We start from the raw sequence: 55001 nt of genomic DNA, 5'->3' as shown, positions 1-55001 counted from the left end.
CCGGTTGATTGTGGCGCTCGATCTGCCCGGCGTCGCCGAGGCCGAAGCGATGGTGGCGCGGCTCGGCGACAGCGTGACATTCTACAAGATCGGCTATCAGCTGGCCTATGCCGGCGGCTTGCCGCTGGTCCGTCAATTATCCGGTGCGGGCAAGAAAGTGTTCGTCGATCTCAAGCTGCACGATATCGGCAACACCGTTGCACGCGGTGTCGAGAGCGTCGCCAAACTCGGCGCGACATTTCTCACCGTGCACGCCTATCCGCAGACCATGAAGGCGGCGGTCGAAGCGCGCGAGGGCTCGAGCCTGAAAATCCTCGCCGTCACGGTGCTGACCTCCTATGACGACGGCGATCTGCATGCCGCCGGCTATCGCCTCAACGTCTCCGATCTGGTCGAGGCGCGGGCCCAGCAGGCGCAGGTGCTTGGCGTCGACGGGCTGGTGAGTTCGCCGGAAGAGGCGGCTTCCTTGCGCAAGATCGTCGGCCACCAGATGAACCTGGTAACGCCGGGCATCCGGCCCGCGGGCTCTGCGACCGGCGACCAGAAACGCATCATGACACCGGCGCGCGCCATTGCTGCCGGCGCGGATTATCTGGTGGTGGGACGGCCGGTCACCGAGGCGGCCGACCCCAAAGCCGCCGCGGATGCCATTCAAGAAGAAATCGCGCAGGCGCTGGCGTAATCAATCAGCGAGACTAAGAAACGGGAGAACAAGATGGCCAAGGGATACTGGATCGGTCGCGTCGACGTTCACGATGACGAGGGCTACAAGCCCTATGCGGCCGCCAATCTCGCGATCTTCAAGAAGTTCGGCGGGCGCTACGTCGTCCGCGGCGGCACGTTCACCGGCGTCGAGGGCCAAAGCCGCTCGCGCAACGTGGTGATCGAGTTCGACAGCTATGAGGCGGCGATGGCCTGCTATAACTCGCCGGAATACCAGGCCAACATCAAGGTTCGACAACCGCACTCGATTGCCGAGCTGATCGTGATCGAAGGCTATGACGGCCCGCAGCCCTAGCGTCTCGTTTTCTCGTCATGGCCGGGCTTGTCACGGCCATCCACGTCTCTGTTGCGCGCCCAAAGCTAAGAGGTGGATGCCAGGGCCAAGCCCGGCCATGACGACGGACTTGGGCCTGATCGGTTGCCGGAATGTCCCCATCCCGCTATAGGGCTTGAAGAGGTGAAGCCATGGCCGACATGCGTTTGATCGTAGCTGGAGCCGGCGGCCGGATGGGCCGGGCGCTGGTGCGCGTCATTTCGGAGACGTCAGGTGCGGTGCTTGCCGGCGCGCTGGAGGCGCCGGGTTCGGAACTGCTGGGCAAGGATTCCGGCATCCTCGCCGGCCTGCCCGAAAACGGCGTCAAACTCTCTGCCGATCTCTGGGCGCTCACGGCGAACGCCGACGGCATTCTCGATTTCACGGTTCCCGCCGCCACCATCGCCAATGTGGCGATCGCCGCCGAACGGAAGCTGGTGCACGTGGTCGGAACCACGGGGTTGTCGAGCTCCGACATGGCCGTGATCAAGAGCGTGACGTCCCGTGCCATCGTCGTGCAATCAGGCAATATGAGCCTCGGCGTCAATCTGCTGGCGGCCCTCGTGAAGCGCGTCGCGCAATCGCTGGATACCGATTTCGACATCGAGATCCTCGAGATGCATCACAAGGCCAAGGTCGATGCGCCGTCGGGCACCGCGCTCATGCTGGGTGAGGCCGCCGCCGCGGGCCGCGGCATCGACCTGCATCTGCATTCGGCGCGCGGACGCGACGGCATTACCGGCGCGCGCAAGGCCGGCGATATCGGTTTTGCGGCGCTGCGCGGCGGCACCGTCACCGGCGAACACAGCGTAATCTTCGCCGGCGCGATGGAACGCATCGAGCTGACCCACCGCGCCGAGGACCGCACCATGTTTGCGCAAGGCGCGGTCAAGGCGGCGTTGTGGGCGCAGGGCAAGACGCCCGGCCTGTATTCGATGGCCGATGTGCTGGGCCTCGGCGACTTCTGAAGTTCGACGACGCGCCGAATGCGAAGCCCACAGACGTCATCCTGAGGCGCGAGCCTTGCGGTGCACTTGCACCGCTGGGTGAGCCTCGAAGGATGGCCGCAGTCGCTTCCATCCTTCGAGGGCGCGCAAGCCAGCGGCGCAATTGCGCCGCCGAGCGCACCTACGGGTGAACGCAATTGCGTTCATCCCGGGGATGACGCGATAGGAAGCGAGTGGTCCGCGCAACCTAAATCACGCTTTACCCTTGCTTGTTCGGGCGCAGCAACGAGATGCCGGTCATGTCAGCCGGTTTCGGCAATTGCATCAGGTCGAGCAGTGTCGGCGCAATATCCGCCAGCCGGCCTTCCGCTAACGTCACGTCGCCGCCGCCCTGCAGCAGCAGGGGCACCGGGTTCGTCGTGTGCGCCGTATGCGGACCGCCAGTTGCGGGGTCGCGCATCATTTCGCAGTTGCCGTGATCGGCCGTGACCAGCAGCGCGCCGCCGGATCGCTCGATCGCCTCCGAGATTTTCCCGAGCGCGGTATCGACGGTCTCCACCGCCTTGATCGCAGCCGCCAGGTTTCCCGAGTGGCCGACCATGTCCGGATTGGCGTAGTTCAGGACGATCAGGTCATACTTGCCCGAGTCGATTGCCTCCACGGCCTTCACCGTCAGCTCGACAGCCGACATCTCCGGTTGCAGGTCATAGGTCGCGACCTTGGGCGATGGCACCATGATGCGGTCTTCGCCGGGAAAAGGTTCTTCCCGTCCACCGTTGAGAAAATAGGTGACGTGCGGATATTTCTCCGTTTCGGCCATCCGCACTTGCGTCCGGTTTGCCGCTGCGGTGACTTCGCCCAGGATGTTTGGAAACGCCTGCGGCGGAAATATCGTCTGCATCAGCCTGTCCAGATCAGCGCTGTACTGCGTCATTCCAACGGCGGCGGCGTATCGGACGCTGCGTCCGCGTTTGAAGCCGTCGAATGACGGATCGAGCATCGCACCAAGAATCTCGCGGACGCGATCAGCGCGAAAGTTGAAGCTCAGCACGCCGTCGCCATCTTTGATGCCGGCGTAATTGCCGATCACCGACGGCACGACGAACTCGTCGGTGACATCATGCGCATAGGCATCTGATATGGCCGATTGCGCGTCGGCAAAATGCGGGCCTTCGGCCTCGACGATGGCGTCATAGGCTTTGCCAACGCGTTCCCAGCGCTTGTCGCGGTCCATCGCATAATATCGCCCGACAACGGTTGCGATCGGAACCTGTGGCGGCAGCGCAGCGCTTAGCCGCTTCAAATCATCGGCCCCCGATCTCGGCGGCGTATCGCGTCCGTCCGTGAGCGCGTGTACGACCGCCGGCACGCCATGCTCGGCGAGGATCCTGGCCAGTGCCGCGACGTGGTCCTGATGCGAATGGACACCGCCCGGCGACACCAGCCCGATCAAGTGACAGGTGCCGCCGCTCTGCTTCAGCGTCTGCACCAGGGAGGTGAGCGCCGTCGCGGATTTGATTTCGCCTGTTACAATGGCGTCGTTGATCCGCGGCAGGTCCTGCATCACGACGCGGCCCGCGCCGATGTTCAGGTGTCCCACTTCGGAATTGCCCATCTGACCATCGGGCAGCCCGACATCCCGTCCTGACGTCCTCAGGAAGGCGCGCGGACCCGCGTTCCACAGGCGGTCGAAATTCGGTGTTTTGGCCTGACGCACAGCATTGTCGGCCGGATCCTCTCGCCAGCCCCAACCATCCAATATCGCTAGCATTACGGGACGACGTTCCTGCATCGACGGGCCTTTCGCTGTTTACCCCAGCGTGGTTGTGAGCGATCGATATGCGATCGTCAATCGAGGCGCGCCGTCAGTGTTCCGGCCGGGTGCTCTGCTTGGTCGACATATCAGCCATGGGAAATCGGAGGCCCGGCGCGCGAGCAATCAACATGACGAGGCTTGCCGTGAATGCCGCCAGCGCCAGCACGGACATCACCATGCGCAGCGCATTCCAGAACATCCAGGGCTCGAGATAGGCCCGCCAGATGGCGGCAGCGTTGTCCGCCGTCGGTACGACCGTTGCGAGACCTTCGTTCAACGGAACGCTGAAACGCAGCGTCACGAAGAATGCGCCGAGGTCATAAATGGCCGTGCCGAGAACGGCCAGCGCCAGCGGCCATCCGCCCGCTCCGATCAAGAGGACGGCAGCGAGCCCTCCAAACGCCAACGTGCCGAAAAAGCTGAACGCGAAAACGGCGTTACGAACGACCGCGTTGATGCCCTGCATCGCCTTGATCGCCGATACGGCATCGGTCGTCGCCAGACCCGGCATGACAGAGCAATGATAGGCGTAGAAGAATCCGGCGACCAATGCAGCCGCCAGAACAGAAAGTGCAAGACAGGAGAGCCGCACGAATTGCATTATTTGAGCCTATGAATCCGTAGGATGGGTAGAGCGCAGCGAAACCCATCAGCTTCGTCACAAGCTCTTGATGGGTATCGCGGAGCCTGTCATCGGGCGCGCATTCGCGCGACCCGTTGGCTCCACCCATCCTACGAATCGACGGATCTAATGCAATCCGACCTGGCCGGCTTCCCAGCCCAACATCGCCTGCTTGCGGGTGATGCCCCAGTGATAGCCGGTGAGCGCGCCGCCCTTGCCGAGTGCGCGATGGCAGGGCACCACGAACGAGACCGGGTTGCGGCCGACCGCAGCACCAACGGCGCGAGAGGCTTTTGGATTCTTGATCTTGTTGGCGATGTCGGAATAGCAGACCGCGCGGCCCATCGGGATCTTCAGCAAGGTTTCCCAGACGCGGACCTCGAAGTCGGTACCGATCAGGACCACGCGCAGCGGCTGGTCCGGCCGCCACAATTTGGTGTCGAAGATGCGCTGCGCGAGACCGGCCGTGCCGTCGCGATCCTCGACATAGGTCGCGTTCGGCCAGCGCCGCTTCATGTCGGCGAAAGATGCCGGCTCCTCGCCGGGATCGGCGAAGGCGAGCCCGGCAAGGCCGCGGCCGCTGGCGATCACGATGGCAGTGCCGAACGGCGAGGGATGGAAACCGTAGCGCAGCGTCATGCCGGCGCCGCCGTTCTTCCATTCGCCCGGCGACATCGCTTCATGCGTCACGAACAGATCGTGCAACCGGCCCGGACCCGACAGCCCCGAGTCGAGCGCGGCGTCGAGGACGCTCGCCGAGTCGCGCAACAATCCCTTGGCGTGATCGAGCGTCAGCGCCTGCATGAAGTCCTTGGGCGTCAGCCCGGCCCAGCGGCGGAACAGCAGGTGCAATTCATCAGGGGTCACCGAGGCGGCGTCCGCCATCGCTTCGATGGTCGGCTGCGCGCGCCAGTGTTCCGAGATGAAGGCGATCGCACGGCGCACGGAATCATAGTCGCGCAGCGCGGCGTTCTGGGGGCCCGGCTTGGCCAGGCGCTGGTCATGTATGGCGAGTGTCATCATGGGATCAGATTTAGGGCTCATCTGACGTTCCAACCACCCGATTTCCGATACGGATTCACGTTATGGGATTGTAGGTAATACCGCGTTTGGCGGACTGCAGCGCAGCCAGTAAAGCCTTGGCAAAGCTTGCTTTTTCGTCCGGCCCCAAAAAATGCCCGACCGAGACGCGGCGGCCGCGCGAGACCAGATAAAGCCGCTCGATGCCGAATTCGGGATCGCCTGTCTGGTCCAGCCGTACCCAGAGCGGATTGAGCACCCATTCCACCACATGGCCGCGATGGCTGACGCGGCGCACCCGCAGCTCCGACGGCGTCACCGTGATTTCCTCCGACGCGTTGGCGCTGCGGAAATTGACCCGGAACGCCCAGTAGATCACGAGCACATCGAGCCCGAAGAATCCGAACACCGGCCAGGCGCCCATCAACAGAAACGCGACGCCCGCGACAAAGCTCACCGCACATAGGAACGCCATCAGCACCAGGAAGCCGGTGCGGTTGAGCGAGCGATGCGGCGTCAGCCGCGCCGAAAACAGCTTCGGCTGGTCAACATCCCGATCAAAGTCGTTGCTTGCGGTCATCGCTGGTCAGTATACCCGGATCATGGCCAAAATCATCCGCGCTAAAGCTGCCAAAAAATCAAGCGTTCCGTCCGTGCCAAATAAAACTGCAAGTAAGACCGCAAGGAAAACAGCCAAAAAGGCCACGGCCAGGAAGCCGGCCAAAGCGTCCGCCAAGCCCGTGGCGAAGCGATCGCCAAAGCCAAAACCCTGGACCTCAGCCGAGGTCCACGAGGTCTTCAGCCGCTTTCGCAAGGCCAATCCGGAGCCGAAGGGCGAGCTCGAACATCTCAACCCGTACACGCTGCTGGTCGCCGTGGTGCTGTCGGCGCAGGCCACCGACGCCGGCGTCAACCGCGCGACGCGCGCGTTGTTCGCGGTGGCGGATACGCCCGAGAAGATGCTTGATCTCGGCGAGGACACCGTGCGCGACTACATCAAGACCATCGGGCTTTATCGCAACAAGGCGAAGAACGTCATCGCGCTCTCGCAGAAGCTGATTGCGGAATTCGGCGGCGAGGTGCCGCGCACCCGCGCCGAGATCGAATCGCTGCCCGGCGCCGGCCGCAAGACCGCCAATGTCGTGCTCAACATGGCCTTCGGTGAGCACACCATGGCGGTCGATACCCACGTGTTCCGCGTCGGCAACCGCACCGGATTGGCGCCCGGCAATAACGTGCTCGAGGTCGAGCTCGGACTGGAAAAGATAATCCCGTCCGAATTCATGCTGCACGCCCACCACTGGCTGATCCTGCACGGCCGCTACACATGCCTCGCGCGCAAGCCGCGCTGCGAGGTGTGTTTGATCAACGATCTCTGTAGGTGGCCGGAGAAGACGGTGTGAGGGCCGTCTGTCATTCCGGGGCGATGCGAAGCATCGAACCCGGAATCTCGAGATTCCGGGTCTGGCCCTTCGGACCATCCCGGAATGACAGACTACTAATCACACCACCGGCATCCCCGTGCGCCGCGACGGCTCGATCAGCTCGGGCCGCGGGCCGCTCAGTCGCTTGTGCATATGGACCATGAAGGCCATGCCGAACAGCGGCGTCGCGAGATTGACGATCGGGATCGACACGAAGGCGGCGATGATCAGCCCCGCTGTGAACACGGTCGACGCATTGTCCTTGCGCATCGCCTTGGCTTCCGCGGGCGAGCGGAAACGCATCGCCGCGAGCTCGAAATATTCCCGGCCGAGCAGCCAGGCGGTGGCAAAGAAGAAAATCAGGAAGCCGGCGCCGGCGAACAGCACGAAGGGCAGCGCGATCAGATAGACCAGGATGGTCAGCAGCGCCGTCTTGATGCCCTCGGGGATCGCCACGCCAAGCGGCAGCGCGGAGCCGGGCTTTTCTGCCGGATAATGCTCGCGCTCGACATGGTCGGCGACGTCGTCGACGAACACGCTGGCGACCAGCGAGGTGATCGCCGGCATCAGGAAGATACCGCCGAGCACGACGCCGAGCCCGGCCGCGATCGAGACGATCCAGGCCAAAATGTTCAGCGGCGTGTGAAAGCCAGGTCCCAGCAGCCCTTCCGCCCAGACCTCGCCATATTCGGCGAACCAGCTGAGCAGCCGCTGCAGGCCGAGCGCCAGCACCGTGATCAGCACCAGCGCCAGCCCGATCGAGCGCCACAGAATGGTGCGCATCGGCGGTGACAGGATTTGGGAAAGCGCCTTGACGGCGGCGTCCAGCATGATGGCCTCTGTTTCTCGGTAAAAAACCCTCGCGAGAGGTAGAGATGCAATCGGGCTTCGGCAAGACCTGCGCAGAAGACCTGGGCTGACCCGGGTTAGGAACGCCGGCAGCGATCCCGCCCGTGCATTTGCGTTATGCAGCCGTGACGGCACGGTTCGGCAGATTATGTTTTCCCGGCAAGTCCTGAAGGCTTAGTCTGATCCCCAAGCTACGGCGCAAGGGAGAAGCCATGACCGGGACGGAACTGCCGCTCGAGGGCGTGAGGGTCGTCGAGATGACCCATATGGTGATGGGCCCGACCTGCGGCATGATCCTGGCGCAACTCGGCGCCGAGGTGATCAAGGTCGAACCACCCGTCGGCGACAAGACCCGCAGCTTAGGGGGCATGGGGGTCTCGTTCTTCCCGCTGTTCAACCGCGGCAAGCGCAGCGTCGTACTCGATCTCTCCAAGGCGGAGGATCGCGAGACCATGGACCGGCTGCTTGCCAGCGCCGACGTGTTCCTGGAAAATTTTCGTGACGGTGCGCTCGAAAAGCAGGGCCTTGGTACCGAGGAGTTGCGCCGCAAGCATCCGCATCTGATCGTGGCCGGCCACAAGGGATTTCTGTCCGGACCCTACGAGCATCGTCCAGCGCTCGACGAGGTCGTGCAGATGATGTCGGGCCTCGCCGCGATGACCGGCACGCGCGACAAGCCGCAGCGCGTTGGTTCTTCCGCCAACGACATCATGGGCGGCATGTTCGGTGTGATCGCGATCCTGGCCGCGCTCTACCAGAAGCGCGGCGGCAACAAGGATGGCGCCGATATCAGGATCGGGCTGTTCGAGAACTGCCTGTTTCTCGTCGCACAGCACATGGTCGAATATGAAATGACAGGCTGCAAGCCGCGCTCGATGCCGGAGCGCGAACATGCCTGGCCGATCTACGATATTTTCGACACCGCCGGCGGTAACCGCATCTTCATCGGCGTCGTTACCGAGGGCCATTGGCAGAGTTTCTGCCGCGAGTTTGGGCTGCAGGAATTTTTGGACGATCCGACCTTGACCAACACCACCGAACGGATCATGGCGCGGGACCGGATTATTCCGCGCGTCGCGGAGGTGGTCAAAGGGTGGAACGTCACCGAGCTTTCGGCCAGGCTCGACGCGCTGAACATCTGCTTCTCGCCGATCAACCGGCCTGAGGATTTGCTGCACGACCCGCACGTGCTGCGCCCCGGCGGGCTCGTCAACAATTTCAACGCCGATGGCGCGCCGTTCCGCGTTCCCGCATTGCCGGTGGAATGGAACGGCGGCAATATCGGCGAAGGCCTCAAGGTGCCGGTTCTCGGCGCCGATACCGAGGCAGTCAGAGCCGAACTGAACAAACAAACGTCAACCGACAACGCTGCGTGAGGCTGCCATGACCCGTCTTCAGGATGTCTATCCCGACAACAAGATCATTCTGCGCGAAGTGGGTCTGCGCGACGGGCTGCAGCTGGTGAAGAAGTTTCCCTCGACGGCGGCCAAGCAGCGCTGGATCCGCGATGAATATGCCGCCGGCGTGCGGCATTTCGAGGTCGGCTCGTTCCTGCCGGCCAAAACCTTCCCGCAATTCACCGACGTGCGCGAGGTCATCGCCACCATCGCGTCACTGCCGGGCGCCTATGGCATCGCGCTGACGCTGAACGAGCGCGGCGTCAACGAGGCGTTGGCATCAGGCGTGGCTGAAGTGGCCACCGTGGTCTCGGCGACCGAAGAGCACAGCCAGGCCAACGCCAACCGCAGCCGCGAATCCGCGATCGCCAACGTCAAGCGGCTCTGCGAATTGCGCGACGCCACTGTGCACAAACCTGTCGTGAACGCTGCGATCTCGATGGCGCTGGGCTGTTCGATCGTCGGTGCCGTCGATCCGAACGAAGTGATCAGGATTGCAGAAAAGCTGTTCGAGGCCGGCGTCGACATGGTCGCGGTCGCCGATACCGTCGGCTATGCCGGACCGAAGCAGGTCGGGGAATTGACGGCGGCCGTGGTGAAGATCGCGGGACCAAAGCCGGTCTGCATTCATCTGCACGACACCCGCGGCATGGGTATCGCCAACGCCTCGGCGGCGCTCGATGCCGGCGCACGCGTGCTGGACGGATCGCTGGGCGGCCTCGGCGGCTGTCCGTTCGCGCCGGGCGCGACCGGCAACGTCGTGTTCGAGGACCTCGTGTTCCTGTGCGAGAGCAAGGGTTTTGCGACCGGCATCGATATCAACAAACTGGTCGCGGTGCGATCAATCCTGAAATCGGAAATGCCGGACGAGCAACTCTATGGCGGGATGGCACGCGCCGGATTGCCGTGCGGGACGGCGGCCAGGGTGGCGTGATTTCGTAGGGTGGGCAAAGACGCGCTTGCGTCGTGCCCACCATCTAGTGCCGTGCTCTGAATGGTGGGCACGCTTCGCTTTGCCCACCCTACGGTTCTGCTCAATCGTGCTTATGCGCGTGCTTGCGCGCCCGCGGCTTCTTATCTGCTGCCGTCGGGATCATCACCACGCGGCCGTAGCGCACGCCGCGCTCGGCGATGATGTGGTCGGCGAAATGCCGGACCTCGCCGGAGGCGCCCTTCAGCGCCGTCACTTCCATGCAGCTGTCGTCGTCGAGATGGACGTGCAGCGTCGCCAGCGACAGATCGTGATGGCCGTGGAAATTCTGCACCAGCCGTTTTGAGAGGTCGCGCGCGGCGTGATCGTAGACATAGACCAGCGCGGCGACGCATTGCCCTGACGGTGCGGCGTCCTCGGCGCTTTGCTGCAGGCCTGATCGGGCGAGGTCGCGGATGATCTCGGAGCGATTCTGGTAGCCGCGCGTTTGCGCTGCGGCATCGATCTCGGCGAGCAAATCGTCTTCGATCGTGATGGTGATCCGTTGCATCTGGGATTCCGTGCTTTTCGGCAGTATGATATTTTTATTGTATCATCATACCGGGCTTGGTAGCGTGAGGGGCCGGGTTAGGTGTAGCGCAGCCGCTCTCGGACTGTAGCAGTTATCATGCGGGGGCAGGGCGGTGCGTACAGTCTTGTTGCGGATATTCTCCGCTACGGCTTCTTCTGCCGTCCTGATGCTCCCCGCCGAGGCGCAAGAGCGGGCGTCTCAGCCTGGCCAGCTTCCGCCGGTCACCATCACCGCTTCCGACCCAACGCCCAAGCGGGCCGCCCGGTCAAGTCAGTCGCAAAATCGTGGCGCGCGGAATAGAACGGCGATCAACTCGAACCAGCCGGTAACCGCGGGCGCCAGCGGCGTGGCGCCTGGTACATCATCCGACGGCGCGGCTGCCCTGCAGCCCACCGCCGCCAGCGCCGTGCGGATCAGCGGCGCGGAAGTGAATGCCGTTCCGTTTCTGCGGCCCGGTGAGGCGCTGGAGGTCGTTCCCGGGCTGATTGTCACCCAGCATTCCGGCGAGGGCAAAGCCAACCAGTATTTTTTGCGCGGCTTCAACCTTGATCACGGGACTGATCTTTCCATCAAGGTAGACGGCATGCCCGTCAACATGCCGACGCATGGCCACGGGCAGGGCTATTCCGATATCAACTTTCTGATCCCTGAGCTGATCCAGTCGCTGAATGTCCGCAAGGGTCCGTATTTTGCCGATGTGGGCGACTTCAGCTCCGCGGGCTCGGTCGAAATCGACTACCTGACGAAACTGCCGAAAAACCTGGCTGAGCTCACGGTTGGCAGTTTCGGGTATCGGCGCGGGGTGGCCGCCGGTTCAGTTGCGGTCGGTGCGGGTACGCTGCTCTCCGCCATCGAAGGCGTGAAGTACAACGGTCCATGGGACGTGCCGGACGATGTGCGCAAGATCAACGGCGTCATGCGCTACAGCCAGGGTACTGCGACCGACGGAATGACGCTGACCGCCATGGCCTATTCCAACGCCTGGAACTCGACCGACCAGGTGGCGCAGCGCGCGGTCGACCAGGGCGTGATCGGCCGCTTCGGTACGCTCGATCCGACCGACGGCGGCGTCGCCAGCCGCTTCAGCCTGTCCGGCAATTTCGCGCATTCGAGCGAATACGGGCAGAGCAAGATCAACGCCTATGTCGTCCGATCCAACTTGCAGCTCTACAACAATTTCACCTATTTCCTCGACGATCCCGTCAATGGCGACCAGTTCAACCAGCGCGACAGCCGTACCCTCGGCGGCTTCGATGCTCGGCACGCCTTCGATTGGCGCCTCGACGGACTTGAGACGCAAACACGAATCGGCCTGCAAAGCCGTTATGACGATATCCATGTCGGCCTGTTCAAGACCCAGCAGCGCGGCTGGCTTTCGACCGTGCGTGAGGACCGCGTCAGGGAAGGCAATGTCGGCGTCTGGATGGATAGCACGACACGCTGGACGGACTGGCTGCGTACCACTGTCGGCATTCGCGAGGACGTCTTTGCCGGAAGCGTGCTGAGCGACACGCCGGAAAACTCCGGCAATGCGCAGGCGTCGATGGCGAGCCCGAAGGCCGGCATCGTGCTTGGACCCTGGTACAAGACGGAGTTTTTCGGAAATGCCGGCTATGGCCTGCACTCCAACGACATCCGCGGCGCGACGATCACGGTCGATCCGATCGACAAGGTAACGCCGCAGAATCGGGTGCCGCTGCTGGTGCGCTCGAAGGGCGCCGAACTCGGCGTCCGCACCAGGGCAATCGATGGCCTAACAAGTTCGGTCGCGGTCTTCATGCTCGACTTCGATTCCGAATTGCTGTTCGTCGGCGACGCCGGCACCACCGAGGCCAGCCGGCCGAGCCGCCGCGTCGGTGTGGAATGGACCAACAAGTACAAGCCGGTGCCGTGGCTGACGTTCGATCTGGATGTTGCTTATACCCGCGCCCGCTTCACCGATTTCGACGCCGCGGGCGATCGCATCCCCGGTGCGCCGGCCTGGATTGCGAGTGGTGCCATCACCTTCGGCCATGAGACAGGTTGGTTCGGCGCGCTGAAGGGACGCTATTTCGGTCCGCGTCCGCTGATCGAGGACGACAGCGTGCGTTCCCTGTCATCGCTGATCTTCAATGCGCGGGCCGGCTACAGATTCGACAGCGGCATACGCCTGCAGCTCGACGTGCTTAATCTCTTCAACGCGAAGACCAATCAGATTGAATATTATTATCTGTCGCGATTGCCCGGTGAGCCGGTTGACGGTGTTGCGGATCGCCACGTGCATCCGGCAGAGCCGCTCGCGGTGCGAGTAACGCTGGCGGGAAGGTTTTAGCGCTTACGCCGCCTCAATAACCTTGTTGCGCCGACGGGCGCGGCGTTGCGGCGGGCGGACCGGGACATATTCGACGGCGAGAAAATGCTCCGATACGGTCACGCGTTCGACCAGGGTCGTTTGCACGGCGACCTCGGTCGCTACCGCGACCTCGGTCACTTCTTCAGCCGAAACCGGAACCGGCGCCTCTTCGTTAGCCTCCTCAGGAACAAGCGACGGCGACTCGACTTCTGGAAACACACGGAATTCGCCCGCTACCTCCTGGAGCGGCTTCTGCTTGTCGGCCCAATGCAAGGCCAGATAGTCGAAGCCGTGCACGATGGTGGGTTTGACGACTTCGAAATAGGGCGAGATATCGAAATCGCGCGGCATGTAGAGCGACGAATCGCGAATGTGGAGAATCTCGCGGCGGGCCTTTCGCGAGGCGGCGCGCGTGATCTTGGGCAGGATCGGATAACGCACGGCGTCGAACGCCTGCGCGATCAGCGCCGAGCAGATGATCTTGGTGGGATCGCCGGAACCGAACGCGATCATGCGCCGCCGCCAGCGCTGCGGCACCGGCATCGGGAACAGGTATCGCGCCAGGTCGACGATGTTCTTGGTGTCGTAGCCGAAGCCGATCCGGTTGATGGCGTAGCGGCACACCGTGATGCGGTCCTCATAGGACAGTCCGACCGGACGGCAGAGGCGGGTGTGATAGGGAAAATATTTCGACAGCGGCGCCGACGTCACGCCTTCGCCGATGTTGGCTTCGATCAGGACATGCGGTTCGCCGTCCGGTTCCGTCGCGCCGTCGATCGGGCCGACATAGAGCGCGGCATGCGACCAGGTGGATTGCGTGAGGTATTTGATGATGCCGGAAATCCGGTTGTTGCCCTCGACCAGCAGCACATCGCCGGGCTCGATGACGCCGCGCAGATGCTCGGGATCGCTGGGCGTGAACGGTTCATAGCCCGGGACTTCCTTCTGCAGGTAGCCCGCAATCAACTGGCCGATCGTATCGAGCATTACGCCCATGAAATCCCCCCGCGGTTCTTTGACCGCTTTTATTCTCCATTAGCATGGTCGTAAGCCGTTTCAATTTAGTTCATGCGTGAGGCGGGTCAATCAGGATTGATTTACCATGAGTGTTGCTGCGCACGGTGAGATGCGGCAGAGTTCGCTAGCTGTTCTCTTTGTTTCAAGGCCCCGGAAACCATGACATGACAATGACCCGCCGCGATTTCCTCTCGGCGTCCGCAGGCCTGGCGGTGATGCCGGTTTTCGGCGGGCGGGCGGGGGCCGCGCCATTGCCGCGTGAGGCTGACATTGTCGTGATCGGCGCCGGCGCCGCCGGCATTGCTGCGGCGCGGCGGGTCATGGCGGCGAACCGCAAGGTGATCGTAGTGGAAGCGGCAAGCCAGATCGGCGGCCGCTGCCAGACCGATACCACCACCTTCGAAGTGCCGTTCGATCGCGGCGCGCGCTGGATGCACAATCCCGAAACCAACCCGATGATCAAGCTTGCGCGATCGGCCGGGCTCGAGATTATCACCGCGCCGTCAGGCCAGAAAATCCGCATCGGCCGCCGCAACGCCCGCGCCGGCGAGACCGAGGAGTTTCTTGCAGCTTTGGTGCGCGCCAACCGCGCCATCGACGAGGCTTCGCGCCGGTTCGACGTCTCCTGCGCCTCGGCGCTGCCCAAAGACCTCGGCGACTGGGCGGGCACCGCCGAATTCGTGCTCGGCGCCAATTTCGCCGGCAAGGATCTCAAGGATCTCTCTGTCGTCGACAAGATCCGCGCGCAGGATCGCAACACCGCGATCACCTGCCGTCAGGGGCTGGGGACGCTGATCACGAAACTCGGCGAGCAGGTGCCGTTGGCGCTGTCGACGCCTGCGAACCGGATTTCCTGGGGCAGCCGCGACGTTGCGGTGGAAACGCCGTCCGGCAAGATTGTCGCGCGCGCCGCCGTCGTGACGGTTTCGAGCAACGTGTTGGCGGCGGGCAACATCAAATTCACGCCCGACATTCCCAAACGCACGCTGGATGCCGCCGCCAAACTGAGCCTCGGCAGCTTTGACCGCATCGCGCTGCAAATGCCGGGTAATCCGCTGGGATTAGCCCGCGACGACATCATCATCGAGCAGAGCAACTCGACGCGCACCGCCTTGCTGTACGCCAATATGGGGTCGTCATCGCTATGTTCGATCGACGTCGCCGGCTCGTTCGGCCGCGATCTCTCCGCGCAGGGCGAAAAAGCCATGATCGCATTTGCGGTGGAGTGGTTGACCAAGCTGTACGGCAGCGAGGTCGCGGCGGCGGTGAAGAAATCGAGTGCGACGCGCTGGAACGCCGCGCCGTTCGCGCTCGGCGCGATGTCCGCGGCCGGGCCGGGTGCGCAGGCCTCGCGAAAGGTTCTGACCGAGCCGTTCGGCTGCATGTATCTCGCCGGCGAAGCCACGCACGAAACCTTGTGGGGCACGATCGACGGTGCCTGGGAAAGCGGCGAGCGCGCCGCCGAAGCGGCGTTGCGCAGGATCGGCGCGTTGAGAGATCCTGAACCGGCGGCGCCACCACCGAAGCAGCGCCGGCGGGCACCGCAGCCGAAGGCGGCAATGCCATCGTCGCAGTTCAACTGATGGTGCGACCGAAGGCGCTGATCTCGTGGTCGAGCGGCAAGGACAGCGCCTTTGCGCTGCACGAAGTGCGGCGCGCGGGTGAATTCGATGTGGTGGGCGCGCTGACCACCGTGACGGAGACGTTCGGCCGCGTTTCGATCCACGGCGTGCGGCAGGAGATCCTGCAGGCGCAATGCGAAGCCGCGGGCCTGCCGCAACGGATCGTGCCGATCCCCTATCCCTGTCCGAACGAGATCTATGAAGCCCGCATGGGTGAGGCGGTCGCGCAAGCAGTCGCTGACGGCATCACGCACATGATCTTCGGCGATTTGTATTTGCGCGACATCCGCGCCTATCGCGAACAGAAACTCGCGGGCAGTGGCATCACGCCAGTCTTTCCGCTCTGGGATCGTCCAACGCCCGGACTGGCGCGGACGATGATGGAGTGTGGCCTGGAAGCCTATCTTGCGACCGTCGACATGAAGAAGCTTTCGGCTGAGTTCGCAGGCCGGAAGTTCGATGCGCAGCTCTTGGCTGACCTGCCTGACAGCGTCGATCCCTGCGGCGAGAACGGCGAGTTTCACACCTGCGTGGTGGCGGGGCCGATGTTTTCGCATCGGCTTTCCGTTAGGACGGGCGAACGCGTCGAGCGCGACGGCTACGCCTATTGCGATCTGGTGCTAGAATAGATGTCGTCGTCCCGGCGAAGGCCGGGACCCATACCGCGTGATCTCACGATAAAGCAAAGGCAGCAGATACCTTCTCTAAAAATGACGGCCGCGGCGTATGGGTCCGGCCTTCGCCGGGACGACGATGCATTTGGAATCGCGTTGGCATTAGCGAAGGATGCCATCCAGCGCGGGCAGGCCGACGATCACGGCCATCGCGATCAGCGCGTAGCAGATCGCGCGGAACAATGTCTCGCTGGCGCGGCCGAACAAGGAGGCGCCGAACCAGACGCCGATGGCGTAGACGGGTCCGACCACCAGCGAAAATTTTACCGCGTCCATCGTGATCAGCCCGGTCAGGCTGTAGCTGACCATCGAGAAGAAATCCGAGGCGCCGAAGAACAGCACGATGTTAGCGCGTGCGACGCTGGAGGCGATTGGGCGGCCTAGCCAGTAGCCGACGATCGGCGGCCCGCCGGTCTGGGCCAGCCCGCTGCAAAAGCCGGACACGCCGCCGATGCCGACGGAAATCGTGGCGTGGTCCTTGCCCCGGTAGCGCCAGCCGGAGAGCAGCAACAGCAGAAGCGCAAACACGAAGGCGGAAATGATCCAGCGCGTGGTGACCGGCTCGAGCCGGCTCAGGAAATAGGTTCCGATCGGAACACCGATCAGGGCGCCGAACACCATGACGGCGGTCGCCCTGCGGTCGGCCTGTTTCCACGCGTTCGGGACCAGCGGCGCGGCCGCGATGAAATCGATGATCAGCAGCAGCGCCGCCACCAGCTGCGGCGCCGCCATGCTGCTGGCCAGCGGCATGAAGATCAGCGCGGAACCGAAGCCGGAAAAGCCGCGCGCCGTTCCCGATACGAACGCAATCGCGCATACGGCGATTGCGGCGTAGAGGCTGATGCTGGCGGGGATCAGGCCTTCGAGGCTCATGTTCTGTTTCTAGAACGTCTGCTCGGACGTCTTCTTGGGCGCGATGTCCGAACCGCTCGCGCCGTTCGGCATTATCCGCGCAGCGTGCCGCCGGTCTTCTTGGTCACCTCGGCCACGATCTTCGTCGCCACCGCATCGATCTCCTGATCGGTGAGCGTCTTCTCGCGCGGCTGGATGGTCACGGCGATCGCGACCGACTTCTTGGCTTCGTCGATGCCCTTGCCTTCGTAGACGTCGAAGACAGTCACGCCCGTGATCAGCTTCTTGTCGACACCCTGTGCGGCGCGCACAAGATCGCCCGCCTTGACGGCGCGATCGACGATGAAGGCAAAATCGCGCGACACCGGCTGGAACGCGGAAAGCTCAAGCACCGGCTTGGCGCGCGTCGGCTTCTGCTTGGCGTCGGGAATGCGATCCAGGATCACCTCGAACGCGATCAGCGGGCCGTCGGCGCCGAGCGCCTCCAGTGTCCGCGGATGCAACTCGCCGAAATAACCGAGTACATTTTGCGGGCCGATCTGGATGGTGCCGGAACGTCCCGGATGCAGCCAGCTCGCACCACCAGGCACGATCTGCAGCGCCTGCATCGGTGCACCGGCGGCGGCGAGCACAGCGAACGCATCGGCCTTGGCGTCGAGCGCGTCGGCCTCCGCCGAGCCCGACCAGTGCCGTCCCATGCCCTTCGCCGACGCAAAACCGTGACGCACGCCCGAGGCCGCGACCAGCTGGTCTTCCGGCTTGTCGCCCTTGAACACCTGGCCGACCTCGAACAGCGCGACATCGGACGAGCCGCGATTGGCATTGGCCTGCGCGGCGGCGATCAGGCCGGGCAGCAGGCTCGGCCGCATGTCGGAGAGATCCGATGCGATCGGATTGGCGAGCGCGAGCTCGGCCTGTCCGCCGCCGAACAATTCCGCCGCGGGCTTTGCAATGAACGACCACGTCACCGCCTCGACCATGCCGCGGGCGGCCAGCGCGCGCTTGGCGCGGCGGGTGCGCAGCTGGATCGTGGTGAGCACCGGCTTGCGCGGCGCGTCACCGCGCTCGAACGGCGTCATCGGCACCTTGTCGACGCCGACGATGCGCACGATCTCCTCGACGATATCGGCCTTGCCTCCGATATCCGTACGCCAGGAGGGCACCGCGATCTTCACGACCGGACCGCTGCCGGCCACCATGAAGCCGAGATGGCTGAGGATGCGCTTCATCTCGACCAGCGGCACTTCGATGGCGGCGAGGCGCTTGACCTCATGAAGCGGGAAATCGATCACGCGGTCTTCGCCGAAGGGATTGCCGACGACGACATTCTCCGACGGCGTGCCGCCGCACAGCTCCATCACCATTTTGGTCGCGAGCTCAAGTCCGGGCACCATGAACGCTGGATCGACGCCGCGTTCGAAGCGATAGCGCGCATCCGAATTGACGCCGAGCTTGCGGCCGGTCTGCGCGATGTTGATATCGTTCCACAGCGCCGATTCGATCAGCACGTCGGTGGTGTTCTCGTCGCAGCCGGAGGCTTCGCCGCCCATGATGCCGGCGAGCGACTCCACGCCATGCTCGTCCGCGATCACGCAGATGGCGGGATCGAGCGTGTAGGTGCGGCCGTCGAGCGCCAGCAGGCTCTCGCCGTCGCGCGCGCGGCGCACGGTGAGATTGCCCCTCACTTTCTTGGCGTCGAACACATGCAGCGGCCGGGCGCGGTCGTAGGTCATGAAGTTGGTGATATCGACCAGCGCGTTGATCGGACGCAGTCCGATCGAGGTCAGGCGCTTCTGCAACCATTCCGGCGACGGGCCGTTCTTGACGCCGCGCACCAGCCGCAGCGCAAAGCCTGGGCACAGCGTGGAGTCTTCCACCGTCAGCTGCACCGGGCAGGGGAACTCGCCTTTGATCGGCTTGATGCCGGGATCTTTGAACTTGCCCATGTCGGCGGCGGAAAGATCGCGGGCGATGCCGTGCACGCCGGTGCAATCCTGCCGGTTCGGCGTCAGGTTGATCTCGATCATGGGATCGCCGAGCCCGGCCCATTGCGCGTAGGGCGCACCGACGGGCGCATCGGCCGGCAGCTCCATGATGCCGTCATGGTCTTCGGAAATCTGCAGTTCGGCCGCCGAGCACAGCATGCCGCGGCTCTCGACGCCTCTGATGGTGCCTACGCCGAGCGTGATGTTCTTGCCGGGAATGAACGTGCCGGGCGGCGAGAACACGCTGATCAGGCCGGCGCGCGCGTTCGGCGCGCCGCAAACCACCTGCACCGGTGCGCCACCGTCGCCGGTATCGACCATGCAGACGCGCAAACGATCGGCATTCGGATGCTGTTCGGCCGAAATCACCCGCGCAATCGAGAACGGCGCCAGCGCTTTGGCCTTGTCGTCGATCTGCTCGACCTCAAGCCCGATCATGGTGAGCTTGTCGGCGAGCTTTTCCAGCGGCTCGTCGGTGTCGAGATGTTCCTTCAGCCAGGAGAGCGTGAACTTCATGATGGTTGCTTCTCTTGTCCCCTCTCCCGCTTGCGGGGAAGGGTCAGGGTGGGGGCTCGCGCCACAACGGTAGTGGCAATCGTTTCGAGTACTCCGGCGCGATTTGTCATCACGTCGAGATTGCTGAAGCGGAGCACCTGGAAGCCTCTGGCCTCAATCACCGACGATCGAACGGCGTCAGCCTGCTCGGCTTGATCCGAAAAAAGTTGTCCGCCGTCGAGCTCGACCACCAGCTTTGCTGCATGGCAGGCGAAGTCGGCGATGTAGTTCTTGATCGGCACCTGGCGCCGGAAGCCGATGCCGTTCAGCTTGTGATCGCGGAGTTCGGACCAGAGGATACGTTCAGCATCGGTGGAATTCTTTCGGAGTTCGCGCGCGCTCACGTGCTCAATCCCCCCGCCAGCGTCGGGATGTCGAGGGGCTTGAAGCCGTAATGGTTGAGCCAGCGGACGTCGCTGTCGAACAGCTGACGGAGATCGGACATGCCGTACTTCAGCATCGCGATGCGATCGATGCCCATGCCCCAGGCAAAGCCCTGATAGACGTCCGGATCGATGCCGCAGGCGCGGAGCACGTTCGGATGCACCATGCCGCAGCCGAGAATCTCCAGCCAGTCCTCGCCTTCGCCGAACCGGATTTCACCCTTGTCGCGCCGGCACTGGATGTCGACCTCGAGCGAGGGCTCCGTGAACGGGAAGAACGACGGGCGGAACCGCATGTTGATGTGGTCGACCTCGAAGAACGCCTTGCAGAACTCGTGCAGGATCCATTTGAGGTGGCCGAGATGCGAGCCCTTGTCGATGACGAGGCCCTCGACCTGGTGGAACTGCGGCGTATGCGTCGCGTCGGAATCGATGCGATAGGTACGGCCCGGGCAGACCACGCGGATCGGCGGCTGCTGGTTCAGCATGGTGCGCACCTGCACCGGCGAGGTGTGCGTGCGGAGCAGCATGCGCGAATTGTCCTGCTTCGGGTTGAAGAAGAACGTGTCGTGCATCTCCCGCGCCGGATGGCCTTCGGGGAAATTCAGTTTTGTAAAATTGTAGTCGTCGGTCTCGATATCGGGACCTTCGGCGATCGCAAATCCCATGTCGGCGAAGATCGATGTCAGCTCATCCATCACCTGGCTCAGCGGATGGATGCGGCCCTGTTCGGCCACCGGATCGCGCAGCGGCAGCGTGACGTCGATGGTCTCGGAAGCAAGGCGGGCGTCGAGTGCGGCCGATTTCAGGATATCGCGGCGCGCGGTCAGCGCCTGCGTGACCTTGTCCTTGGCGACGTTGATCGCGGCGCCCTGGGTCTTGCGTTCGTCCGGCGACATTTTGCCGAGCGTTGCCAGCAGCGCCGAGATCGATCCCTTCTTGCCGAGCGCGGCAACGCGCACCGCTTCGAGCGCGGCTTCGTCGGCGGCGGTAGCGATATCGGTGAGGATGGTCTGTTCGAGTGTGGTGAGGTCGGACACGGTCAAATCTCTTTCGCAAAAGGCCGCCGGTTGTCGCCGCTCCCGGGCTGAAACGTCAAGCAAAAAGCCCGTAACCGGAGCAGGCGGCGCTTGAACCCTTGATCCCGCACGCTCTACTCACGGTGAGTTCGAGAAGGGAGCAAGTGATGCGTTTTGGACCTGGGATGGCCGTTCTGGCCCTCGTTCTGTCGTTTGCCGCACCTGCCGCCGCCGAAGATTGTCCGGCGAAGTCGAGGGACGACGTCTTGGCTGCGATGAAGGCGGCGAGCTGCAACCGTGCCATGCAAATCGCCTCGGCCTGCTCAGGCGGGGCCACCGGCGACGTTGGGCTCACCGACGCCGTTGAAACGAAATGCGAGGGCGACTTCCTCGCCCGCCTCAAGGCGCAGCAGAAAAAGGCCTATCAGCGCGAAAAGGATGCCTGCGACCGCAAGTTCAGCCACGAAGAAGGAACGATGTATATTTCGTTCGCGGCATTCTGCCGGGCGAAGGTCGCCCAGCGCTATTCGCAGCGAGCGCTGAAAGCCGCGGGCCCTGCACGGGCTCGCTGACGCCTCAAGTCGGGTGCCTTTTCAGGTACCTTGGAACCTCAGGCTGCGAGCGCAGCCTTGGCCTTTTCAGCGATCGCCTGGAACGCCGCCGGCTCGGTGATGGCGAGATCCGACAGCACCTTGCGGTCCACCGTGATGCCTGACTTCGAGAGGCCGTTGATAAAGACGCTGTAGGTCATGCCGAACGGACGAACCGCGGCATTGATGCGCTGGATCCAGAGTGCGCGGAACGTGCGCTTCTTACGCTTGCGGTCACGGAAGGCATATTGCCCGGCCTTTTCGACCGCGGCCTTGGCGGCGCGGATGGTGTTCTTACGGCGGCCGGAAAAGCCCTTGGCGGCCTTGTAGACTTTCTTGTGCTTGGCGTGAGAGGTCACACCGCGTTTGACGCGAGACATGACTGCTATCCTTAAAATCTGAAATCAGGTGACGGATTGCCGCGCGCACGCGGCCGGCTAAATCGGAAATGCGAGCGCGATCAGGCGTTCGGCAAGAAGTACTTCTTGACGTTGTCGCCGTCGGTCTTGAACAGCACGCGCGTGCCGCGGAGCTGACGAATCTGCTTCTTCGTCCGCTTGATCATGCCGTGGCGCTTGCCGCGTTGGGCGTGCATCACTTTGCCGGTGGCAGTCACCTTGAAGCGCTTTTTAGCGCCTGACTTGGTCTTCAGCTTGGGCATTTGGCTCTCCTATGGCCACAAGAAAACGCGCCCCGAGGGGCGCTTTTGCGGCTTAAAATGCTCGTTAGAGCGTTGAAAGTGCTCAGGTTTTTTCGAAAACGAAACCACCCGCACGGGGTCATCGACACGGCAGCCCTTAATCAGCCGGGCGATGAAGGCTGGGCTTATGGCAGACCAGACGCATGTTTGCAACGTTGAACCGGTAAACCCTGTGCTGTGACGTAGTCGTTGATGTGATCCCCGTCTCAGCCCTGGCAGGACCAAAATGACTAGATTTCATCGTTCCATTTCCCGCCTCCCCACCTTTTCCCACTTTTCGACCCTGCGCTGGCTCCCCGTGTTCGCCGCGCTTGCCGTGACCGCGGTGCCCTCCTCCGCCGACGCGGCCAGAGCCTCAGGCGCCTACAACGGCACCTGGAACGTGGTGTTTGCTACCACCCGGGGCAATTGCAGTTCCGGCTACAGCGTCCCGTTCCAGGTGATGGGAACCCGGGTGTCATCGGCAGGCGGGGGCAGGGTCTCAGGCTCGGTCAGCCGTGGCGGCGCGGTTGCCGTCAACGTGTCGGTTGGCGCGTCCAAGGCCAGCGGCGGCGGCCGGCTCGCCGGCACCAGCGGCGCCGGCTCCTGGAGCGGCATCATCACCGGCGATCGCTGCAGCGGCACCTGGCAGGCCACACGCAGCTGACTTTGCCGTATCCGCCGCATTGGCTGTAACTTGATGGCACGCGCGCAAGACGCGGCTCGATCAAGGGACGTCTGATGCTGGGAGTAGGTATTCTGGGCGCCGGATTTTTCGGCGCCTTTCACGCGCGCGCGATTGCGGCCGTTCCGGATGTCAGCGTCGTCGCAGTGTGTGCGGAAGAACTGGCGCTCGCCGAAGGTTTCGCCGCCGAACATGGCGGCAAGCCATATGGCGATTGGCGCGCGATGCTGGGTGACAAGTCGGTCGACGCCGTCGCGATCACGGCGCCGCATCACCTGCATTGCGAGTTGGCGGTGGCCGCGCTGCAGGCCGGCAAGCACGTATTGCTGGAAAAGCCGATGGCGTTGTCGGTCGCCGAATGCAGCCGCATCATTGCGGCCGCCGAAACCGGCCGTCGCAAATTGATGGTCGGGCAGATCATGCATTTCGTCTGGCCCTGCCTCGTGGCGCGCGAGATCCTCGATCGCGGTGAACTCGGCAGGCCCGTGACGGGGTCGAGCTCGCTGCAGAAGATCTGGATGGAGCCGAACCGACGTGGCTGGCACCTCGATCCCGTAACCGGCGGCGGCATGCTGATGACCGCCGGGATCCACGCGCTGGATCAGCTGGTCTGGCTGATGAACGGCCGGGTCGCATCGGTTTCGGCCGCGGTCAGCACGTCGTTTCACGATCAAAAAGCCGATGACAGCGCCATGATGCTGCTGCGCTTTACCGACGGCCGGTTCGCCCAGGTGGCCAGCATCGGCTTCCGCGACGGCGCTGGAACCTTCGACATAGACCTCGTCTGCGAGCGCGGCACGCTCCGGATCGACTTCGATCGCGGGGTTGCAATCGGACGAAACGGAACGTGGACGGACGTTCCGAACTCCCATGATCCTGTGTGGATGCAGAACGCCGTCGTCAGGGAATGGCAGGCGATGGCGGCGGCGATCCTTCATGGCACGGATGTGCCGGTTACCGGCGACTACGGACGGCACATCATTGCGTGCATCGATGCCGCCATGATTTCGGGCCGCGAGCGCAGGGATGTGGAAGTCGAGGCCTGACGCCCAATTGAAAACGCCCCCGGATCAATTCCGAGGGCGTGTTTCGCTATCGATTGAGCGCGTATTGACGCTCAGCGCGGCGCCAGTACCATCACGACCTGGCGGCCTTCGAATCGCGCGTCCTGCTCGACCTTGGCGAACTCGGCGACGTCGGCCTTGACCTTGTCCAAGAGCTTGGTGCCGATCTCCTGATGGGCCATTTCGCGGCCGCGGTAGCGCAAGGTGATCTTGACCTTGTCGCCTTCCTCGAAGAACCGCTGCATCGCGCGCATCTTCACGTCGTAATCGTGATCGTCGATCATCGGCCGCAGCTTGATCTCCTTGATCTCGACGACCTTCTGCTTCTTGCGGGCTTCAGCGGCTTTTTTCTGCGCGGAATATTTGAACTTCCCGTAGTCCATGATTTTGCAAACGGGAGGATTATTGTTCGGCGAAATCTCGACAAGATCCATGCCCGCTTCAAGGGCCATCTTGACGGCTACCACGGTCTCGACCGTTCCGTGGTTGGTGCCGTTCTGATCGATCAGCTGGATCTGCGCGTTGCGGATTTCATCATTGGTGCGCGGCCCGTCTTTGGCTGCAGCGGGCGGGGCTCTGTTGGGACGGCGAATGGGTAATTCTCCAATGCTGTGAAGGAAGGCTATATTTTGAAGCAATACGCGGCGCTGAGCAAGCGAACTCGCTGTCTGCGCTCGAAAACCGTCAAATGCGAGGCATTTTGGTCACGCCCGGCAAATATAGCGCAACGGCACGTTCTGCAAGGACAGCCCCGAGATTGCCTGTGCGCTTGCCAGCGTTGACCGGTGGTTGACCCAGGAGGTGGGCTCGCCGACAAAGCAGCGGGCAAGAGTAGCGAATCCATGACCAATTCAGCGGTAAACGATCAGGAACCGGCCTTCATCGAGGTGGGTAGCGGCGAGGACAAGCGCAAAATCGCGGTGCGGGCCCGCGCCGGAGGTACTCCCGGCCTGATCTGGCTGGGTGGTTTCAACTCCGACATGAAGGGCACCAAGGCGCTGGCGCTGGATGCCTGGGCCGCCGAACGGGGCCGCGCCTGTGTCCGGTTCGACTATTCCGGCCATGGCGAGTCCGGCGGCGCCTTCATCGACGGCACCATCGGGCGCTGGCTCGAGGAGAGCGTTGCCGTGTTCGCGCGGTTTTGTCGCGGCCCCCAGGTCGTGATCGGCTCGTCGATGGGGGGTTGGATGGCGCTGCTGCTGGCGCGCGAGATCGCAAAGCGGGAAGCGAGCCAGGCGGCATCGCAAGCGAGCCAGCCGAGCTTGGCGGGACTGGTGCTGATCGCACCGGCGCCCGACTTCACCGAGCAATTGATGTGGAACCAGTTTACGCCCGAAATTCAGGAGGCGATCCAGACCAAGGGTGTCTGGATGCGGCCGTCGCAATACGGCGCGCCCTATCCGATCACGCGCGCGCTGATCGAGGACGGCCGCAATCACCTTCTGCTCGGCAGCGCCATCGAGGTCGGCTGCCCCGTGCGCATCCTGCAAGGCGCGCAGGACCCTGACGTGCCCTGGCAGCATGCGTTCGCGCTGGCGCACCGGCTGCCGAGCGAGGATGTGGTGCTGACCATGATCCAGGACGGCGATCACCGCCTGTCGCGGCCGCAGGATATTGCAAGGATCATCGCCGCCGTGGCGGAGATCGGGTAAGTTTCTTCTTCCCTTCTCCCCTTGTGGGAGAAGGTGGCGCGAAGCGCCGGATGAGGGGTCTCTATCCGCGGGCACTGCGTTTGCGGAGACAACCCCTCACCCGTCTCGAATGAGCTAATGCCCATTCGATCCACCCTCTCCCACAAGGGGAGAGGGGAAGAAAAACGTAAGGGAGAGAAACGCCATGAACACATCCGAGCTGCTGCGCGCGTTCTGCGACAACGTCGAACAGCACAACGGCAAGGCGTTCGCCGAATTGTTCACCGAAGACGGCGTCTATCACGACGTGTTCTACGGCGCCTTCGCCGGCCGCGCGAAGATCGCCGAGTTGATCGACGACTGGTTCTATCGCACGGCCACCGACTTTCGCTGGGACATGCACAGTCCCGTCAGCGACGGCCAGACGCTCTATGCGCGCTATACGTTCAGCTACCGCTCGACGCTGCCGGAGGCCAAGGGCGCGCGGGCGATGTTCGAGGGCGTTTCGATCATGCGGCTGCGCGACGGCAAGATTCTCGAATATCACGAGGTCGCCAACACCGCGCCGGCTTTCGTCCAGTTGAATTTTGCGCCCGAGCGGATCGCCAAGATCGTCGCCAAGCAGGGCGCCGCGCTGAAGGCGCGGCCCGAGATGGCGCGGCATTTGGTGGAGTAAATTCACTCACCGTCATTGCGAGCAAAGCGAAGCAATCCATAGCGCGGCATAGCGGATAGATGGATTGCTTCGTCGCTACGCTCCTCGCAATGACGGAGAAACAGCCTTACGGCGGCGGCACGTTCGTCATCGGCTTCTTCTGCGCCAATGCTGCCACCGTCGACGTGCCGATCGGGCCCTTCTCGTCATAGAGCCAGCACTCGCCGATGGCGACGCCGTCGCTGGCGTGATGGTTGACCACGTCGAAGCCGATCCATCGCGTCACCGGCAGGCGGTGCAGATAGAGCGTGACGTCGCTGTTGATATAGCCGAGGCCTTTATCGCCCGCATTGGCAAACGGGCTGGCGAAATCCGCGCCGGTGGCGACATGGACGAAGGGCGACATCGGCACGCCGTCGACCAGCTCACGGACCTCGCTCATCCACAAACGCCGCGGGCCGAGCGAGCCCATGTGGCCTGTGATCGGCCTGGTCGTCCATTTGCCGTTCATGCCGAGCCTGGGGTCGGTCGGCGCCGGGATCGTTTCCGGCAGCGGCGCGTCCCAGTTCGACGGCGACCAGACATTGCCCGGCGCATTTTCCGTCCGGCGCAACAACTGGCAGGAGGCCCGCGCCATGCGGGTGGTGCCGGAGAAAAACTCGGCTTCCACCACCTTGATCCGCAGGCCCTCGCGGATCAGCCGCGTGGTGACCTCCACCGGCGTGTGGATGTCCGGCAGCCGGAACATGTCGACCGTCAGCCGTGCCGGCACGAATTCGTCGGAGCCGTGGCGCTCCTCGATCACGTGGGCCAGAAGACCGACCACGACACGACCATGCATCGAGGTCGGATTCCACGGACCGTTCGAAACCGGATTGGGGATGAAGGCGTCGCCGTTTTTGGCGAAGAAGGGCTGATTTGTCATGACCGGCGAACATGACGGAAACCGCGGGGCAAAATCAAGCGGGCAGGGCGCAATCCATCCATTCCGCGCGAACGGTCGCGTCGGTCTCGCCGGCTGCGGCTCGGCTCGCCAGTTCGGCAAAGGCTTCCGGTGGCATCAGCTGCGACAGTGCCCAGGCCGCCGCGCCCCGCACCAGCGCGCTTTCGTCGTCAAGCAATCGTTCCGCCTCATGTGCCAGTGACGCATCGTCGGAGTTGCCGACTGCAATCAGCACATTGCGAATGAAGCGGTCGCGCCCGATGCGCTTGACCGGCGATTTCGCAAACAGCGCGCGAAACGCGCCGTCTTCGAGCCGGGCCAATTCCGAAAGTGACGGTGCGCGCAATTCCGTGCGGGCGGCCAGTCTTGTTTCGCGCCCTTGTTGCGCGAACTTGTTCCACGGGCATATGGCGAGGCAATCGTCGCAGCCATAGATGCGGTTGCCGATCGCCTTGCGGAATTCGCGCGGGATCGGGCCCTTGTTTTCGATCGTGAGATAGGAAATGCAGCGGCGCGCATCGAGCTTGTAGGGCGCCGGGAATGCCGCGGTCGGGCAGATGTCCTGGCACGCGCGGCAGGAACCGCAACGATCGGCGTCCGCCTCGTCGCGCGGCAGGTCGGTGGCGGTGTAGATCGCGCCGAGAAACAGCCATGACCCAAACTCGCGCGACACCAGATTGGTGTGCTTGCCCTGCCAGCCCAATCCAGCCGCCTGCGCCAGCGGTTTTTCCATCACGGCCGCGGTATCGACGAACACCTTGACTTCGTCGCCCGACATCGCGACCAGCCATCGCGCCAGCGCCTTGAGGCGCTTCTTGATCAAATCGTGATAGTCGTCACCTTGCGCATAGACCGAGATCGCACCGCGCGTGCGCTTTTCGAGAATGTGCAGCGGATTTTCATCCGGCCCGTAATTGACGCCGAGCATGATTACCGAGCGCACGCCGGGCCACAGCACGCGCGGATCGGTGCGGCGCTCGGGGCTGGCGGCGAGCCAGTCCATGTCGCCATGGGCGCCGGTCTGAAGGAACTCATGAAAATGTTTCCCGGCCTGAACGATCGCTTCAGGACCGGTGACGCCGATGCCATCGAAGCCGAGCGCGCGCGCTTCATGCGCCAGCGCGGCCTTGAGATCTTCGTCGGAGAGTCTGGCCTTGTTCAGAAGTCGAGGTCCACGTAGCTCTGCGACGCCGGCACGCCGGCCAGCCATTCGCTCAGCAACGGACGGAACGACGGGCGGGATTTCACCCGCGCGTACCACGCCTTTGCCGCGTCGTCCTCGCTCCATGGCACATCGCCCAGATAATCGATCGCCGAAAGGTGCGCCGCGGCGGCGAGGTCCGCGTAGGTCAGCCGGTCGCCGGCAAGGAAGTTCCGCGTCTGCGCCAGCCAGCCGATATAGGCCAGATGATAGCGCACATTGACCTTGGCCGCGCGGATCACGTCGGCCGCCGGGGCGCCGCCGCCATTCTCCTCGCTCATGAAGCGCTTGTAGATGCGCTCGGTCACCAGCGGATTGGAGGCCTCCTCGAAAAATTTTTCGTTGAACCACGCCATCAGCCGGCGCACCTCGATGCGCTCGCCCATCGAGACCGGCAGCATGCGCCGCTCGTCGGCACTGGGGCCATGCACCTCATCGAGATATTCGGCGATGATGCCGACGCCGGGTATCGCGGGATAACCTTCGGCAATCAGGACCGGCGTGGTGCCCGCGGGGTTGAGCGCGAGAAACGCCTCGCGACGTTCCCAGACCCGTTCTTCCACCAGGCGCAGATCGAGGCCGTGTTCGCCGAGGATCAGGCGAATGAAACGCGAATGCGGGCAGAACGGATGATGGTGCAGCGTGTACATGAAGTCCTTGAATCGGAAGCCCTTGGAGTTGGAAGTCCTTGGAATTGGAAGTCCTTGGATCAGGAATCCTCGGGGTTAGTTCGCGGCGCTTAAAAAACCCTCAATCTCTTCAAGGCCGCGTCAGTCGAACGGAGCCACTAGACCCTATTCGGGTCCCGATTGAAATCAGAAGGGAGGCCGCAATCACTTGTTTCGGCGCGTTTTCCTCACGCAGATTGCTACGCGATCCGGTGTCGGTTCGCTCGAAACGCTATAGCCGAGCCTGCATACGAGGCAACCGGTGTTTGCTGTTTTTTTGCGATTGCGAGATGGGTTTGAATAGGCGAGAAGGGCCCGGCTTTTTCGGCTGATTTCGATCGGAAACGGACCCAATCATGATGTCAGATGCAGTGCGGGCGGTGATTCTCGGCATCGTCGAGGGTGTGACGGAATTCATACCGGTTTCCTCGACCGGCCATCTGCTGCTGGCGCAACGCTTCTTTGGCCTCGGTGAGGGCAATTTCTGGCAGAGTTTTGTCGTGCTGATTCAGCTCGGCGCGATTCTCGCGATCGTGGTGCTCTATTTCACCAAATTGTGGCGGGTCGCACTCGGGATGTTCTCCAACCCCGACGACCGGCGCTTCGTCATCGGCGTGCTGGTGGCGTTCCTGCCGGCTGTCATCGTCGGCCTGGTTGCCGGCAAATACATCAAGGAACTGCTGTTCAATCCGTGGGTGGTTTGTTTCTCGCTGATCGTGGGTGGCGCAATCCTGATCTGGGTCGATCAGCTCGAGCTCAAACCGCGCGAGTTCGACGCCACGCGGTTCCCGCTGATGATGTATCTGTGGATCGGCATCGCGCAGTGCGTGGCGATGATTCCCGGCGTGTCGCGCTCCGGCGCCAGCATTGTGGCTTCGATGCTGCTCGGCTCGGACAAGCGGTCGGCCGCGGAATTCTCATTCTTCCTGGCGATCCCGACCATGATCGGCGCGTTCGCGTATGACTTCTACAAGAACCGCGGCGAGATGACGACCGATCACATCGGCGTCGTCGCCATCGGCTTCGTGGTTTCCTTCATCACCGCGATGATCGTGGTGAAGACGTTTTTGACCTACGTCACGCGCCACGGCTTTACGTTTTTCGCGTGGTGGCGCGTGATCGCCGGCACGGTCGGCCTGATCGCGCTGGCGCTGGGACGGTAGGTCCTGCAGAATCGTAGGATGGGGTGAGCTCTTGCGAAACCCATCACCTTTGCCGACCAATTGATGGGTTTCGCGTAGAGCTCAACCCATCCTACGAATCGAGGCGGTTGCTTACACGGCCTTCCGCTGGAACTGGCCTGCGGCGCGGAAGCGCCAGAGATATTGCGGGGCGATCGCTTCCATCGAATCGGGTGCGATGCCGAGTCCTTCCAGCGTCAGCCCTGCGGCCTTCGCCGCATCCGACACCACATTGTCCGAGCGCAGCATGGCGACCTGATCCGGCGTCAGTTTCAGCGCGCCCGGTGCGAATTGCAGGAACAGTGCGTTCAGCTTCGCCAGGCCGAACGGCAGCGAAACCAGCGCGCGGTTACGTTCGGTGATGATAAGAATGATTTCCATGATCTCGCGCATGGTTAGCACTTCCGGCCCGCCGAGCTCATAGGTCGCGCCTGGCTTTGCCTTGCCATCGACGGCCTCCGCGACCGCGGTCGCGACGTCGCCGACATAGGCCGGCTGCATCCTCGTCTCGCCACCGCCGATCAGCGGCAGCGCCGGCGACATCCGCGCGAGCGCGGCAAAACGGTTGGTAAATTGATCCTCCGGGCCGAACATCAGCGACGGCCGCAGGATGGTGGCGGAAGGCACGGCTGCCAGCACGGCCTGTTCGCCGGCGGCCTTGGAGCGGCCATAGCCCGACGGCGAGTTTTCGTCGGCGCCGATCGCGGAGACATGCACCATCCGCCCGCCGGCGGCGGCGACGGCCTTGGCGATCGTTGCCGGGCCCTTGGCCTGCACGGCGTCAAAGGACTGCGCGCCGCCCTCGGCCAGGATGCCGACCAGGTTGATCGCGATCTGGGAATCCCGCATGGCAGCCTCGACCGAGGCCGGATAGCGCAAATTGGCCTGCACGGCGTGGATCTGGCCGACCCTGCCAAGCGGCTGCAGATGCCCGGCCAGCTCCGGCCGCCGCACCGCCACCCGGATGCGATAATCGCGCTTGGCCAGCGCCCGGACCACGTTTCGCCCCAGAAAGCCCGATCCGCCGAAGATCGTGACGAGCGTTTCCTGGTTCGATGCCATCGGGTCCATTGCCGGGTCCATTCCTGCGGTCAAATTCGAGAGCTAATGGGGATATTTAGCGGATTCGCGATACGCCAACCCGCCGCCGCTGTACAGCATATTTGCACACCGCCCGGAAAAGTGGGCTCCGGTTTTCCGGAAGGGCGATGGGCCAAAAATTTATTGCCCAGCCCGCAATTCATCAATTTGACAAGCTCGCGACTGATCCTTACTAACCCGCCCGGGCCCAGGTGGTGGAATTGGTAGACGCGCTGGCTTCAGGTGCCAGTGGCTTAACGGCCGTGAAGGTTCGAGTCCTTTCCTGGGCACCATTTGCCCATGCCCATGATGACGCTGAAAGGCGGGCTGACCGGCCTGCAGACCGGTCCCAAAACCGCATGCCCGTTGCCGCGGCTGGCGGAACGCTCAAACCTCAGACCATGTGCTTGGCGGCCTGACCCGCGACCGACTTCTGCACGAAATACATCATGATCAGCGACAGGATCGAGGTTGCGACCACGACGTAGCCCAGCCAGTCGAAATGCCGGAGCGTGCCGTCCGGGTTTTGCGCGATGATCGCGGCGGCGAACACCGATCCGAGCCCGCCGGAGAGTTGTTGCAGCGAAGCGCTGACCGCGCTGAACGAACCGCGCTGGCTGGCGTCGGGTATCGCTGAAATCAGCGCCTGCGACGGGATCATGCGCGAAAAGATGCCGACGAACATCAGGACGTTGACGATGATGGCGGTCGTCAGACTGACGTGGCCGAGATGCGTGTAGATCAGCACCATGACCACCGAAACGGCGCTGCCGAACATAAAGGTCGGGAATTTTCCGAAAGTATCGCTCGCCCGTCCGACCAGCGGCCCGATGAAAATGCTGAAAACGCCGGAAACGAGATAGATGGTCGGAAGATGCAGGATGTCGATGCCGAGATTGTGCACGGTGAAGGCGCTGCCGAACGGCATCAGCATGAAGCCGCCGGTCGACAGCAGCGTCGTCACCGCAAAGGCCAGCGTATAGCGCGGCTGCCCGATGGTCGCGATCAGGTGCCGGAACGCGTTCCTGTCCTGCTTTAGTCGCAGATGCGCGTTCACGGGCTGCATCACGAGCAGGATCGCAGCTATCGCGACGATCGACAGGCCGACGATCGCACCGAAAGAGACGTGCCAGCTCCAGTGGTTGGCGAGAAAAAGTCCGGCCGGAATGCCGAGCACCTGGCTGGCGGCGAAGGCCGTTTGCACGAAACCCATCACACGGCCGCGCTGGTGCAGCGGAAACAGATCGGTGATGATGGCGAGCACCACCGAGCCGATCACGCCGGCGAACAGTCCGGTCACGATCCGGCCGAGCAGAAGCAAATGATAGTTCGGCGCCAGCGCGCACAGCAGCGTTCCCAACGTAAAGCCAAGGTAGAAAACAGCAGCAGGCGCTTGCGATCGAACCGATCGGCAAAGCCGGCGGCAAGGATGCCTGAAATGCCGGCGCTGAATGCGTAGGCCGAAACCGCCACGCCGAATTGCCCGGCGGTAATATCGAGCGCGGGCATCAGGATGGCGCCAAGCGGCGACATGATGATGAAGTCGAGAATGATCGTGAATTGCGCGAACGCCAGCAGCGCAATGAGGAACGACTGGTAGCGCGAAAAGCCGCGCTCCTGCTCCGGTTGTTGCTCGGTTGGCGCTGCCGCGATCGGTTCGGTCATGACATTCTCTCGTCGGGAGCGATGCCGTGCGGCGCGCCGCACGGACGCCGCATGGCCGGAAAACATATGAGCTGGGACAGATCGATTCACACGGACGGCGCGGGCCGAGGCGGGCGGCGATGATCAAGCGCCGAAATCGGGCGAGAGGTTGTCGAAGGCGATGCAACGTATCGAAAGATGGCTACGAAAGTAAAAAATCGCGTCGGCTCTCGCGAGGATGTGATGAGAGACTCCAGCGCGGCGCGGGTGTATGGCTGCGTTCAGCGCGGCCAGCTCTCGTGCCGAATAGCGGCAGGAAAAACCTACTTCGCCTTGCCCTTCGGATTCTTGGCTGTTTCCTTGGCCCTGATCCGCACATGCCCGCTATCGATCCTTTCAACGTCGAAGGCATCCGTCTTGCGGACCAGATCGATGAGTTTGCTATGACCGTATGAGCGCTGGTCGAAATCAGAGAATAGGTTTGAAAGTTGCGTGCCCACCTGCCCCAGCGAAACCCATCCGTCCTCGCCCTCGATCTGCGAAATGGCCTTTTTCAGTATTGGAATCGCGGCACTCCGAGGCTGGAGGGAAACCGGCTTGGACGGCGTCTCCGCGTTGGAGGCCGCCTGCGCCGCCGGCAAAAGATTCTCGGTGTAAATAAACCTGCGGCACGCCTGCCTGAAACTCTCCGGCGTCTTCTGGGCGCCAAATCCGTAGACGTCGGCGCCTTGCTCGCGCATGCGGGAGGCAAGGCGCGTAAAATCGCTGTCTGATGACACCAGGCAAAAGCCGTCGAACCGTCCGCTGTGCAAGAGGTCCATGGCGTCGATGACCAGCGCGATGTCAGATGCGTTCTTGCCCTTGGTGTAGGCAAATTGCTGGTAGGGATCGATGGCGTGCTTTTGCAGGATCTCGGACCATGACTTGAGGTGCGGCCCGGAAAAATCACCATAGATGCGGCGGACGCTGGCCTCGCCGAATTTGGCGACTTCCTCGAACAAGCCGCCGGCAATCAGCGGCGAGGTGTTGTCGGCATCGATCAGCACGGCAAAACGAGGCAAGCGCTGCTGTTCGGCTTTCATTGGTGCACCCCCTTTGTGGTCGCCGCCATATTGACGCAACTCCGCCGATTCTGGAAAAGGCCCCCCCTAAAGTAGCGTGATTTGGGCCCGCCGGACCCTCGTTTGGCGGCGATTTCGACGTTACCTTAGGACTTTAGGTTCTGCCGATTCGAAGAGGTTCCCAACACCATGACCATCCGCCTGCATCGCGGCGATCTGCCGGATCTTTCCCGCTACACGGATTCGGTTGCGATCGACACCGAGACCATGGGGCTCAATCCGCACCGCGACCGGCTTTGCGTGGTGCAGATGTCGAATGGCGACGGCACCGCCGACGTGATCCAGATCCCGAAGGACCACAGCGACGCGCCGAACCTGAAGGCGCTGCTCGCCAATCCCAAGGTCATCAAGATCTTCCACTTCGCCCGCTTCGATCTGGCCGCCCTCTACAATGCCTTCGGCGTGATGCCGCAGCCGGTCTACTGCACCAAGATCGCCTCGCGGCTGAGCCGCACCTATACCGACCGGCATGGCCTGAAGGATCTGGTGCGCGAGGTGCTCAATATCGACCTGTCGAAGCAGCAGCAGTCGAGCGACTGGGGCTCGGCCAGCCTCAGCGAGGCGCAGCTCGCCTATGCGGCCTCCGACGTGCTGCATCTGCATGGCCTGCGTGAACGGCTCAACGCCATGCTGGCGCGCGAGGGGCGCACCGAACTGGCGCAGGCCTGTTTCGATTTCCTGCCGACCCGGGCCAGGCTCGACCTTGGCGGCTGGGAGGCCGAGGATATTTTCGCCCATTCCTGAACCGGGGCGATTTGAAGCAGCCCCAGGGGGCATTCAGGGCCGCCTGGGGGGTGTTTACGCCCCGTTTCGGTCACACTGGTAAAGCGAGGTCCGGGCTGCATCCTAAGGCAATCCCGGCTACAATGGCGGGCTAACCTCGCTCTGGAGCAGCGGTGAACTCGTCACAGAACCCAGCCTACGTCGCCGGAATGGAGGCGCGCTTTGCCAGCGCGGCGCGCCACAGCCGGATGGTACGGATGCTGCGGATCGCGGTGCCGTCGGCGGTGGTGCTGGCGATGGCGAGCATCGTTGCCGTGTCGATCTTCAATCCGTTCCGGATGCTGTTGCCGAAGCTCCCGGTCGACATCGGTAATCTGGTTGTTTCCGGCACCAAGATTACGATGGAGTCGCCGCATCTCGCCGGCTTTTCGACCGACCAGCGGCCGTACGAAGTCTGGGCCAAGGCCGCGATCCAGGATCTGACCGATCCCGACCACATGGAACTCAGGGCGCCGCGCGCCAAGGTGATGCTGGAAGACAAGAGCACGGTGACGATGGACGCCCGCACCGGCTATTACGACAGCAAGCAGCAATTGCTCGATCTGCGTAAGGATATCTTCCTGCAATCCTCCACCGGCTATGAAGCCCGCCTGTCGCAGGCCTATATCGACATCAACAAGGGCACGGTAACCTCGGATGAACACGTCGATGTCAAGCTGCTGAACGGAACGCTCGTCGCCGACAGGCTCAAAATCCTCAACAGCGGCGAGGTGGTGCGGTTCGAAGGCAATGTCGTGATGAATCTGGACAAACTGGGTGACGACGTTGCGCCCGCACAGCCTGCGCCGGCGCCCGAACCCGTTGCTCCCGCGCCGAAGACGCGATCCGTCTCCGGCAAATCTTCCAACGCGAAATGATTTTCATGAAGCTGTTTTTCCCGCGCAGTCTGGCCACGGCGGCGTTCGCGCTCGCGCTGATCGGCCCTGGCGCGGCTTTGGCGCAAGGCGCTGTGTCGGGCGTGCCCAACGCGATGCAGGGCTTTTCGCAGAACCGCGATCAGCCGATTCAAATCGAGGCCGCATCGCTGGAGATGCGCGACAAGCAAAAGGAAGCGACCTTCGCGGGCAATGTGAAGGTCGTGCAGGGCGACACCACCATGACCTCGAAGACACTGGTGGTGTTTTACGATTCGGGTCCGGCCGCGCCGGCGCCTGCTGCCGCCAAGGGATCGAAATCCGCCCCGATGCAGGCGGCAAGCCCGGGGCCCGGCGGCAGCTCCTCGATCCGCCGGCTGGAAGCCAAGGGCAAAGTCGTCGTCACGCAGAAAGACCAGGTGGTGACCGGCGAGACCGCTATCTTCGACACCAGGGCTAACCTCATCACCATGACGGGCGGCGTGGTGCTCACCCAGTGCAAAAACGTGCTCCAGGGCGACCGCCTGAAGGTGGACATGACCACCGGCGTGTCGCGGGTCGAATCCGACAGCGGCCAGGTGCGGGGCCTGTTCGACCAGGGGTCCCAGGGCTGCGGATCGGCGCCGGCGCCGGCACCGGGCGGCGCGAAGCCGGGCCCGCCCATGCTGCTTCCTGGGAAAAAATAAGACAAATCAAAGTCTTAACTATTATTTTGGGCGCTCGTGGTTGAAGCCGGGGTTCCGAGGCTGTATCTACTGGGCGGGCGCGGCAAGGTGTTCCACTGGGCAGGGAACATCCATTCATTCATGCTTTGCAGGCGGATCGATTCGCCGGCGGGTGTCGCGGGATCACCGTGAAAGGCTAAGCGAAGCGGGATGGTGGATTTACTCGGCATGTTCCGTCGACGCCCCGCAAAACGCGGGCCGGCAGGATTTGCGCGTTCGCGCGAGGACATCACTGCGCTCGGCGATTCCTTTGGCGACATGCTGACGAACCCGGTGCGCGATGCGCCGCCGATGGCACGTGCCGTCCCGCTGACCGGACTGGAATTGCCCCAGACGCCGGAGCATGCGGTGGAGCCGCCATACGAGGAACCGCGCCCGCGCGCGCAGGCCCCCAGAACCCAGGCCCCCAAGGACCAATCCAGGACCAATGGCGCGGCTGCGCCCCGTCTGATCCAGCGGCCGGGCTACCTGGCCGTGCATAGCGTGGAAAAAAGCTTTGGCACCCGCAAGGTCGTGCGCGGCGTCAGCATCTATGTTCGCCGCGGTGAGGCGGTGGGTTTGCTCGGGCCGAACGGCGCCGGCAAGACCACGGTGTTCTACATGATCACCGGGCTGATCAAGGCCGACCGCGGCACCATCGAACTCGACGGCCATGACGTGACCAAGCTGCCGATGTATCAGCGCGCGCGGCTCGGCATCGGCTATCTGCCGCAGGAAGCGTCGATCTTCCGCGGCCTCACGGTGGAACAGAATATTCGCGCGGTGCTCGAGGTGGTCGAACCTTCGCGGAAAAAGCGCGAGGCCGAGCTCGATGCGCTGCTCGATGAATTCAACATCGCGCGCCTGCGCAAATCGCCGTCGATCGCGCTGTCCGGCGGCGAGCGTCGCCGCGTCGAGATCGCGCGCGCGCTGGCAACGCGTCCGAACTACATGCTGCTCGACGAGCCGTTCGCCGGCATCGATCCGATCGCCGTCGGCGACATTCAGGATCTGGTGCGCCACCTCACCAATCGCGGCATCGGCGTCTTGATCACCGACCACAACGTGCGTGAAACGCTCGGCCTGACCGACCGCGCCTACATCGTCTATGCCGGGGAAATCTTGACGGAGGGCAGTCCGGACGACATCGTCAACGATCCGGATGTACGCCGTCTTTACCTTGGCGAGGAATTCCGCCTCTAGCCCATTTTTAGCAGACGTCAAGCCGTGTACATCAGCTTTGGACTAGGATAAGCAAGAATCGGACCAACTTTCAGTGGATCGGTTCTCGCCTCCATGGCCCTGACGCAGAGACTAGAATTCCGCCAGTCGCAGTCGCTGGTGATGACGCCGCAGCTGATGCAGGCGATCAAGCTGCTGCAACTGTCGAATCTCGACCTCTCGGCCTTCGTCGAGGAGGAGCTGGAGCGTAATCCGCTGCTGGAGCGGGCCAGCGACGGTCCTGAAGCGCCGGTCAGGGGCGAGCCGGTCCCGGAACAGGCTGAATTCTCCAATTCCGGTGATTCCCAGAGCTATGGCGAGGGCGGCGCCGAGCCGGGCGAGATGGCCGGCTCTACCGGCGACAATTTTGAGCCCGGCCAGTTCGAAGCCGGCCAGGAAGACTGGCTGAACCGCGACCTCGGCAGCCGCACAGAAATTGAGCAGACACTGGATACCCCGCTCGACAACGTCTTTACCGAAGAGCCGGCGGAAGCCGCGGCCCGTGCGGCGCAGGACGCCGCGCCCACCGCCTATACCGAATGGGGCGGCGGTGCGTCGAACGACGACGACTACAATCTGGAAGCCTTTGTCGCCGCCGAAATCACCCTCGGCAGCCATCTTGCCGAACAACTGGCGGTGGCTTTCCCCGGTCCGGTGCAGCGCATGATCGGACAATATCTGATCGATCTGGTCGACGATGCCGGTTACCTGCCGCAGGACCTCGGGCAGGCCGCCGAACGGCTCGGCGCCGCGCAAGCCGATGTCGATGCGGTTCTTGCGGTGCTGCAGAAGTTCGATCCGCCCGGCGTTTGCGCGCGCAATTTGAGCGAATGCCTCGCGATCCAGCTCCGCGAACTCGACCGCTACGACCCCGCGATGCAGGCGCTGGTCGAACACCTGGATTTGCTGGCCAAGCGCGACATCGCGTCTTTGCGAAAATTGTGCGGTGTCGACGACGAGGACATCACCGACATGATCGGCGAGATCCGCCGGCTCGATCCCAAGCCCGGCCTGAAGTTCGGCTCCGCGCGCACCCAGACCATGGTGCCGGATGTCTATGTGCGACCGGGCCCGGACGGCGGCTGGCATGTCGAACTCAACAGCGACACGTTGCCGCGTGTGCTGGTCAATCAGGTCTATTACACCGAGCTGTCGAAGACGATCCGCAAGGACGGCGACAAATCCTACTTCACCGACTGCTTGCAGAACGCGACGTGGCTGGTCCGCGCGCTCGATCAGCGCGCCCGCACCATCCTGAAGGTCGCGACCGAAATCGTGCGCCAGCAGGACGGCTTCTTCACCCATGGCGTGGCGCATCTTCGGCCGCTGAACCTCAAGGCGGTGGCGGACGCGATCCAGATGCATGAATCGACGGTGTCACGGGTTACCGCCAACAAATACATGGCGACCAATCGCGGCAGCTTTGAACTAAAGTATTTCTTCACCGCCTCGATCGCTTCGGCCGACGGCGGCGAGGCCCATTCGGCCGAAGCGGTCCGCCACCACATCAAGCAATTGATCGACGCGGAAGCCCCGGCCGCGATCCTCTCCGACGATACGATCGTGGAACGATTGCGCGAGTCGGGCATTGATATTGCCCGCCGCACCGTCGCGAAGTACCGCGAAGCGATGCGAATCCCTTCCTCGGTGCAGCGCCGCCGTGACAAACAAAGCATGCTCGGTAACGCACTTTCAGCCCCGGCCACTTCCTCCGACCGGTCCCGTGATACGGCGCCGGCCTGATTGCGTTCGCGTCAAATCGCGATAGTGTCGGTTTCCCGACAGAGTGAACGAGGCATCAAGCGAGGCATCAAATGACCCTTCGAATCTCCGGGAAAAGCATCAGCGTCGGCGAAGCGCTTCGTTCGCGCGTCAGCGAGCGCACCGATGAGGTCCTGCGAAAATATTTCGACGGCAATTATTCCGGCCACATCACGCTGAGCAAGGATGGCTTCGGCTTCCGTACCGATTGTTCGCTGCACCTCGATTCCGGCATTACGCTGGAAGCCGATTCGAACGCCACCGACGCCTATGCCAGCGCCGACCAGGCGCTGGTGATGATCGAGAAGCGCCTGCGTCGCTACAAGAGCCGGCTGAAGGACCGTTCGGCCCGCAAGACCTATGCGGCTTCAGCGGCGCTCGCGGAGTTGAACGGCGGGGGTCTCGACGCGCCGAGCTACATCATCGAGGCCCCGGAGGGCGACGACGAGGTCTCTGAATACAGTCCCGTGATCATCGCGGAGGCGACCAAGTCGCTGAAGCGGCTGTCCGTCAGCGAAGCTGTCATGGAGCTCGATCTGACCGGGGCGGCCTGCATCGTGTTTCAGCACGGCTCGAGCGGCCGGGTGAACATCATTTACCGGCGCACGGACGGCAATGTCGGGTGGGTCGATCCCCCGGCGGTTACCCCCTGACAACTATGGCTGACAGCATTGACGCCCAAAGCGCCCCTCCCTATGGTCCGCCGCCCTTTAAGGATAGCGCGCGGGAACTCGCCCGTGGGAGTTGGCACCGGTCATGCGTTGGAGTAGAAGCCGACCAATCGGGACCCGGGCCTAAGCCCGCCTCCCACCTCATCTTCTCGACGCCCAATTCTTGAAGCTGAAGTTCTCGAACCTATTTCGCACCCTGACGGCTTAATTCACCTCGGAACGCCCCATGACGATTACCGATCTGGTCGCACCCGAGGCGATACTCCCCGCGTTGAAAGTCATCAGCAAGAAGCAGGCGCTGCAGGAACTTGCGGCGCGGGCGGCGACTCTGACCGGGCAGAACGAGCGCGCGGTCTTCGAAGTGCTGCTGCAGCGCGAAAAGCTGGGGACCACCGCCGTCGGCTATGGCGTTGCTATACCGCACGGCAAGTTGCCCAAGCTCGAAAAGCTGTTCGGATTTTTCGCCCGGCTTGAACGCCCGATCGATTTCGAAGCGATGGATGGCCAGCCGGTCGACCTGGTATTCCTGCTGCTGGCGCCGGAAGGGGCCGGCGCCGATCATTTGAAGGCGCTGGCGCGGATTGCCCGCCTGCTGCGCGATCAGGACGTCGCCAAGAAACTGCGCGCCTCGCGCGACGCCCAGGCGATCTACTCGGTGCTGGCGCTGCCGCCGGCGAGCGCGGCGTAACACACTCATTCCCGAACTGACGCTGGCGAATTGCGCCGGCCAAAAAAATACGCGGGCCGTTCCCCGATCCGAGGAACATGCCCGCGTATTGCGAACTCTCATCGCGGTCTACGCGACCGCTACCAAGCCTGCGTCAGCGACAGCAGCAACGCTGCGTCAGTTGATACCGACAAGCGTCGGATCAGCTGACGCCGGTCAGCCGGGGTCAGTGCACGCTGACGGCCTGCAATTCGTTGCTCCATGCATTGGCGACCGCGGCCTCGCGGCTGTCGGTCAGCATGATCGGGGTACCGTCGGCGGCATGCAGCGCGAACAGTTTCAGTCCTGGCGCGATCTTCGGCGCCTGCGGAAACAGCCCGGGCACGTCCTCGGAACGGACTTGCTTTACGTAGGCGATATGGCCCTCACCAAGATGGGCCAGCGCCTCAACGGAAACCTTTTCAGTTTCGAACGTCACACTCACATCACTCATGGTCTCGACTCCTCTATGAGACTAAGCGGTCGAGTCCGCTCCTCGTTCCATTATTCGTGCTCATTGATAGCAATTGTCTTAATGACCCTTTCAGGTTCCGGCCTGGCAAGGTCGATCGACAACAGCCCGTTTTTCAGATCCGCGCCCAGCACCTGCATCCCCTCCGCCAGCACGAAGGTGCGCTGGAAGTGGCGCGCGGCGATGCCGCGATGGATGTATTGCCGGGCCTTGTCGTCCTGCTGACGGCCCCGGATCACCAGCTGGTTTTCCTCAATGGTCACATCGAGTTGGTCACGGGTAAACCCGGCGACCGCCAGCGTGATGCGCAAGCGTTCGGGTTGCCCATTGCTGCGGTCGCAGCGCTCGATGTTGTAGGGAGGATAGCCGTCGGCGCCTTTGACGACGCGATCGAGCGCACGCTCAATTTCGTCGAACCCAAGCAGGAACGGACTGGATAACGATGGAACACGAGACATTACAAAGTCCTCTCGAAGCGACTTTGAGGGGCCCTTGCGGCACCCCATTCGACCGGCCGGCGGGTTTGCTGACCGGTCAAACAGCAATATGGGGGTGATTTGGGGAGGGTTCAAGCCGCTCCAGGCGCTGCGTAAATCGGCCGCGCCGCCCTGTTTTCACGTCATTCCGGGGCGGTCCAAAGGACCGAACCCGGAATCTCGAGATTCCGGGTCTGTGCTAGCGCACCATCCCGGAATGACGGGATCAATCACCCACGCGCTTGCGGCCATCGGCGGTAAACAGATGCAGTTTGTCTGGTGGCGCCACCGCCCTGATTCGCTCGCCGATGGCGGGGCCGATGGCCCCGGGAATCCGAACGATCACCTCGCCGGGCGGCAGTTCGCCGGGGTTGGCAGCCACCGCCTGCGTCTCGTGTTGTCGGGCGCCGTAGATAAAGGTTTCCGCCCCCACGTGCTCGATCGCCTCGACGGTGAGGCCAAGTGCCACACCGCCGCCGACGGCCTCATTTGAGATGACGAAGTCTTCGGGACGGATTCCGAGGATGCTGGCCTCGTTGAGGCGGCTGTCGCCTGCCAGTTGCGATTTGAGTTCATCGGACCGCAGCGGCATCAGGTTCATCGGTGGCGCGCCGATGAAGGAGGCGACGAAGGTGGTCGCGGGCTTCTGATAGATGTCGAGCGGATTGCCGATCTGCTCGACCTCGCCGGCATTCATCACCACCAGGATGTCGGCCAGCGTCATCGCCTCGAGCTGGTCGTGGGTGACGTAAATCGCCGTCGTGGAGAGCCGGCGCTGCAGTTTGCGGATTTCGACGCGCATCGCGATGCGCAGCTTGGCGTCGAGGTTCGACAGCGGCTCGTCGAACAGAAACACTTTCGGTTGCCGCACGATCGCGCGCCCCATCGCCACACGCTGGCGCTGGCCGCCGGACAATTGCCGCGGCTTGCGGTCGAGCATGGCGCCGAGTTCGAGGATGCGCGCGGCTTCCTCGACGCGAGTCTTGATCTCGGGCTCGGGCATGCCGCGGTTGCGCAGGCCGTAGGCCATGTTGTTGTAGACGCTCATATGCGGGTAGAGCGCGTAGTTCTGGAACACCATCGCGATGTCGCGGTCGGCCGGCTCGATCTGGTTGACGATACGGCCGCCGATATCGATCTCGCCGCCGGTTATCGTCTCGAGCCCCGCGACCATCCGCAGCAGCGTGGACTTGCCGCAGCCGGAAGGGCCGACCAGCACGCAGAACTGGCCGTCGCCGACGTCAAATTCGATGCCCTTGATGGCTTCAAAGCCACCGGCATAGGTCTTGCGGACGTTGCGGAGGGTGACGCCGGCCATTGAGTTACCTTTGTTGGGGGCGAGTGGCGAATGGCGAGTAGCGAATAGGGAAGCGCAAAGTTACGCGCTCATAGCCTGACGTTCCATTCGCCATTCGCCACGCGCGATTCGCCACCCGCCTCTTCACTTTTCTGTTTCCACCAGTCCGCGCACGAACAGGCGCTGCATGAACACGACCACCGCGACCGGCGGCAGCATCGCGAGGATGGCGGTCGCCATCGCAAGCTGCCATTCGGCCAGCTCGTCGGTCGTGTACAGCATCTTCTTGATGCCGGTGACGATGGTCTGCATCGAATCCTGCGTGGTGATCAGCAGCGGCCACAGATACTGGTTCCAGCCATAGATGAACTGGATCACGAACAGCGCCGCGATCGTCGTTACCGACAGCGGCAGCAGCGTATCCCAGAAGAAGCGGAACGGACCCGCACCGTCGATCCGCGATGCTTCCAGCAATTCCTCAGGAACCGTCATGAAGAACTGCCGGAACAGCAGCGTTCCGGTGGCAGAAGCGATCAGCGGCATGATCAGTCCCGCATAGGTGTCGAGCATCTTGAGATCGGCGACCACCTTGTAGGTCGGATAGATGCGCACCTCGACCGGCAGCATCAGCGTGACGAAGATGATCCAGAATGCGGTCTTGCGGAACGGGAAGCGGAAATACACCACGGCGTAGGCCGACAGGATCGAGATGAAGATCTTGCCGACGGCAATGCCAATCGCCGAGATGAAGGAGTTGATCAGCATGTGCGCGACCGGCTCGCGGCTGGTCCGCGATCCGCCGACGAATATCGCGCGGTAGTAGTTTTCCAGCGCCTGGCTGCCGGGCGTCAGCGGCATGCTGCCGCCGACCACGGTCGCGGCGTCGTGGGTGGATGCGATCAGCGCCAGATAGACTGGAAAGGCGACGATGAAGACGCCGAGCGTCAGGATCGCGTAGGCGATGATGTCGTTGAGCGGGCGGTGCTCGACCATCAGTACTGCACCTTGCGCTCGACATATTTGAACTGGACCGCGGTGAGCGCGATCACGATCACCATCAGCACCACCGACTGCGCGGCCGAGCCGCCGAGATCGCCGCCGAGCCGTCCGTCGGCATAGACCTTGTAGACCATCGTGGTGGTGGCGCCGGCCGGGCCGCCGCCGGTGACGGCATCGATGATGCCGAAGGTATCGAAGAAGACGTAGACGACGTTGACGACCAGAAGGAAGAACGTGGTCGGCGACAGCAGCGGGAAGACGATGGTCCAGAACCGCCGCATCGGACCCGCGCCATCGATCGCGCCGGCTTCCAGCACGCTCTTGGGGATCGATTGCAGACCGGCCAGGAAGAACAGGAAATTATAGGAGATCTGCTTCCACACCGCGGCCATCACCACCAGGGTCATGGCGTGGTTGCCGTTGAGCAGCGGATTCCAGTCGAAATTCATCCAGCGCAGCGGCCGCGCCAGCGTGCCGAGCGAGGGATGGAACATGAAAATCCACAGCACGCCGGCGACCGCGGGGGCCACCGCATAGGGCCAGATCATCAGCGTCTTGTAGGTGCCCGCGGCTTTCAGGTTCTTGTCGGCCTGGGTTGCGAACAACAGCGCAATGGAAAGCGACAACGCCGCGACCAGCGACGAGAAGATCAGCGTCGTCAGCATCGACTTGTAATATTCAGGCTGGGCGAACAGCGACTGGTAATTTTCCAGTCCGACGAATTCGGACGTCAGACCAAACGCGTCCTCGCGCTTGAAGGATTGCAAGACCGCCTGGCTCGCCGGCCAGTAGAAGAATACGACTGTAATGATGAGCTGCGGCACCAACAGCAGATACGGCAACAGCTTGTTGTTGAAGACGACGGACTTTTCCATTCAGGACGCTGTGATGCCAGAGGTGCTCCCTCTCCGGATAGCGGAGAGGGAGTCTTCGTCGATACCATTTACACGTTATTTGGCCGTCTTTTCAAACGTCCGCAACATCGCGTTGCCGCGCGCCACGGCCGCGTCGAGTGCTTCCTGCGCGGTCTTCTTGCCCGCGAGGGCTGCCTCGATCTCCTCGGACCAAAGTTCGCGCATCTGCACCATGTTGCCGAAGCGCAGGCCGCGCGAGTTCTCGGTCGGCTCTTTGTTGGTGAGTTCTTTCAGCGGCGTCTGCAGAACGGGGTTTTTTTCGTAGAAGCCATCCGCCTTGGTTTTTTCGTAGGCGGCCTTGGTGATCGGCAGGTAGCCGGACTTCTGATGCAGGTCGGCCTGACGGTTGGTGTCGGACAGGAACGTGAAGAACTTGGCGACCCCCTTGTATTCTTCAGGCTTCTTGCCGCCCATCACCCACAGCGAAGCGCCGCCGATGATCGAGTTCTGCGGAGCGCCCGCGGCGTCGGGATAATAGGGCATCGGCGCCGAGGTGAAGTCGAATTTGGCGGTGCTTTTCGCGGTCCCGTAATAGCCCGAAGACGTCAGGAAAATCGCGCACTCGCCCGAAGCGAACCGGGCTTCGCCGCCGTTGGCACGGCCGGCATAATCGTAGGTTTTGTCTTTCTGCAGGTCGATCAGGTTCTGCAGGTGCTTGACGTGCAGCGGCGAGTTGAACTTCAGCTCGGTGTCGAAACCGTCGAGCCCGTTTGCCTTGGTGCCGATCGGCACGTTATGCCAGGCGGAAAATTGCTCGATATGGACCCATGACGCCCAGGCATTGGAAAAGCCGCAGGTCTCATGACCGGCCGCCTTCAGTTTCTTGGCGGCGGCGAACACTTCCGGCCAGGTTTTCGGGATCTCGGCGATGCCGGCCTTCTTCAGCTCATCATTGTTGATCCACATCACCGTCGATGACGAGTTGAAGGGAAACGACAGCATGTCTCCCTTGGAGGTCGAGTAGTAGCCCGTGATGGTTGGCAGGTAGGCCTTGGGATCGAACGGTTCTCCCGCGTCCTTCATCAGCTGATAGACCGGCTTGATGGCGCCGGTGGCGCTCATCATGGTCGCGGTGCCGACCTCGAACACCTGCATGATATGCGGTGCGGTGCCGGCGCGGAACGCGGCAATGCCGGCGTTCATGGTGTCGGCATAGCTGCCCTTGAAGGACGGCGTCACCTTATAGTCCGATTGGCTGGCGTTGAAGTCCGCGGCGAGCTTGTTGACGACGTCGTTGTTGGCGCCGGTCATGGCGTGCCACCACTGCAGCTCGGTCACGGCGTGGGCAGGCGAGGCGAGCGCAAGCGCGACGGTCACTGTCGCAGCCGCGCCGAATTGTCTAAAAGCCATGTAATTCCTCCAGGTTGGGTCGTCATCTTCGTTTCGCGCGATAGCAGCGCCGGATGACGTACAAATGACCGTATAAGCGAAAGCAGCGTATGGGGGAAGCGGGCGCCAAGGGAAGCCGGAAAATAGGCGGAGGCGGCTTGTTAGTTATCTCGTCGTCCCGGACAAGTGAGCGCAGCGAACGCGATCCGGGACCCATACGCCGCGGCGCGGATTTGACGGGCAGTATCAGCCGCCTTTGTTCACCGATGGGACAACGCGGTATGGGTCCCGGCCTTCGCCGGGACGACAATAGGGTTGTTACCGCTTCCGCTCCGACCCGCACACCACGCCCTTGGCGACCATCGCCTCGACCTCGCTTTTGGAGTAGCCGAACTCGCCCAGCACCTCGGCGGAGTGCTGGCTGAATTTCGGTGGTGTCCGGCGCAGGCTCGGTTTGGTTCGCTCCAGGCGGATCGGCGAGGCGACGCCCTTGTACCAGTCCTTCTCGATGACATCGCCGCGGTGAAGCGTGTGGGCGGCGGTCAGCGCCTGGTCGATCGACTGGACCGGGCCGGCCGGCAGGCCAGCCGCGAGCAGGCGGTCGCACAGCGGCGCGGCATCGTGCTGGCTGAACACCGCGGCGAGTTCGGCGCGCAGCGCATCGCGGTTGGCGATGCGGTCCTTGTTGCGGGCAAAGCGCGGATCGGTGCCGAGTTCGGGCTTGCCGATTTCCTTGGCGAGCTTGCGGAAGGTGCCGTCATTGCCGACGCCGATGAAGATGTTGTCGGTGCGGGTCGGAAAGATTGCGTAAGGCACGAGGTTGGGATGCTCGTTGCCGGTGAGACTCGGCGGCTTGCCATGCATGAAGTAGTTCGCGGTGTGCGGATGCATGATCGCAAGGCCGGTTTCATACAGCGTGGTCTCGAGGAACTGGCCGAGGCCCGAGCGCTGCCGCTCCGACAGCGCCATCAGGATGCCGATCGCGGCATAAAGCCCGGTGGTGATGTCGACGAGCGGAACGCCGATCCGCATCGGGCCGCTTTGCGGCGAACCGGTTGCGGCGATCATGCCGGTCATGGCCTGGATGATCGCGTCATAGCCCGGATTGCCGCCGCGCGGGCCGTCGCCGCCAAAGCCGGAAATGCGGCAATGCACGAGCTTTGGGAATTTCGCGCGCAGCACGTCGTTGCCGATGCCCCATTTGTCGAGCGTGCCCGGCTTGAAATTCTCGATCAGGACGTCGGCGGTCTCCAGCATCTTCAACAACACGGCGCGGCCGCCCTCGGAGGCGAGGTCGAGGCCGATCGAACGCTTGTTGCGGTTGATGCCGACAAAATAGGCCGCGTCCTCCTCATGGAACGGAGGACCCCAGTCGCGCACCTCGTCACCGGCGGGCGGCTCGACCTTGATCACGTCGGCGCCGTGGTCGGCGAGGATCTGCGTGCAATAGGGGCCGCCGAGCACGCGCGTGAGATCGATCACGCGCAGGCCGGTCATCGCGCCGGGAGCCGGAGAACTCATGGAAAGAACCTTCGCTCATGTAATGGAATTCCTGAGCTAGCGGTCTTCGGGCGCGGCGGCAATGCCCGCGCGCGCACAGGCGCATGCGGAGACAGAAGGCGCGCGAAAACGGCCCGCGGCTTGTTGCAGCGGGCCGTTCGACGCGGTCGTTACACCACGGTCAGACGCACATCCACATTGCCGCGGGTGGCGTTGGAATACGGGCAAACCTGGTGGGCCTTCTGGACCAGTGCTTCGGCGTCGGCGCGGGCAAGGCCGGGCAGGGAAACGGCGAGGTCGATATCAAGGCCGAAGCCGCCTTCCGAGCGCGGGCCGATGCCGACGGTGGAGGTCACGGAGGCGTCCGCGGGCACCTTCACGCCGCCGCCCTGAGCCGCAACCGCCTTCATCGCGCCGATGAAACAGGCGGCATAGCCGGCCGCAAACAGCTGTTCGGGATTGTTGCCGGCGCCACCGCCGCCGCCGAGCTCCTTCGGGGTCGCAAGCTTGACGCTGAAGGCGCCGTCAGCTGTCGAGGCGGTACCGTCGCGCCCGCCGGTGGCCGTTGCGGTGGTCTTGTAGAGGACTTTCACGGACATGTTGGTCTCCCTTGGGTTTAGTTTTCGATGGTTGTCGTATTGCACACAATTAGATTGTGCACAATAGAAAAAATGAAGGGGTCCGCAATTTAATTGTATGCAATTGATTAGGCTCGTCCGCGGCCCTAAATGATCACGGGCGTCCCCACTTGGCGAGGTGCAAATGGCTAGGAAACCGGCGGTCGACCCGCTGCTGCTCGGCAATCAGATCTGTTTTGCGGTGTATTCCACGGCGCACGCGTTCAATCGCGTCTACAAGCCCCTGCTCGAAAAACTGGGGCTGACCTATCCGCAATATCTCGTGATGATGGTGCTGTGGGAACGTGACGGCGTGCCCGTCAAGGACATCGGCGAGAAGCTGTTCCTCGATTCCGGCACGCTGACCCCGCTCCTGAAGCGGATGGAGGCTGCCGAATTGATCCGGCGCACGCGCAGCACCGAGGACGAGCGCCAGGTCCTGATCGCACTGACGCCGAAAGGCCAGGCGCTGCGGGAAAAAGCCAGGGCGGTACCGCAGGGTATTCTGGCGAGCTCGGCGTGCTCGGTGGGGGAACTGGTGGCGATGAAGAACGAATTGCTCGCGCTGCGCGACAAGCTGAACGCGGCGTTGGGGGAGTAGGGGGCGGGCGGTTAGAGCCGCTTCTTGGCGAAGGCCCGGCCGGAAGGAGACTTCAAATACTTTTCGAATGCGATGGCCTGCGCTTCGTTGCTGAACGCCACGTAAGTCTTGATTCGCCAAGGTCCGTATTTTGAAGTGTGTGGGACCCGCCAGCGTTGTGCTTTGCCAATCGGGCCCGCAGGTCGTCGGTAATGCCGACGTAGAAGTGCTCGGAATCAAGGCTTTCCAGGATGTAGACGTACTTCATGGGGGACCCTCGGCATGTCGCGGAAAGCACGTTGCGCCATTTGGCCTGCCTTAGCCCGCCTTCGCCCTGCGGGCTACGGCGCGGCAGCCTTCGCTAGCTTCGCTACGATAGGCCACGGGGTGGCTTGCCCAGCCGAAGCTCGCGAAGCGAGCGAAGGCTGGTGGAGCCAGGCGGGATCGAACCGCCGACCTCTTGCATGCCATGCAAGCGCTCTCCCAGCTGAGCTATGGCCCCTTAACCGATCCGCGCGCCTTGGGCGACGTGCGAGCATGACCCTGAACCACAGTTCAGGGCCGATCTCAAGTCTCTTCGTCGCCGCCGACGTCACCAATGATGTCGGTGACGTCCTCATCGCCTTCTTCCTCGTCGGGAATGAAGGTCGAATCGTCGTCTTCGTCGCCCTCGATGGTCTCGTCGATTTCGATGTCGTCTTCCGATTCGGGAACGACGGCCTTGACCTTGCCGGTGTTCTCCTCGGCATCGGCCTCTTCGAGCGAGACCAATTCCTCGGCCTCGGCCGGTTCCGGCGCATCGGCAGCGGCGCTCGCTGCGGCGGCAGCGCGTGCGGCATCACCGCGGGCGGCCCGGGGCGGCGCAATCGGCGCAATCGGCACGACCTCACCGGTATAGGGTGAGATCACCGGCGACTTGTTCAGGTCATAGAACTTCTTACCCGTCGTCGGGCAAATGCGTTTGGTTCCGAGATCGGATTTGGCCACGTGTGGAGTCCTGGGAATTTCTGAAAAACGGTGCTTCACTTGGCTAGTTGCTAGGCCGCTGTCAATAGCGGTTTGCGCGCATGAGACGGCCGCGTGACGCTGGCTTGCCTATGTGATACCTGCCGCCCTGCGCGAGAGGACACAATCTTGACCCATTCAGACCGGCTTGCAGCCCACCCGACCCCGCTGGAATCCCGCTCCAGCGGTTCCCTGACCGGTAAAGTACGGGTTCCCGGCGACAAGTCGATATCGCACCGGGCCCTGATTCTGGGGGCGCTTTCGGTCGGCCAGACCACGATTTCCGGCCTGCTTGAGGGCGAGGACGTGCTCAATACGGCGAAATCGATGCAGGCGCTGGGCGCCAAGGTCGAACGAACCGGGCCGTTCGCCTGGCAGGTGAGGGGCGTCGGGGTGGCAGGATTCGCCCAACCCGCAAGCCCGCTCGATTTCGGCAATTCCGGCACCGGTTGCCGGCTGGTGATGGGGGCGGTGGCCGGCTGCCCGATTTCGGCGGTTTTCGACGGCGATGCCTCGTTGCGTTCGCGGCCGATGCGGCGGATCCTCGATCCCCTGGAATTGATGGGCGCCAGGACCGGCGAGGCCAAGGAAGGCGGTCGCCTGCCGCTGACGCTGTATGGCGCCCGCGATCCCGTGCCGATCCTGTACCGGACGCCGGTAGCCTCCGCCCAGATCAAATCGGCGGTACTGCTGGCGGGCCTCGCTGCGCCGGGTGTCACGACCGTGATCGAGCAGGAGGCGAGTCGCGACCATACCGAACTGATGCTGAAGCATTTTGGCGCGCAGATCGTCTCGACCAACGAAGGCAGCCATGGCCGCAAGATCGCGCTCACCGGCCAGCCCGAACTGCACGGCGCCGATGTCGTGGTGCCCGCCGATCCTTCGTCCGCAGCGTTCCCGATCGTCGCGGCGCTGATCGTCGAGGGCTCCGACATCGTCTTCTCCGACGTCATGACCAATCCGCTGCGCACCGGCCTGTTCACGACCTTGCGCGAGATGGGCGCCTCGATCGAGGAGAGCGACGTGCGCGGCGACGCCGGCGAGCCGATGGCCACCTTGCGCGTGCGGGCCTCAAAACTACGCGGTGTCGAAGTGCCGCCGGAGCGCGCGCCCTCGATGATCGACGAATATCTGGTGCTCGCGGTGGCGGCCGCGTTTGCCGAAGGCACCACCATCATGCGCGGCCTGCAGGAGCTGCGCGTCAAGGAATCCGATCGTCTGGAGGCGACCGCCGAGATGCTGCGCGTCAATGGCGTCAAGGTCGAGGTCGCCGGCGACGATCTGATCGTCGAAGGCCGGGGGCACGTGCCCGGCGGCGGCCTCGTCGCCACCCACATGGATCATCGCATCGCGATGTCGGCGCTGGTGATGGGGCTTGCCGCCGACAAGCCGGTCAAGATCGACGACACCAGCTTCATTGCCACCAGCTTTCCGGATTTCATTCCAATGATGCGCGGGCTCGGGGCGGAGTTTTCCAGTTGAACGCGATTGAGTGGAGGGACGTGGTGCGCCCAAACACGCTAGCCGAGGCCATCGAAAGAATTAGAATGGGGGCTTCGCGAGACGCAGCGTTAGCTGAATTCGCGTCCCGCAACATTTTTACCGAGGAACGGCCTCTGCGACGGGCGCGCGGTCTCCAATCACCTTAGACACAGGCTCTCATGATCATCGCCATCGACGGACCCGCCGCCTCGGGCAAGGGCACGCTGGGCAAGCGGCTCGCGCAGCACTACGGCTATCGCCACCTCGACACCGGCGTGATCTATCGCGCCGTGGCCAAAATGCTGCTGGACCAGGGCTTTGATCTCACCGATGAAGCCCGCGCCGTCGCCGCCGCGATGGCGCTCGATCCGGAAAAATTCGGCCATCCCGAACTGAAGTCGCAGCGGATCGGCGATGCCGCTTCGGTGGTGTCAGCCATTGCCACGGTGCGTGAAGCGTTGGTCAGCTTTCAGCGCCAGTTCGCGGCCGATCCGCCTGGCGCGGTGCTCGACGGGCGCGACATCGGCACCGTGATCTGCCCGCATGCGGACGTGAAAATTTTCGTCGTCGCCGACCCGAAGGTGCGGGCGCACCGCCGCACGCTGGAAGCGCTCGCGCGGGGTGAAGCGGCGGATGAAGCGCTGGTGCTGGCCGATATTCTCAAGCGTGACGAGCGGGACCGCAATCGCGCCGCAGCCCCGCTGAAGGCGGCCGCCGACGCCCATATCCTGGACAATTCCAATCTCGATATCGAAGGCGGCGTTCGCGCCGCGATCGCGATCGTCGAGGCGGTCCGCGCCAGGCGGTGAAGTCTTCGGTTCAGTTCTTCGAGCGGTCGCGGTCGAACGGCAATCGCTGTTCGGCCATCAGGACGGGCTTTGATTTGGCCGCGGCAACCGCCGTGTTGGTCGCAAAATAGGCCGGCTTGCCGGCAACGGCCGTAGCGACGGTAAAGACGGCGATGGCGGTCATCGCGATCAGGCTCTTCATGGTGGCACTCCCCCTGTTTTGAATCGTGCCATCGTTGGGGGCGGCGCTTAAGGCCGGGTTCCATTGCGCCGGACACCGCGGGCCTTTTGCGTCATGCGGTGAACAAGGCGTTGAAAACATGGGCCCATGGCGAGCCTCCGCCAGCCTTAAAGCCCCGCAAATCGGGCATTTCCGCTTGCCGAAAAGACCCCTTGGGGCTATATCACCGGCCATCCGGGCCGCCATCGATAAGATCAGGGCTGTCCGAGCGGGCCGGCAGGCGGTTTGAGCCCCTGCCGTCATTGGAGGAAAGCCCGCTCCAGGTTCTTGAAGTCGATACGCTTCGAGGCTCCGGATAAATCAACGTACCGAACGTGCAGGCATGCTGCCGGCCCGCTATTTGCGATTTCCCGCAAACGGCGGTCGTTAGGGTTTGCGGACCCCTGACACTTCACGCGCGATACGCCCCTTAACCCGAATGGCCGGCGATACCCGCATCTGGAGAACAAATGGCTTCGACTGCTGCTTCTTATAATCCTACCCGCGACGATTTCGCTGCGATGCTGGACGAGTCCTTCGCCGGCGGCAATTTGCAGGAAAGCTCCGTCATCAAGGGCAAGGTAGTTGCAATTGAAAAGGACATGGCCGTCATCGACGTCGGCCTGAAGACCGAAGGCCGCGTGGCGCTGCGTGAGTTCGCAGGACCCGGCCGCGACAGCGAACTCAAGGTTGGCGACGAAGTCGAGGTGTTCCTCGACCGGATCGAGAATGCGCTCGGCGAAGCCGTGCTGTCGCGCGACAAGGCGCGCCGCGAGGAGAGCTGGGGCAAGCTCGAGAAGGCCTTCAACAACAACGAGAAGGTTCACGGCGTCATCTTCAACCAGGTCAAGGGCGGCTTCACCGTCGATCTCGACGGCGCGGTGGCCTTCCTGCCGCGTTCGCAGGTCGACATCCGCCCGATCCGCGACGTCGCGCCGCTGATGAACAATTCGCAGCCGTTCCAGATCCTCAAGATGGATCGCCGCCGCGGCAACATCGTGGTGTCGCGCCGCACGGTTCTCGAAGAGACCCGCGCCGAGCAGCGCCAGGAGCTGGTGCAGAACCTCGAAGAGGGCCAGGTGATCGACGGCGTGGTCAAGAACATAACCGATTACGGTGCGTTCGTTGATCTCGGCGGCATCGACGGCCTCTTGCACGTCACCGATATCGCCTGGCGCCGGGTCAATCACCCGACCGAGGTGCTCACCATCGGCCAGACCGTCAAGGTCAAGATCATCAAGATCAACCACGAGACCCACCGTATCTCGCTCGGCATGAAGCAGCTGCTGGACGATCCGTGGCAGGGCATCGAGGCGAAGTACCCGCTGAACGCGCGCTTCACCGGCCGTGTCACCAACATCACCGACTACGGCGCGTTCGTCGAACTGGAGCCGGGCATCGAAGGCCTGATCCACGTTTCGGAAATGTCGTGGACCAAGAAGAACATGCACCCCGGCAAGATCGTTTCGACCTCGCAGGAAGTCGAAGTGCAGGTTCTCGAGGTGGATTCGGTCAAGCGCCGCATCTCGCTCGGCCTCAAGCAGACCATGCGCAACCCCTGGGAGGTCTTCGTCGAGAAGTTCCCGGTCGGTGCGACCGTCGAAGGCGAGGTCAAGAACAAGACCGAGTTCGGTCTGTTCCTCGGTCTCGACGGCGACGTCGATGGCATGGTCCATCTCTCCGACCTCGACTGGAAGCTTCCGGGCGAGCAGGTGATCGACAACTTCAAGAAGGGCGACATGGTCAAGGCCGTGGTGCTCGACGTCGATGTCGAAAAGGAGCGCATCTCGCTCGGCGTCAAGCAGCTCGAAGGCGACCCCTTCGCAGAGCCTGGCGACGTCAAGAAGGGCGCGGTCGTGACCTGCGAAGTGCTCGAAGTGAAGGAAGCCGGCATCGAGGTGAAGATCTCGGGGACCGATTTCTCCACCTTCATCAAGCGATCGGAACTCGCCCGCGACCGCAACGATCAGCGCGCCGAGCGTTTCGCCGTCGGCGAGAAGGTCGATGCCCGCGTGATCCAGTTCGACAAGAAGGCCCGCAAGGTGCAGGTCTCGATCAAGGCGCTGGAAGTTGCCGAAGAGAAGGAAGCCATCGCGCAGTACGGTTCCTCCGATTCGGGAGCGACGCTGGGCGACATTCTCGGCACCGCGCTCAAGAACCGCGACAAGTAAGCACAGCTTCCCTGTTCGCAAAGACCAAGGCCCCGGTTTCGACCGGGGCCTTTTTTGTCTCACCGCTGTCGTCCCGGCCTTGAGCCGGGACCCATAGCCAAAGGATGGTGTGGTACGAAAGTTGGAGCTCCAGCCAGGTGCGACAATCGAGATCGGTGGTTATGGGTCCCGGCCTTCGCCCTAGGGCATGCACACATGTCTGAGGCTCCATCCTGCGGCGGCGGCGTGGAAGTATTCGAGGCCGTGCTTCATGGTGA

General features: G+C 63.1%; 55 protein-coding genes, 2 tRNA genes and 2 pseudogenes (1 of these 59 running past the window's edge). 27 read left to right on the top strand and 32 right to left on the bottom strand.

The annotated features are described in order from the left end of the window. The 3 genes from pyrF to dapB form a co-directional block, all read left to right on the top strand. Positions 1-682: the 3' portion of an orotidine-5'-phosphate decarboxylase gene (gene pyrF, locus JQ574_RS08810; protein ID WP_212207556.1), read on the top strand. 29 nt of this gene lie to the left of the window's left edge; 682 of the gene's 711 nt are visible here — the last part of the coding sequence; its start codon lies off the left edge, out of view; the stop codon is at positions 680-682. Between the two features lie 33 nt (positions 683-715). After that, complete coding sequence (locus JQ574_RS08805) at positions 716-1018, top strand: DUF1330 domain-containing protein (protein WP_212207555.1); 303 nt, start codon at positions 716-718, stop codon at positions 1016-1018. A 170-nt stretch (positions 1019-1188) separates the two neighbouring features. Then, entirely contained in the window at positions 1189-2004 is an 816-nt protein-coding gene (gene dapB, locus JQ574_RS08800; RefSeq protein ID WP_212207554.1) for a 4-hydroxy-tetrahydrodipicolinate reductase, read from the top strand. Positions 2005-2242: 238 nt separating this feature from the next. On the opposite strand, the gene gpmI is transcribed toward dapB, so the two are convergent. The 4 genes from gpmI to JQ574_RS08780 form a co-directional block, all read right to left on the bottom strand. Next, the gene (gene gpmI / locus JQ574_RS08795; RefSeq protein ID WP_212383448.1) at positions 2243-3775 is read right to left on the bottom strand and encodes a 2,3-bisphosphoglycerate-independent phosphoglycerate mutase; all 1533 of its coding nucleotides are present in this window, start codon (positions 3773-3775) and stop codon (positions 2243-2245) included. A gap of 73 nt (positions 3776-3848) precedes the next feature. Then, a complete protein-coding gene (locus JQ574_RS08790; protein WP_312018260.1) occupies positions 3849-4265 on the bottom strand; it encodes an anthrone oxygenase family protein in 417 nt (138 codons plus the stop codon). A gap of 282 nt (positions 4266-4547) precedes the next feature. Then, positions 4548-5444, bottom strand: a complete 897-nt coding sequence (locus JQ574_RS08785) for a bifunctional helix-turn-helix domain-containing protein/methylated-DNA--[protein]-cysteine S-methyltransferase (RefSeq protein WP_211995550.1) — start codon at positions 5442-5444, stop codon at positions 4548-4550. A gap of 55 nt (positions 5445-5499) precedes the next feature. Continuing rightward, the gene (locus JQ574_RS08780; RefSeq protein WP_212207551.1) at positions 5500-6021 is read right to left on the bottom strand and encodes a DUF2244 domain-containing protein; all 522 of its coding nucleotides are present in this window, start codon (positions 6019-6021) and stop codon (positions 5500-5502) included. A 22-nt stretch (positions 6022-6043) separates the two neighbouring features. Between JQ574_RS08780 and nth the strand changes: the two genes are divergently transcribed. Further along, positions 6044-6844 (top strand): endonuclease III, encoded by an 801-nt coding sequence (gene nth / locus JQ574_RS08775; protein ID WP_212207550.1) that lies wholly within the window; start codon positions 6044-6046, stop codon positions 6842-6844. Positions 6845-6943: 99 nt separating this feature from the next. On the opposite strand, the gene JQ574_RS08770 is transcribed toward nth, so the two are convergent. Next, positions 6944-7696 carry a sulfate transporter family protein gene (locus JQ574_RS08770; protein WP_212383446.1) on the bottom strand — a complete coding sequence of 251 codons (753 nt, stop codon included), beginning with the start codon at positions 7694-7696 and terminating at the stop codon, positions 6944-6946. 230 nt (positions 7697-7926) lie between these two features. On the opposite strand from JQ574_RS08770, the gene JQ574_RS08765 reads away from it, so the two are divergent. Beyond that, a complete protein-coding gene (locus JQ574_RS08765; RefSeq protein WP_212207548.1) occupies positions 7927-9090 on the top strand; it encodes a CaiB/BaiF CoA-transferase family protein in 1164 nt (387 codons plus the stop codon). Positions 9091-9097: 7 nt separating this feature from the next. Continuing rightward, a complete protein-coding gene (locus JQ574_RS08760) occupies positions 9098-10045 on the top strand; it encodes a hydroxymethylglutaryl-CoA lyase (protein WP_212207547.1) in 948 nt (315 codons plus the stop codon). A 100-nt stretch (positions 10046-10145) separates the two neighbouring features. On the opposite strand, the gene nikR is transcribed toward JQ574_RS08760, so the two are convergent. Continuing rightward, positions 10146-10592: a nickel-responsive transcriptional regulator NikR gene (nikR, locus tag JQ574_RS08755; protein ID WP_212207546.1), complete on the bottom strand. Its 447-nt coding sequence runs from the start codon at positions 10590-10592 to the stop codon at positions 10146-10148. A gap of 187 nt (positions 10593-10779) precedes the next feature. Here nikR and JQ574_RS08750 point away from each other — a divergent pair, with 187 nt between their 5' ends. Continuing rightward, complete coding sequence (locus JQ574_RS08750) at positions 10780-12924, top strand: TonB-dependent receptor (RefSeq protein WP_212207619.1); 2145 nt, start codon at positions 10780-10782, stop codon at positions 12922-12924. Positions 12925-12927: 3 nt separating this feature from the next. Here JQ574_RS08750 and JQ574_RS08745 read toward each other — a convergent pair whose 3' ends face one another. Further along, the gene (locus JQ574_RS08745) at positions 12928-13941 is read right to left on the bottom strand and encodes a YiiX/YebB-like N1pC/P60 family cysteine hydrolase (protein WP_212207545.1); all 1014 of its coding nucleotides are present in this window, start codon (positions 13939-13941) and stop codon (positions 12928-12930) included. A gap of 185 nt (positions 13942-14126) precedes the next feature. Here JQ574_RS08745 and JQ574_RS08740 point away from each other — a divergent pair, with 185 nt between their 5' ends. Both JQ574_RS08740 and JQ574_RS08735 read left to right on the top strand, forming a co-directional pair. Further along, entirely contained in the window at positions 14127-15545 is a 1419-nt protein-coding gene (locus JQ574_RS08740) for an NAD(P)/FAD-dependent oxidoreductase (protein ID WP_212207544.1), read from the top strand. Next, positions 15545-16213, top strand: coding sequence for an adenine nucleotide alpha hydrolase (locus tag JQ574_RS08735; protein WP_212207543.1), 669 nt, complete (start codon positions 15545-15547; stop codon positions 16211-16213). The genes JQ574_RS08740 and JQ574_RS08735 overlap by 1 nt, the downstream gene beginning before the upstream one ends. Before the next feature lie 147 nt (positions 16214-16360). Here the strand turns inward: JQ574_RS08735 and JQ574_RS08730 are convergent, their stop codons facing one another. The 4 genes from JQ574_RS08730 to pheS form a co-directional block, all read right to left on the bottom strand. Next, positions 16361-17131, bottom strand: coding sequence for a sulfite exporter TauE/SafE family protein (locus JQ574_RS08730; protein WP_212207542.1), 771 nt, complete (start codon positions 17129-17131; stop codon positions 16361-16363). A 71-nt stretch (positions 17132-17202) separates the two neighbouring features. Further along, positions 17203-19611 carry a phenylalanine--tRNA ligase subunit beta gene (gene pheT / locus JQ574_RS08725; protein ID WP_212207541.1) on the bottom strand — a complete coding sequence of 803 codons (2409 nt, stop codon included), beginning with the start codon at positions 19609-19611 and terminating at the stop codon, positions 17203-17205. Continuing rightward, positions 19608-19994: a DUF559 domain-containing protein gene (locus JQ574_RS08720; protein ID WP_312014688.1), complete on the bottom strand. Its 387-nt coding sequence runs from the start codon at positions 19992-19994 to the stop codon at positions 19608-19610. Before JQ574_RS08720 ends, pheT begins: the two co-directional genes overlap by 4 nt. Beyond that, positions 19991-21073 carry a phenylalanine--tRNA ligase subunit alpha gene (gene pheS / locus JQ574_RS08715; protein WP_212207540.1) on the bottom strand — a complete coding sequence of 361 codons (1083 nt, stop codon included), beginning with the start codon at positions 21071-21073 and terminating at the stop codon, positions 19991-19993. The genes JQ574_RS08720 and pheS overlap by 4 nt, the downstream gene beginning before the upstream one ends. A 146-nt stretch (positions 21074-21219) precedes the next feature. Here pheS and JQ574_RS08710 point away from each other — a divergent pair, with 146 nt between their 5' ends. Then, on the top strand, positions 21220-21624 hold the full coding sequence (locus JQ574_RS08710) for a hypothetical protein (RefSeq protein ID WP_212207539.1): 405 nt from the start codon (positions 21220-21222) through the stop codon (positions 21622-21624). A gap of 38 nt (positions 21625-21662) precedes the next feature. Here the strand turns inward: JQ574_RS08710 and rplT are convergent, their stop codons facing one another. Both rplT and rpmI read right to left on the bottom strand, forming a co-directional pair. Beyond that, a complete protein-coding gene (gene rplT, locus JQ574_RS08705; protein WP_192736192.1) occupies positions 21663-22022 on the bottom strand; it encodes a 50S ribosomal protein L20 in 360 nt (119 codons plus the stop codon). Positions 22023-22102: 80 nt separating this feature from the next. Further along, positions 22103-22303 carry a 50S ribosomal protein L35 gene (gene rpmI / locus JQ574_RS08700; protein ID WP_008539890.1) on the bottom strand — a complete coding sequence of 67 codons (201 nt, stop codon included), beginning with the start codon at positions 22301-22303 and terminating at the stop codon, positions 22103-22105. Between the two features lie 265 nt (positions 22304-22568). Here rpmI and JQ574_RS08695 point away from each other — a divergent pair, with 265 nt between their 5' ends. Together JQ574_RS08695 and JQ574_RS08690 are read left to right on the top strand one after the other, a co-directional pair. Beyond that, the gene (locus tag JQ574_RS08695) at positions 22569-22988 is read left to right on the top strand and encodes a hypothetical protein (protein ID WP_212207538.1); all 420 of its coding nucleotides are present in this window, start codon (positions 22569-22571) and stop codon (positions 22986-22988) included. Between the two features lie 74 nt (positions 22989-23062). Further along, complete coding sequence (locus JQ574_RS08690; protein WP_212207537.1) at positions 23063-24052, top strand: Gfo/Idh/MocA family protein; 990 nt, start codon at positions 23063-23065, stop codon at positions 24050-24052. A gap of 71 nt (positions 24053-24123) precedes the next feature. Here the strand turns inward: JQ574_RS08690 and infC are convergent, their stop codons facing one another. Next, positions 24124-24663, bottom strand: a complete 540-nt coding sequence (gene infC, locus JQ574_RS08685; RefSeq protein ID WP_192736529.1) for a translation initiation factor IF-3 — start codon at positions 24661-24663, stop codon at positions 24124-24126. Positions 24664-24912: 249 nt separating this feature from the next. On the opposite strand from infC, the gene JQ574_RS08680 reads away from it, so the two are divergent. Together JQ574_RS08680 and JQ574_RS08675 are read left to right on the top strand one after the other, a co-directional pair. After that, complete coding sequence (locus tag JQ574_RS08680) at positions 24913-25722, top strand: carboxylesterase (protein WP_212207536.1); 810 nt, start codon at positions 24913-24915, stop codon at positions 25720-25722. A 184-nt stretch (positions 25723-25906) separates the two neighbouring features. After that, complete coding sequence (locus tag JQ574_RS08675) at positions 25907-26377, top strand: nuclear transport factor 2 family protein (protein WP_212207535.1); 471 nt, start codon at positions 25907-25909, stop codon at positions 26375-26377. Positions 26378-26483: 106 nt separating this feature from the next. On the opposite strand, the gene JQ574_RS08670 is transcribed toward JQ574_RS08675, so the two are convergent. From JQ574_RS08670 to JQ574_RS08660, 3 genes are read right to left on the bottom strand one after another with little or no spacing between them, the layout of a single operon-like run. Next, entirely contained in the window at positions 26484-27281 is a 798-nt protein-coding gene (locus JQ574_RS08670; RefSeq protein ID WP_212207534.1) for an acyl-CoA thioesterase domain-containing protein, read from the bottom strand. A gap of 34 nt (positions 27282-27315) precedes the next feature. After that, entirely contained in the window at positions 27316-28509 is a 1194-nt protein-coding gene (gene queG, locus JQ574_RS08665) for a tRNA epoxyqueuosine(34) reductase QueG (protein WP_212207533.1), read from the bottom strand. Then, the gene (locus JQ574_RS08660) at positions 28458-29150 is read right to left on the bottom strand and encodes a glutathione S-transferase family protein (protein WP_211995356.1); all 693 of its coding nucleotides are present in this window, start codon (positions 29148-29150) and stop codon (positions 28458-28460) included. Before JQ574_RS08660 ends, queG begins: the two co-directional genes overlap by 52 nt. 374 nt (positions 29151-29524) lie before the next feature. Between JQ574_RS08660 and JQ574_RS08655 the strand changes: the two genes are divergently transcribed. Then, complete coding sequence (locus tag JQ574_RS08655; RefSeq protein WP_212207532.1) at positions 29525-30331, top strand: undecaprenyl-diphosphate phosphatase; 807 nt, start codon at positions 29525-29527, stop codon at positions 30329-30331. A gap of 111 nt (positions 30332-30442) precedes the next feature. On the opposite strand, the gene JQ574_RS08650 is transcribed toward JQ574_RS08655, so the two are convergent. Next, a complete protein-coding gene (locus JQ574_RS08650; RefSeq protein ID WP_212207617.1) occupies positions 30443-31411 on the bottom strand; it encodes a complex I NDUFA9 subunit family protein in 969 nt (322 codons plus the stop codon). A 224-nt stretch (positions 31412-31635) separates the two neighbouring features. Between JQ574_RS08650 and JQ574_RS08645 the strand changes: the two genes are divergently transcribed. Beyond that, positions 31636-31722, top strand: a tRNA-Leu gene (locus JQ574_RS08645). A 101-nt stretch (positions 31723-31823) separates the two neighbouring features. On the opposite strand, the pseudogene JQ574_RS08640 reads toward JQ574_RS08645, so the two are convergent. Both JQ574_RS08640 and JQ574_RS08635 read right to left on the bottom strand, forming a co-directional pair. Beyond that, positions 31824-33094: pseudogene (locus JQ574_RS08640) on the bottom strand (MFS transporter). 302 nt (positions 33095-33396) lie between these two features. Continuing rightward, a complete protein-coding gene (locus tag JQ574_RS08635; RefSeq protein WP_212207446.1) occupies positions 33397-34155 on the bottom strand; it encodes an NYN domain-containing protein in 759 nt (252 codons plus the stop codon). Between the two features lie 168 nt (positions 34156-34323). Here JQ574_RS08635 and JQ574_RS08630 point away from each other — a divergent pair, with 168 nt between their 5' ends. From JQ574_RS08630 to ptsN, 7 genes are all read left to right on the top strand, one after another. Then, complete coding sequence (locus JQ574_RS08630; protein WP_212207445.1) at positions 34324-34938, top strand: ribonuclease D; 615 nt, start codon at positions 34324-34326, stop codon at positions 34936-34938. Positions 34939-35090: 152 nt separating this feature from the next. Further along, on the top strand, positions 35091-35834 hold the full coding sequence (gene lptC, locus JQ574_RS08625) for an LPS export ABC transporter periplasmic protein LptC (RefSeq protein WP_212207444.1): 744 nt from the start codon (positions 35091-35093) through the stop codon (positions 35832-35834). Beyond that, entirely contained in the window at positions 35831-36517 is a 687-nt protein-coding gene (locus JQ574_RS08620) for an LptA/OstA family protein (RefSeq protein WP_212207443.1), read from the top strand. The genes lptC and JQ574_RS08620 overlap by 4 nt, the downstream gene beginning before the upstream one ends. A 189-nt stretch (positions 36518-36706) precedes the next feature. After that, positions 36707-37738 (top strand): LPS export ABC transporter ATP-binding protein, encoded by a 1032-nt coding sequence (gene lptB / locus JQ574_RS08615; RefSeq protein ID WP_212207442.1) that lies wholly within the window; start codon positions 36707-36709, stop codon positions 37736-37738. Between the two features lie 93 nt (positions 37739-37831). Next, positions 37832-39499: an RNA polymerase factor sigma-54 gene (gene rpoN, locus JQ574_RS08610; protein WP_212207441.1), complete on the top strand. Its 1668-nt coding sequence runs from the start codon at positions 37832-37834 to the stop codon at positions 39497-39499. Between the two features lie 71 nt (positions 39500-39570). Continuing rightward, complete coding sequence (gene hpf / locus JQ574_RS08605) at positions 39571-40170, top strand: ribosome hibernation-promoting factor, HPF/YfiA family (protein ID WP_192736213.1); 600 nt, start codon at positions 39571-39573, stop codon at positions 40168-40170. A 244-nt stretch (positions 40171-40414) separates the two neighbouring features. Continuing rightward, positions 40415-40876 carry a PTS IIA-like nitrogen regulatory protein PtsN gene (ptsN, locus tag JQ574_RS08600; RefSeq protein ID WP_192736214.1) on the top strand — a complete coding sequence of 154 codons (462 nt, stop codon included), beginning with the start codon at positions 40415-40417 and terminating at the stop codon, positions 40874-40876. Positions 40877-41081: 205 nt separating this feature from the next. Here ptsN and JQ574_RS08595 read toward each other — a convergent pair whose 3' ends face one another. The 8 genes from JQ574_RS08595 to JQ574_RS08560 form a co-directional block, all read right to left on the bottom strand. Beyond that, positions 41082-41348, bottom strand: a complete 267-nt coding sequence (locus JQ574_RS08595; protein ID WP_192736215.1) for a DUF1150 domain-containing protein — start codon at positions 41346-41348, stop codon at positions 41082-41084. Positions 41349-41398: 50 nt separating this feature from the next. Beyond that, on the bottom strand, positions 41399-41824 hold the full coding sequence (locus JQ574_RS08590) for an Hsp20 family protein (protein ID WP_024584318.1): 426 nt from the start codon (positions 41822-41824) through the stop codon (positions 41399-41401). Between the two features lie 244 nt (positions 41825-42068). Next, a complete protein-coding gene (locus tag JQ574_RS08585; RefSeq protein WP_212207440.1) occupies positions 42069-43160 on the bottom strand; it encodes a sn-glycerol-3-phosphate import ATP-binding protein UgpC in 1092 nt (363 codons plus the stop codon). A gap of 123 nt (positions 43161-43283) precedes the next feature. Next, on the bottom strand, positions 43284-44132 hold the full coding sequence (ugpE, locus tag JQ574_RS08580) for a sn-glycerol-3-phosphate ABC transporter permease UgpE (protein ID WP_212207439.1): 849 nt from the start codon (positions 44130-44132) through the stop codon (positions 43284-43286). Beyond that, positions 44132-45013 (bottom strand): sn-glycerol-3-phosphate ABC transporter permease UgpA, encoded by an 882-nt coding sequence (ugpA, locus tag JQ574_RS08575; RefSeq protein WP_212207438.1) that lies wholly within the window; start codon positions 45011-45013, stop codon positions 44132-44134. Before ugpA ends, ugpE begins: the two co-directional genes overlap by 1 nt. A gap of 75 nt (positions 45014-45088) precedes the next feature. Then, a complete protein-coding gene (ugpB, locus tag JQ574_RS08570; RefSeq protein ID WP_212207437.1) occupies positions 45089-46402 on the bottom strand; it encodes a sn-glycerol-3-phosphate ABC transporter substrate-binding protein UgpB in 1314 nt (437 codons plus the stop codon). A 297-nt stretch (positions 46403-46699) separates the two neighbouring features. Beyond that, positions 46700-47902 (bottom strand): CaiB/BaiF CoA-transferase family protein, encoded by a 1203-nt coding sequence (locus JQ574_RS08565; protein WP_212207436.1) that lies wholly within the window; start codon positions 47900-47902, stop codon positions 46700-46702. Positions 47903-48051: 149 nt separating this feature from the next. Next, complete coding sequence (locus JQ574_RS08560; protein WP_212032001.1) at positions 48052-48480, bottom strand: organic hydroperoxide resistance protein; 429 nt, start codon at positions 48478-48480, stop codon at positions 48052-48054. A gap of 163 nt (positions 48481-48643) precedes the next feature. Between JQ574_RS08560 and JQ574_RS08555 the strand changes: the two genes are divergently transcribed. Continuing rightward, positions 48644-49099 (top strand): MarR family winged helix-turn-helix transcriptional regulator, encoded by a 456-nt coding sequence (locus JQ574_RS08555; protein ID WP_212207435.1) that lies wholly within the window; start codon positions 48644-48646, stop codon positions 49097-49099. Between the two features lie 11 nt (positions 49100-49110). Here the strand turns inward: JQ574_RS08555 and JQ574_RS08550 are convergent. From JQ574_RS08550 to JQ574_RS08540, 3 genes and pseudogenes are all read right to left on the bottom strand, one after another. Beyond that, positions 49111-49346, bottom strand: a pseudogene (locus JQ574_RS08550) (GIY-YIG nuclease family protein). A 158-nt stretch (positions 49347-49504) separates the two neighbouring features. Then, positions 49505-49580 (bottom strand) — tRNA-Ala (locus tag JQ574_RS08545). Between the two features lie 65 nt (positions 49581-49645). Further along, positions 49646-50065: a TIGR02300 family protein gene (locus JQ574_RS08540; RefSeq protein WP_192736224.1), complete on the bottom strand. Its 420-nt coding sequence runs from the start codon at positions 50063-50065 to the stop codon at positions 49646-49648. A gap of 147 nt (positions 50066-50212) precedes the next feature. Here JQ574_RS08540 and aroA point away from each other — a divergent pair, with 147 nt between their 5' ends. Together aroA and cmk are read left to right on the top strand one after the other, a co-directional pair. Further along, positions 50213-51565, top strand: a complete 1353-nt coding sequence (gene aroA, locus JQ574_RS08535; protein ID WP_212207434.1) for a 3-phosphoshikimate 1-carboxyvinyltransferase — start codon at positions 50213-50215, stop codon at positions 51563-51565. A 179-nt stretch (positions 51566-51744) separates the two neighbouring features. Then, a complete protein-coding gene (gene cmk / locus JQ574_RS08530; protein WP_212207433.1) occupies positions 51745-52374 on the top strand; it encodes a (d)CMP kinase in 630 nt (209 codons plus the stop codon). A gap of 10 nt (positions 52375-52384) precedes the next feature. Here cmk and JQ574_RS08525 read toward each other — a convergent pair whose 3' ends face one another. After that, a complete protein-coding gene (locus JQ574_RS08525) occupies positions 52385-52555 on the bottom strand; it encodes a hypothetical protein (RefSeq protein WP_212207432.1) in 171 nt (56 codons plus the stop codon). A gap of 488 nt (positions 52556-53043) precedes the next feature. On the opposite strand from JQ574_RS08525, the gene rpsA reads away from it, so the two are divergent. Beyond that, on the top strand, positions 53044-54744 hold the full coding sequence (rpsA, locus tag JQ574_RS08520; RefSeq protein WP_192736228.1) for a 30S ribosomal protein S1: 1701 nt from the start codon (positions 53044-53046) through the stop codon (positions 54742-54744). Positions 54745-55001 lie beyond the last annotated feature (257 nt).

The organism is Bradyrhizobium sp. AUGA SZCCT0158, assembly GCF_018130065.1.
Classification (GTDB): Bacteria; Pseudomonadota; Alphaproteobacteria; order Rhizobiales; family Xanthobacteraceae; genus Bradyrhizobium.
This window is presented reverse-complemented; position numbering and strand designations above follow the sequence as displayed.

Excerpts from the sequence above, each read along its gene's own strand:
- JQ574_RS08585 (WP_212207440.1), bottom strand. The coding sequence starts at position 43,160 with ATGGCCGGCGTCACCCTCCGCAACGTCCGCAAGACCTATGCCGGTGGC.
- nikR (WP_212207546.1), bottom strand. The coding sequence starts at position 10,592 with ATGCAACGGATCACCATCACGATCGAAGACGATTTGCTCGCCGAGATC.
- JQ574_RS08805 (WP_212207555.1), top strand. The coding sequence starts at position 716 with ATGGCCAAGGGATACTGGATCGGTCGCGTCGACGTTCACGATGACGAG.
- queG (WP_212207533.1), bottom strand. The coding sequence starts at position 28,509 with ATGGCTGGCCGGCGTGCCGGCGTCGCAGAGCTACGTGGACCTCGACTT.
- JQ574_RS08595 (WP_192736215.1), bottom strand. The coding sequence starts at position 41,348 with ATGAGTGATGTGAGTGTGACGTTCGAAACTGAAAAGGTTTCCGTTGAG.
- rpoN (WP_212207441.1), top strand. The coding sequence starts at position 37,832 with ATGGCCCTGACGCAGAGACTAGAATTCCGCCAGTCGCAGTCGCTGGTG.
- hpf (WP_192736213.1), top strand. The coding sequence starts at position 39,571 with ATGACCCTTCGAATCTCCGGGAAAAGCATCAGCGTCGGCGAAGCGCTT.
- JQ574_RS08760 (WP_212207547.1), top strand. The coding sequence starts at position 9,098 with ATGACCCGTCTTCAGGATGTCTATCCCGACAACAAGATCATTCTGCGC.
- JQ574_RS08660 (WP_211995356.1), bottom strand. The coding sequence starts at position 29,150 with ATGTACACGCTGCACCATCATCCGTTCTGCCCGCATTCGCGTTTCATT.
- rplT (WP_192736192.1), bottom strand. The coding sequence starts at position 22,022 with ATGTCTCGCGTCAAACGCGGTGTGACCTCTCACGCCAAGCACAAGAAA.
- JQ574_RS08650 (WP_212207617.1), bottom strand. The coding sequence starts at position 31,411 with ATGGCATCGAACCAGGAAACGCTCGTCACGATCTTCGGCGGATCGGGC.
- lptB (WP_212207442.1), top strand. The coding sequence starts at position 36,707 with ATGGTGGATTTACTCGGCATGTTCCGTCGACGCCCCGCAAAACGCGGG.
- JQ574_RS08680 (WP_212207536.1), top strand. The coding sequence starts at position 24,913 with ATGACCAATTCAGCGGTAAACGATCAGGAACCGGCCTTCATCGAGGTG.
- JQ574_RS08735 (WP_212207543.1), top strand. The coding sequence starts at position 15,545 with ATGGTGCGACCGAAGGCGCTGATCTCGTGGTCGAGCGGCAAGGACAGC.
- JQ574_RS08670 (WP_212207534.1), bottom strand. The coding sequence starts at position 27,281 with ATGACAAATCAGCCCTTCTTCGCCAAAAACGGCGACGCCTTCATCCCC.
- cmk (WP_212207433.1), top strand. The coding sequence starts at position 51,745 with ATGATCATCGCCATCGACGGACCCGCCGCCTCGGGCAAGGGCACGCTG.
- JQ574_RS08765 (WP_212207548.1), top strand. The coding sequence starts at position 7,927 with ATGACCGGGACGGAACTGCCGCTCGAGGGCGTGAGGGTCGTCGAGATG.
- JQ574_RS08750 (WP_212207619.1), top strand. The coding sequence starts at position 10,780 with ATGCTCCCCGCCGAGGCGCAAGAGCGGGCGTCTCAGCCTGGCCAGCTT.
- ugpA (WP_212207438.1), bottom strand. The coding sequence starts at position 45,013 with ATGGAAAAGTCCGTCGTCTTCAACAACAAGCTGTTGCCGTATCTGCTG.
- JQ574_RS08690 (WP_212207537.1), top strand. The coding sequence starts at position 23,063 with ATGCTGGGAGTAGGTATTCTGGGCGCCGGATTTTTCGGCGCCTTTCAC.
- JQ574_RS08590 (WP_024584318.1), bottom strand. The coding sequence starts at position 41,824 with ATGTCTCGTGTTCCATCGTTATCCAGTCCGTTCCTGCTTGGGTTCGAC.
- ptsN (WP_192736214.1), top strand. The coding sequence starts at position 40,415 with ATGACGATTACCGATCTGGTCGCACCCGAGGCGATACTCCCCGCGTTG.
- JQ574_RS08525 (WP_212207432.1), bottom strand. The coding sequence starts at position 52,555 with ATGAAGAGCCTGATCGCGATGACCGCCATCGCCGTCTTTACCGTCGCT.
- JQ574_RS08730 (WP_212207542.1), bottom strand. The coding sequence starts at position 17,131 with ATGAGCCTCGAAGGCCTGATCCCCGCCAGCATCAGCCTCTACGCCGCA.
- rpsA (WP_192736228.1), top strand. The coding sequence starts at position 53,044 with ATGGCTTCGACTGCTGCTTCTTATAATCCTACCCGCGACGATTTCGCT.
- rpmI (WP_008539890.1), bottom strand. The coding sequence starts at position 22,303 with ATGCCCAAGCTGAAGACCAAGTCAGGCGCTAAAAAGCGCTTCAAGGTG.
- JQ574_RS08620 (WP_212207443.1), top strand. The coding sequence starts at position 35,831 with ATGATTTTCATGAAGCTGTTTTTCCCGCGCAGTCTGGCCACGGCGGCG.
- pheT (WP_212207541.1), bottom strand. The coding sequence starts at position 19,611 with ATGAAGTTCACGCTCTCCTGGCTGAAGGAACATCTCGACACCGACGAG.
- JQ574_RS08675 (WP_212207535.1), top strand. The coding sequence starts at position 25,907 with ATGAACACATCCGAGCTGCTGCGCGCGTTCTGCGACAACGTCGAACAG.
- ugpE (WP_212207439.1), bottom strand. The coding sequence starts at position 44,132 with ATGGTCGAGCACCGCCCGCTCAACGACATCATCGCCTACGCGATCCTG.
- JQ574_RS08565 (WP_212207436.1), bottom strand. The coding sequence starts at position 47,902 with ATGAGTTCTCCGGCTCCCGGCGCGATGACCGGCCTGCGCGTGATCGAT.
- gpmI (WP_212383448.1), bottom strand. The coding sequence starts at position 3,775 with ATGCAGGAACGTCGTCCCGTAATGCTAGCGATATTGGATGGTTGGGGC.
- JQ574_RS08790 (WP_312018260.1), bottom strand. The coding sequence starts at position 4,265 with ATGCAGGGCATCAACGCGGTCGTTCGTAACGCCGTTTTCGCGTTCAGC.
- ugpB (WP_212207437.1), bottom strand. The coding sequence starts at position 46,402 with ATGGCTTTTAGACAATTCGGCGCGGCTGCGACAGTGACCGTCGCGCTT.
- JQ574_RS08745 (WP_212207545.1), bottom strand. The coding sequence starts at position 13,941 with ATGGGCGTAATGCTCGATACGATCGGCCAGTTGATTGCGGGCTACCTG.
- JQ574_RS08630 (WP_212207445.1), top strand. The coding sequence starts at position 34,324 with ATGACCATCCGCCTGCATCGCGGCGATCTGCCGGATCTTTCCCGCTAC.
- JQ574_RS08555 (WP_212207435.1), top strand. The coding sequence starts at position 48,644 with ATGGCTAGGAAACCGGCGGTCGACCCGCTGCTGCTCGGCAATCAGATC.
- JQ574_RS08560 (WP_212032001.1), bottom strand. The coding sequence starts at position 48,480 with ATGTCCGTGAAAGTCCTCTACAAGACCACCGCAACGGCCACCGGCGGG.
- dapB (WP_212207554.1), top strand. The coding sequence starts at position 1,189 with ATGGCCGACATGCGTTTGATCGTAGCTGGAGCCGGCGGCCGGATGGGC.
- JQ574_RS08655 (WP_212207532.1), top strand. The coding sequence starts at position 29,525 with ATGATGTCAGATGCAGTGCGGGCGGTGATTCTCGGCATCGTCGAGGGT.
- JQ574_RS08740 (WP_212207544.1), top strand. The coding sequence starts at position 14,127 with ATGACAATGACCCGCCGCGATTTCCTCTCGGCGTCCGCAGGCCTGGCG.
- JQ574_RS08770 (WP_212383446.1), bottom strand. The coding sequence starts at position 7,696 with ATGCTGGACGCCGCCGTCAAGGCGCTTTCCCAAATCCTGTCACCGCCG.
- JQ574_RS08695 (WP_212207538.1), top strand. The coding sequence starts at position 22,569 with ATGACTAGATTTCATCGTTCCATTTCCCGCCTCCCCACCTTTTCCCAC.
- JQ574_RS08635 (WP_212207446.1), bottom strand. The coding sequence starts at position 34,155 with ATGAAAGCCGAACAGCAGCGCTTGCCTCGTTTTGCCGTGCTGATCGAT.
- JQ574_RS08785 (WP_211995550.1), bottom strand. The coding sequence starts at position 5,444 with ATGATGACACTCGCCATACATGACCAGCGCCTGGCCAAGCCGGGCCCC.
- nth (WP_212207550.1), top strand. The coding sequence starts at position 6,044 with ATGGCCAAAATCATCCGCGCTAAAGCTGCCAAAAAATCAAGCGTTCCG.
- JQ574_RS08710 (WP_212207539.1), top strand. The coding sequence starts at position 21,220 with ATGCGTTTTGGACCTGGGATGGCCGTTCTGGCCCTCGTTCTGTCGTTT.
- JQ574_RS08780 (WP_212207551.1), bottom strand. The coding sequence starts at position 6,021 with ATGACCGCAAGCAACGACTTTGATCGGGATGTTGACCAGCCGAAGCTG.